The organism is Paracoccus methylovorus (genome assembly GCF_016919705.1).
Taxonomy (GTDB): Bacteria; Pseudomonadota; Alphaproteobacteria; order Rhodobacterales; family Rhodobacteraceae; genus Paracoccus; species Paracoccus methylovorus.
Genome location: NZ_CP070368.1, coordinates 57672 through 113627 on the forward strand (window position 1 = coordinate 57672; position 55956 = coordinate 113627).

General features: G+C 63.9%; 54 protein-coding genes (2 of these 54 running past the window's edge). 22 read left to right on the forward strand and 32 right to left on the reverse strand.

All coding sequences use genetic code 11. From position 1 onward, the window contains the following. The 10 genes from JWJ88_RS00295 to efp all read right to left on the reverse strand — a co-directional run. Window positions 1-982: the 5' portion of an aldose epimerase family protein gene (locus tag JWJ88_RS00295; protein ID WP_205294132.1), read on the reverse strand. The gene continues 20 nt to the left of window position 1, outside the view; 982 of the gene's 1002 nt are visible here — the first part of the coding sequence; its start codon is at window positions 980-982; the stop codon falls past the left edge of the window. Beyond that, window positions 982-1824 carry an SMP-30/gluconolactonase/LRE family protein gene (locus JWJ88_RS00300; protein ID WP_205294133.1) on the reverse strand — a complete coding sequence of 281 codons (843 nt, stop codon included), beginning with the start codon at window positions 1822-1824 and terminating at the stop codon, window positions 982-984. Before JWJ88_RS00300 ends, JWJ88_RS00295 begins: the two co-directional genes overlap by 1 nt. Continuing rightward, a complete protein-coding gene (locus tag JWJ88_RS00305) occupies window positions 1821-2423 on the reverse strand; it encodes a 2-dehydro-3-deoxy-6-phosphogalactonate aldolase (protein WP_205294134.1) in 603 nt (200 codons plus the stop codon). Before JWJ88_RS00305 ends, JWJ88_RS00300 begins: the two co-directional genes overlap by 4 nt. Beyond that, entirely contained in the window at window positions 2420-3322 is a 903-nt protein-coding gene (locus JWJ88_RS00310; protein ID WP_205294135.1) for a 2-dehydro-3-deoxygalactonokinase, read from the reverse strand. Before JWJ88_RS00310 ends, JWJ88_RS00305 begins: the two co-directional genes overlap by 4 nt. Continuing rightward, window positions 3319-4503 carry a multiple monosaccharide ABC transporter permease gene (mmsB, locus tag JWJ88_RS00315; protein WP_205294136.1) on the reverse strand — a complete coding sequence of 395 codons (1185 nt, stop codon included), beginning with the start codon at window positions 4501-4503 and terminating at the stop codon, window positions 3319-3321. Before mmsB ends, JWJ88_RS00310 begins: the two co-directional genes overlap by 4 nt. After that, entirely contained in the window at window positions 4496-6070 is a 1575-nt protein-coding gene (gene mmsA / locus JWJ88_RS00320) for a multiple monosaccharide ABC transporter ATP-binding protein (RefSeq protein WP_205294137.1), read from the reverse strand. Before mmsA ends, mmsB begins: the two co-directional genes overlap by 8 nt. Window positions 6071-6132: 62 nt before the next feature. Next, entirely contained in the window at window positions 6133-7197 is a 1065-nt protein-coding gene (chvE, locus tag JWJ88_RS00325; protein ID WP_205294138.1) for a multiple monosaccharide ABC transporter substrate-binding protein, read from the reverse strand. Between the two features lie 273 nt (window positions 7198-7470). Next, window positions 7471-7776: a GNAT family N-acetyltransferase gene (locus JWJ88_RS00330; protein ID WP_205294139.1), complete on the reverse strand. Its 306-nt coding sequence runs from the start codon at window positions 7774-7776 to the stop codon at window positions 7471-7473. 93 nt (window positions 7777-7869) lie between these two features. Beyond that, window positions 7870-8508 (reverse strand): hypothetical protein, encoded by a 639-nt coding sequence (locus tag JWJ88_RS00335; protein ID WP_205294140.1) that lies wholly within the window; start codon window positions 8506-8508, stop codon window positions 7870-7872. Between the two features lie 213 nt (window positions 8509-8721). Further along, window positions 8722-9285 (reverse strand): elongation factor P, encoded by a 564-nt coding sequence (efp, locus tag JWJ88_RS00340; protein WP_205294141.1) that lies wholly within the window; start codon window positions 9283-9285, stop codon window positions 8722-8724. Window positions 9286-9632: 347 nt separating this feature from the next. Between efp and JWJ88_RS00345 the strand changes: the two genes are divergently transcribed. Then, the gene (locus JWJ88_RS00345) at window positions 9633-9953 is read left to right on the forward strand and encodes a DUF6280 family protein (protein WP_020951971.1); all 321 of its coding nucleotides are present in this window, start codon (window positions 9633-9635) and stop codon (window positions 9951-9953) included. A gap of 48 nt (window positions 9954-10001) precedes the next feature. On the opposite strand, the gene JWJ88_RS00350 is transcribed toward JWJ88_RS00345, so the two are convergent. Beyond that, window positions 10002-10718 carry an LrgB family protein gene (locus tag JWJ88_RS00350; RefSeq protein WP_205294142.1) on the reverse strand — a complete coding sequence of 239 codons (717 nt, stop codon included), beginning with the start codon at window positions 10716-10718 and terminating at the stop codon, window positions 10002-10004. Then, window positions 10715-11194: a CidA/LrgA family protein gene (locus JWJ88_RS00355; protein ID WP_407673863.1), complete on the reverse strand. Its 480-nt coding sequence runs from the start codon at window positions 11192-11194 to the stop codon at window positions 10715-10717. The genes JWJ88_RS00350 and JWJ88_RS00355 overlap by 4 nt, the downstream gene beginning before the upstream one ends. 25 nt (window positions 11195-11219) lie before the next feature. On the opposite strand from JWJ88_RS00355, the gene JWJ88_RS00360 reads away from it, so the two are divergent. The 5 genes from JWJ88_RS00360 to JWJ88_RS00380 are packed head-to-tail and all read left to right on the forward strand — an operon-like array spanning window position 11220 to window position 17529. Continuing rightward, window positions 11220-14663 carry a chromosome segregation SMC family protein gene (locus JWJ88_RS00360; protein ID WP_205294143.1) on the forward strand — a complete coding sequence of 1148 codons (3444 nt, stop codon included), beginning with the start codon at window positions 11220-11222 and terminating at the stop codon, window positions 14661-14663. 45 nt (window positions 14664-14708) lie between these two features. Beyond that, window positions 14709-15161 carry a YbjN domain-containing protein gene (locus JWJ88_RS00365; protein ID WP_205294144.1) on the forward strand — a complete coding sequence of 151 codons (453 nt, stop codon included), beginning with the start codon at window positions 14709-14711 and terminating at the stop codon, window positions 15159-15161. A gap of 9 nt (window positions 15162-15170) precedes the next feature. Continuing rightward, entirely contained in the window at window positions 15171-15611 is a 441-nt protein-coding gene (locus JWJ88_RS00370; RefSeq protein WP_205294145.1) for a RidA family protein, read from the forward strand. Further along, the gene (locus tag JWJ88_RS00375) at window positions 15611-16366 is read left to right on the forward strand and encodes a glycerophosphodiester phosphodiesterase family protein (RefSeq protein ID WP_205294146.1); all 756 of its coding nucleotides are present in this window, start codon (window positions 15611-15613) and stop codon (window positions 16364-16366) included. Before JWJ88_RS00370 ends, JWJ88_RS00375 begins: the two co-directional genes overlap by 1 nt. 32 nt (window positions 16367-16398) lie before the next feature. Beyond that, window positions 16399-17529: a GNAT family N-acetyltransferase gene (locus JWJ88_RS00380; RefSeq protein WP_240200165.1), complete on the forward strand. Its 1131-nt coding sequence runs from the start codon at window positions 16399-16401 to the stop codon at window positions 17527-17529. Here the strand turns inward: JWJ88_RS00380 and JWJ88_RS00385 are convergent. After that, on the reverse strand, window positions 17526-18317 hold the full coding sequence (locus JWJ88_RS00385) for a TIGR02186 family protein (protein ID WP_205294148.1): 792 nt from the start codon (window positions 18315-18317) through the stop codon (window positions 17526-17528). The two genes, JWJ88_RS00380 and JWJ88_RS00385, sit on opposite strands and share 4 nt — an antisense overlap. Then, window positions 18314-19237, reverse strand: a complete 924-nt coding sequence (locus tag JWJ88_RS00390; RefSeq protein WP_205294149.1) for a sulfite exporter TauE/SafE family protein — start codon at window positions 19235-19237, stop codon at window positions 18314-18316. Before JWJ88_RS00390 ends, JWJ88_RS00385 begins: the two co-directional genes overlap by 4 nt. 191 nt (window positions 19238-19428) lie before the next feature. On the opposite strand from JWJ88_RS00390, the gene surE reads away from it, so the two are divergent. From surE to JWJ88_RS00405, 3 genes are read left to right on the forward strand one after another with little or no spacing between them, the layout of a single operon-like run. After that, entirely contained in the window at window positions 19429-20223 is a 795-nt protein-coding gene (gene surE / locus JWJ88_RS00395) for a 5'/3'-nucleotidase SurE (protein ID WP_205294150.1), read from the forward strand. A 6-nt stretch (window positions 20224-20229) separates the two neighbouring features. Next, window positions 20230-20880 carry a protein-L-isoaspartate(D-aspartate) O-methyltransferase gene (locus JWJ88_RS00400; RefSeq protein WP_205294151.1) on the forward strand — a complete coding sequence of 217 codons (651 nt, stop codon included), beginning with the start codon at window positions 20230-20232 and terminating at the stop codon, window positions 20878-20880. Window positions 20881-20911: 31 nt separating this feature from the next. Next, window positions 20912-22081: a M23 family metallopeptidase gene (locus JWJ88_RS00405; RefSeq protein WP_205294152.1), complete on the forward strand. Its 1170-nt coding sequence runs from the start codon at window positions 20912-20914 to the stop codon at window positions 22079-22081. A gap of 63 nt (window positions 22082-22144) precedes the next feature. Here the strand turns inward: JWJ88_RS00405 and JWJ88_RS00410 are convergent, their stop codons facing one another. The 3 genes from JWJ88_RS00410 to JWJ88_RS00420 all read right to left on the reverse strand — a co-directional run bounded on the left by JWJ88_RS00410 (window position 22145) and on the right by JWJ88_RS00420 (window position 25019). Then, window positions 22145-22513, reverse strand: a complete 369-nt coding sequence (locus JWJ88_RS00410; RefSeq protein WP_205294153.1) for a hypothetical protein — start codon at window positions 22511-22513, stop codon at window positions 22145-22147. A gap of 434 nt (window positions 22514-22947) precedes the next feature. Next, window positions 22948-24342, reverse strand: coding sequence for a TolC family outer membrane protein (locus JWJ88_RS00415; RefSeq protein WP_205294154.1), 1395 nt, complete (start codon window positions 24340-24342; stop codon window positions 22948-22950). A 23-nt stretch (window positions 24343-24365) separates the two neighbouring features. Further along, complete coding sequence (locus JWJ88_RS00420; protein ID WP_205294155.1) at window positions 24366-25019, reverse strand: protein-L-isoaspartate O-methyltransferase family protein; 654 nt, start codon at window positions 25017-25019, stop codon at window positions 24366-24368. Window positions 25020-25132: 113 nt separating this feature from the next. On the opposite strand from JWJ88_RS00420, the gene JWJ88_RS00425 reads away from it, so the two are divergent. Further along, the gene (locus JWJ88_RS00425; RefSeq protein ID WP_205294156.1) at window positions 25133-25828 is read left to right on the forward strand and encodes a fumarylacetoacetate hydrolase family protein; all 696 of its coding nucleotides are present in this window, start codon (window positions 25133-25135) and stop codon (window positions 25826-25828) included. Window position 25829: 1 nt separating this feature from the next. Here JWJ88_RS00425 and JWJ88_RS00430 read toward each other — a convergent pair whose 3' ends face one another. The 6 genes from JWJ88_RS00430 to JWJ88_RS00455 all read right to left on the reverse strand — a co-directional run bounded on the left by JWJ88_RS00430 (window position 25830) and on the right by JWJ88_RS00455 (window position 32423). Next, window positions 25830-26249, reverse strand: a complete 420-nt coding sequence (locus tag JWJ88_RS00430; RefSeq protein WP_205294157.1) for a PaaI family thioesterase — start codon at window positions 26247-26249, stop codon at window positions 25830-25832. A gap of 64 nt (window positions 26250-26313) precedes the next feature. Continuing rightward, entirely contained in the window at window positions 26314-26673 is a 360-nt protein-coding gene (locus JWJ88_RS00435) for a hypothetical protein (protein ID WP_205294158.1), read from the reverse strand. Window positions 26674-26765: 92 nt separating this feature from the next. Next, on the reverse strand, window positions 26766-27809 hold the full coding sequence (gene selD / locus JWJ88_RS00440) for a selenide, water dikinase SelD (RefSeq protein ID WP_205294159.1): 1044 nt from the start codon (window positions 27807-27809) through the stop codon (window positions 26766-26768). Next, window positions 27788-30907, reverse strand: a complete 3120-nt coding sequence (locus JWJ88_RS00445; RefSeq protein WP_205294160.1) for an efflux RND transporter permease subunit — start codon at window positions 30905-30907, stop codon at window positions 27788-27790. The genes selD and JWJ88_RS00445 overlap by 22 nt, the downstream gene beginning before the upstream one ends. Before the next feature lie 3 nt (window positions 30908-30910). After that, the gene (locus JWJ88_RS00450; protein ID WP_205294161.1) at window positions 30911-32080 is read right to left on the reverse strand and encodes an efflux RND transporter periplasmic adaptor subunit; all 1170 of its coding nucleotides are present in this window, start codon (window positions 32078-32080) and stop codon (window positions 30911-30913) included. A 169-nt stretch (window positions 32081-32249) separates the two neighbouring features. Beyond that, window positions 32250-32423: a DUF1674 domain-containing protein gene (locus JWJ88_RS00455; RefSeq protein ID WP_205294162.1), complete on the reverse strand. Its 174-nt coding sequence runs from the start codon at window positions 32421-32423 to the stop codon at window positions 32250-32252. Between the two features lie 132 nt (window positions 32424-32555). Here JWJ88_RS00455 and JWJ88_RS00460 point away from each other — a divergent pair, with 132 nt between their 5' ends. From JWJ88_RS00460 to JWJ88_RS00500, 9 genes are all read left to right on the forward strand, one after another. After that, on the forward strand, window positions 32556-33740 hold the full coding sequence (locus JWJ88_RS00460; protein ID WP_240200229.1) for an RsmB/NOP family class I SAM-dependent RNA methyltransferase: 1185 nt from the start codon (window positions 32556-32558) through the stop codon (window positions 33738-33740). A gap of 39 nt (window positions 33741-33779) precedes the next feature. Next, on the forward strand, window positions 33780-35429 hold the full coding sequence (locus JWJ88_RS00465; RefSeq protein ID WP_205294164.1) for a heparinase II/III family protein: 1650 nt from the start codon (window positions 33780-33782) through the stop codon (window positions 35427-35429). 39 nt (window positions 35430-35468) lie between these two features. Next, complete coding sequence (gene purH, locus JWJ88_RS00470) at window positions 35469-37058, forward strand: bifunctional phosphoribosylaminoimidazolecarboxamide formyltransferase/IMP cyclohydrolase (protein ID WP_205294165.1); 1590 nt, start codon at window positions 35469-35471, stop codon at window positions 37056-37058. A 101-nt stretch (window positions 37059-37159) separates the two neighbouring features. After that, window positions 37160-37744, forward strand: a complete 585-nt coding sequence (gene lspA / locus JWJ88_RS00475) for a signal peptidase II (RefSeq protein ID WP_407673864.1) — start codon at window positions 37160-37162, stop codon at window positions 37742-37744. A 31-nt stretch (window positions 37745-37775) separates the two neighbouring features. Continuing rightward, a complete protein-coding gene (locus JWJ88_RS00480; RefSeq protein ID WP_205294167.1) occupies window positions 37776-38348 on the forward strand; it encodes a DUF3035 domain-containing protein in 573 nt (190 codons plus the stop codon). Window positions 38349-38452: 104 nt separating this feature from the next. Further along, complete coding sequence (locus JWJ88_RS00485; protein ID WP_205294168.1) at window positions 38453-39847, forward strand: M16 family metallopeptidase; 1395 nt, start codon at window positions 38453-38455, stop codon at window positions 39845-39847. Then, the gene (locus JWJ88_RS00490) at window positions 39844-41157 is read left to right on the forward strand and encodes a M16 family metallopeptidase (RefSeq protein WP_205294169.1); all 1314 of its coding nucleotides are present in this window, start codon (window positions 39844-39846) and stop codon (window positions 41155-41157) included. Before JWJ88_RS00485 ends, JWJ88_RS00490 begins: the two co-directional genes overlap by 4 nt. Before the next feature lie 43 nt (window positions 41158-41200). Continuing rightward, on the forward strand, window positions 41201-43006 hold the full coding sequence (gene mutL, locus JWJ88_RS00495) for a DNA mismatch repair endonuclease MutL (protein ID WP_205294170.1): 1806 nt from the start codon (window positions 41201-41203) through the stop codon (window positions 43004-43006). Window positions 43007-43171: 165 nt separating this feature from the next. After that, complete coding sequence (locus JWJ88_RS00500) at window positions 43172-43543, forward strand: DUF3775 domain-containing protein (RefSeq protein WP_205294171.1); 372 nt, start codon at window positions 43172-43174, stop codon at window positions 43541-43543. Here the strand turns inward: JWJ88_RS00500 and JWJ88_RS00505 are convergent. The 4 genes from JWJ88_RS00505 to JWJ88_RS00520 form a co-directional block, all read right to left on the reverse strand. Next, window positions 43540-44736 (reverse strand): PQQ-dependent sugar dehydrogenase, encoded by a 1197-nt coding sequence (locus tag JWJ88_RS00505; RefSeq protein WP_205294172.1) that lies wholly within the window; start codon window positions 44734-44736, stop codon window positions 43540-43542. The two genes, JWJ88_RS00500 and JWJ88_RS00505, sit on opposite strands and share 4 nt — an antisense overlap. A 200-nt stretch (window positions 44737-44936) precedes the next feature. After that, entirely contained in the window at window positions 44937-45791 is an 855-nt protein-coding gene (locus JWJ88_RS00510) for a C40 family peptidase (RefSeq protein WP_205294173.1), read from the reverse strand. Further along, window positions 45788-47191: a leucyl aminopeptidase family protein gene (locus tag JWJ88_RS00515; RefSeq protein ID WP_205295082.1), complete on the reverse strand. Its 1404-nt coding sequence runs from the start codon at window positions 47189-47191 to the stop codon at window positions 45788-45790. Before JWJ88_RS00515 ends, JWJ88_RS00510 begins: the two co-directional genes overlap by 4 nt. 71 nt (window positions 47192-47262) lie before the next feature. Continuing rightward, window positions 47263-47640, reverse strand: coding sequence for a hypothetical protein (locus JWJ88_RS00520; RefSeq protein WP_205294174.1), 378 nt, complete (start codon window positions 47638-47640; stop codon window positions 47263-47265). Window positions 47641-47783: 143 nt separating this feature from the next. Between JWJ88_RS00520 and JWJ88_RS00525 the strand changes: the two genes are divergently transcribed. Next, window positions 47784-48434: a carbonic anhydrase gene (locus JWJ88_RS00525; RefSeq protein ID WP_205294175.1), complete on the forward strand. Its 651-nt coding sequence runs from the start codon at window positions 47784-47786 to the stop codon at window positions 48432-48434. A gap of 110 nt (window positions 48435-48544) precedes the next feature. Here the strand turns inward: JWJ88_RS00525 and JWJ88_RS00530 are convergent, their stop codons facing one another. The 5 genes from JWJ88_RS00530 to JWJ88_RS00550 all read right to left on the reverse strand — a co-directional run bounded on the left by JWJ88_RS00530 (window position 48545) and on the right by JWJ88_RS00550 (window position 54395). Then, on the reverse strand, window positions 48545-49645 hold the full coding sequence (locus JWJ88_RS00530) for a flagellar basal body P-ring protein FlgI (protein WP_205294176.1): 1101 nt from the start codon (window positions 49643-49645) through the stop codon (window positions 48545-48547). After that, window positions 49642-50661 carry a flagellin gene (locus JWJ88_RS00535; RefSeq protein ID WP_205294177.1) on the reverse strand — a complete coding sequence of 340 codons (1020 nt, stop codon included), beginning with the start codon at window positions 50659-50661 and terminating at the stop codon, window positions 49642-49644. Before JWJ88_RS00535 ends, JWJ88_RS00530 begins: the two co-directional genes overlap by 4 nt. After that, window positions 50658-52115 (reverse strand): flagellar hook-associated protein FlgK, encoded by a 1458-nt coding sequence (gene flgK / locus JWJ88_RS00540; protein ID WP_205294178.1) that lies wholly within the window; start codon window positions 52113-52115, stop codon window positions 50658-50660. The genes JWJ88_RS00535 and flgK overlap by 4 nt, the downstream gene beginning before the upstream one ends. Before the next feature lie 53 nt (window positions 52116-52168). Further along, the gene (locus JWJ88_RS00545) at window positions 52169-53509 is read right to left on the reverse strand and encodes a flagellar hook protein FlgE (protein WP_205294179.1); all 1341 of its coding nucleotides are present in this window, start codon (window positions 53507-53509) and stop codon (window positions 52169-52171) included. An 85-nt stretch (window positions 53510-53594) separates the two neighbouring features. Continuing rightward, window positions 53595-54395, reverse strand: coding sequence for a flagellar motor protein MotB (locus JWJ88_RS00550; RefSeq protein WP_205294180.1), 801 nt, complete (start codon window positions 54393-54395; stop codon window positions 53595-53597). 262 nt (window positions 54396-54657) lie between these two features. Here JWJ88_RS00550 and JWJ88_RS00555 point away from each other — a divergent pair, with 262 nt between their 5' ends. Next, window positions 54658-55338 carry a paraquat-inducible protein A gene (locus JWJ88_RS00555; RefSeq protein ID WP_205294181.1) on the forward strand — a complete coding sequence of 227 codons (681 nt, stop codon included), beginning with the start codon at window positions 54658-54660 and terminating at the stop codon, window positions 55336-55338. Next, window positions 55335-55956, forward strand: the 5' portion of a protein-coding gene (locus tag JWJ88_RS00560; protein WP_205294182.1) for a paraquat-inducible protein A. The gene runs 38 nt beyond the window's last position; the window shows 622 of its 660 coding nt (coding positions 1-622); its start codon is at window positions 55335-55337; its stop codon lies beyond the right edge, outside the window. The genes JWJ88_RS00555 and JWJ88_RS00560 overlap by 4 nt, the downstream gene beginning before the upstream one ends.

Below are 55956 nucleotides of genomic sequence, written 5' to 3' on the forward strand. Positions count from 1 at the left end.
TCATCACCGTGGTCTGGCGGTAAAGCTGGCCGGGTTCCAGAATCGTCGTGGGGTAGGCTGGATGGTTCGGCGCGTCGGGCCAAAGCTGCGATTCCAGCGCGATGCCGGCGTGGCGGCCATAGGGCCGGCCGTCCACTCCGGCCGCGCCGGGCGTCAGGTGCTGGCCGGCATAGACCTGAAGGCCGGGTTCGGTTGAGCGCAGGCTCATCATCAGCCCACCTGCCTGAAGCACGGCAACCTTGCGCGGTGTGGTCCGGCGTTGCGTCGAGATGCAGAGGTTATGGTCGATCCTCGGCCCGCCAAGTCGCCCGCCCAGCGTGACAGGGCTGCGGAAATCCAGATGCGTCCCTTGAACCGGGGCGGGCGCCCCAAGCGGGATCATATCGGCATCCACCGGCAGGTAGTTTTCGGCCGGGACGGTCAGCCTGTGATCCGCCACGGTTTCCGCGCCGTCGAGATTGAAATAGCTGTGCTGGGCGAAATTGCACAGGGTGGTGTCCTCGGACGTGGCAAGTATCGTCAGCATCAGGATAGGGCCGGGAAGGATGGAATAGGTCGCCCGGATCAGCATCGCGCCGGGAAAGCCCATATGTCCCGAAGGCAGATAATCGGCCAGCGCCACCGAGCTTTTGTCCCAATCGGCCAGCATCCAGTTGCGGGTGCCGCAGCCGTCGCTGCCGCCGTGCAACAGGTGGCGTCCGTCCTGGTTACGGTCGAGCTGCCATTCATGTCCGTCAATCATGGCACGGCCTTGGGCAATGCGATTGGCATAGCGTCCGATCACCGCACCGAAATAGCGGCCTTCGTCCAGATAAGGGTCCAGTTCGGGAAAACCCAACACCAGAGAATGACCCACTCCGGTCAGCCGCAGATCCTGAAGCGAGGCGCCCAGCGTGATGAAAGAGGCCGTCAGCCCGTGACCCGAGATCGTTGCCCGCATCACCGGCCTGCCATCCGCAAGCGTGCCGAATTTTTCCGGCATCAGACTTTGACCGGTGGTTCGGGCCGGCCTTGCGTGCCGGGGTCCAGCAACCATGTCCGGCCATCCTGCGGGCCGTGCACGCCCTCGGCTGCGCTGGTGACGATCAGTTGCGAAAGATCAGGCCCGCCAAAGGCCGGGCAGCTTGGTTGGCTGGCTGGCAGGGTCAGGCGGTGCAACAGGCGGCCGTCGGGGGCATGGCAGGCGACCGAGCCGCTGCCCCAGCGGGCGTTCCAGAACCGGCCCTGCCGGTCGGTGACGGCGCCATCGGGAAACTGGTCGGTGCCTGTCAGGTCCAGAAACACCTGCGCCTCGGCAGAGGGCCAGCCGTCTTCGTCCAGATCTTGCGACCAGACGGTTTGTGCGGCGGTGTCGGCGAAATAGGCCAGACGCCCGTCAGGAGAAAAGCAGATAGCATTCGGGATGGACATATTTCCCCGCAACAGGCGCAGTTCGCCGCCAAAATACCGATAGATCGCGCCTTTTCCAGCCCCGGCATCATGCGCCATGGTTCCGATCCAGAATCCCCCCAAGGGATCGGCCCGCCCGTCGTTCGAGCGGTTGTGGGGCCGGTCTGCCTCTAGCGCGACCAGCCGTTCCCGGTGGCCGTCACGCAGGCCAAAGCGGATGAGCTCGGTTTCGCTGGCGATCAGCAGGTGGTCGCGGTCGATCCAGCCCGCAGCCGAGACCATTTCTTCGAACTGCCATTCCAGCTCGGTCCCGTCCTGACGCGACATGAGCTTGCGGCCAAGGATGTCGAACCAGAAGGGCTGGGCGCGTTCGGGGTGCCAGAATGCGCCTTCGCCCAAGGTGCAGATGCGCGGGTCGAAGACCTGCGCGCTCATGCCAGTGCCTGCAACGCCGCCATGATCGCGCGTGCGCGGGCGGTGACCGTCTGGGCGCTGTCGCCGGGGCGATAAAGGGCACTGCCGATGCCAAAGCCCTGCGCCCCGGCCTGCCACCATTCGGCAAAGTTTTCGGGGCCCGCGCCCCCAACGGCATAAACCGGGATGTCCTGCGGCAGCACTGCGCGCAGCGCCCTGAGCGTGCCGGTGCCGGCCTGATCGGCTGGAAACAGCTTCAGCCCCGTCGCGCCCGCGGCGATGGCGGCAAAGCATTCGGTGGCGGTAAAGACGCCGGGCCAGGATTGCAGACCCCGCGCCCGGGTCGCGCGGATCACCGCCGGATCGGTGTTGGGCGAGACGATCATCCGCCCTCCGGCATCGGCCACGCGCGCGACCTGATCCACCGTCAGCACCGTGCCCGCGCCGATGGTCGCTTGCCCGGACAGCGCGGTCGCCATCAGGCGAATGCTGTCCAGCGGATCGGGCGAGTTCAGCGGCACCTCGATCCGGTCGATTCCGGCCTCAAGCAGGGCATGGGCGATGGGCAGGGCCTCGGGCGGGGTCAGCCCGCGCAGGATGGCGATGATGGGTTGGGTCATGTTTCCCCCTGCAAGTGAAGGCCGGCAGCGGTGAGCCCGGCCAGAGCCAAGGCTGCCCCATCCTTTTGACATGCCTGCGCGCCCGCTGCCAGCAGCAGGGTTTGGTAAAGCCGCGTCAGGTCGGGTGCGCCTATGATCACGCTGGGCCCGGCCCGCCAGAAGTCCTGCGCCGCCGCAAGCTCGGCCCCGATCAGCAACCCCGAAAGCCGACCCGCTGCCTTTTCCGGGGACAGCCCGTGCAACAGTGCATCGGCGCGCAGGGCAAACAGCCCTGATTGCGCGGCGTGGAGGTCGGTCAGTGCCGATGCCCCTGCCTCGGCAAAGGCGGCCGGGTCGGGCTTGGCCGTGTCGATGGTCAGCCGCAGCACAGATTGCCGGGCGAGCAGCGAAAACAACTCTCCGGTCATGAAACTGCGGAAGCGTTCGACCCTGCCCTGCGACAGGCGGACCCATTTGCTGTGCGTGCCGGGCAGGCAGAGCGCGCCGTCGAAACCGGGGTTCTGGGCCAGAAAGCCGGCGATCTGGGTTTCCTCTCCGCGCATCACATCCGGTGGGGCGGCCTGCGACAGGCCGGGCAGGATACGAATGTCCAGCCGGGGGTCGCGGGCGGGGGCGTTGACCGCCTGCCGTGGGTCGATGGGCGGGCAGGGGACGGCGCGATACTGTGCCTCGACCCAGCCGCCACGGGCCCCGACCATGCCGCAGGCGATGATGCGCATCCGGCCCTGTTCGGGCAGCCAGTCGGCGATCAGGTCAAGCAGCGCCTGTTCGAACGCTGCCGGGGCAAGGCTGCCCATGCCGCGATCCGAGGCGCGAGAGGTAAGCACCTGCGCACCTTGCATCGCCCAGGCGCGCAGCCGCGTGGTTCCCCAATCAAGGGCGATCCAGTCGGGCGTCACGACTTGCTCTTGTTCGAGACGTCGAAGATCACAGCGGCCATCAGCACCAGCCCCTTGATGACTTGCTGATAGTCGATGCCGATGCCAAGGATCGACATGCCGTTGTTCATGACGCCCATGATGAAGGCGCCGACGACAGCGCCGATTACCGTGCCGACGCCGCCCGCCATCGAGGCGCCGCCGATAAAGACTGCCGCGATCACGTCAAGCTCGAACCCGACGCCGGCCTTGGGCGTGGCCGAGTTCAGCCGGGCTGCGACCACGATCCCCGCCAGCGCCGCTAGCATCCCCATGTTCACGAAGGTCATGAAGACCACGCGTTCCGAGTTGATGCCCGACAGTTTGGCGGCCTTGGAATTGCCGCCGATGGCATAGATGCGCCGGCCGATGGTCGTGCGCTCCGAGATAAAGGCGTAAAGCGCCACCAGAACCGCCATGACGATGAACACGTTGGGCAGGCCACGGAAATTCGCCAGCACCCAGGTCATCCAGATCAGCGCCAGAAAGATCAGCGCGTTCTTGACGGCGAAAAAGGCAAAAGGCTCGTCCACGATGCCCACGGCCTCTTCGCGCCGGCGACCACGGATTTGCAGCCACAGGATCGTCAGCGCCGCGCCCCAGCCCAGGACCAGAGACAGCGTGTTGGGCTTGTCGGGACCAAAGACGTCGGGAATGAAGCCCGAGGCGATCATCTGGAACTCGCGCGGGAAGGGGCCGATCGACTGGCCTTGCAGGGTCCACATTGTCAGGCCGCGAAACACCAGCATCCCGGCCAGCGTGACGATAAAACTGGGAATTTTCCAATAGGCGATCCAATAGCCCTGAATGCCGCCGATCACCGCGCCCGCGGCAAGGCTTAGAACCACGACGAGAGGGATCGGCAATCCCATCCTGACCACCATCAGCGCCGCCAGCGCGCCGACGAATGCCGCGACCGAGCCGACCGACAGGTCGATATGACCGGCGACGATGACCAGAAGCATTCCGACCGCCATGATGACGATATGGCTGTTTTGCAGGAACAGGTTGGTCAGGTTTACCGGCCGGAACAGGATACCGCCGGTCACGACCTGAAAGAAGGCCATGATGACGATCAGCGCGAAAAGGATGCCATATTCGCGGATGTTGCGGCGGATGAAGCCGAAAGTATCGCCGCGGCGTTCGGTGGTCGTGTCAGACATGGGCGGCCTCTGCCTCGATTTCCTCGGGGGTGACGGTTTCGTCGGTCAGGTCGTTGCCCGATTGGATGATGACTTGCATGATGCGCTCCTGCGTCGCCTCGGACGTGGGCATTTCGCTGACCAGCCGCCCTTCGTTCATGACCAGAATGCGGTCGGTGATGCCCAACAGCTCTGGCATTTCCGACGATATCACGATGATCGATTTGCCGGCGGCGGCAAGGTCGCGGACAATGGTATAGATTTCATATTTCGCGCCCACGTCGATGCCGCGCGTCGGCTCGTCCAGGATCAGGATCTCGGGTTGGGCGAACAGCCATTTCGCCAGAACCACCTTCTGCTGGTTGCCGCCCGACAGGTTCACTGTCCTTTGCTCGACCGAGGGCGAGCGGATGTTGATGCGGTTTCGATAATCACGCGCCACCGCCCCCTCGCGCTGGCGGTCCACCACGCCGCGGTTCGAGACCCCGGCAAGATTGGCCAGCGGGATGTTGCGGCGGATCGTGTCATCAAGGATCAGGCCCAGCGACTTGCGGTCCTCGGTCACATAGGCCAGCCCGGCCTTGATGGCGCGCGGCACGGTGGACAGGTCGGCCGGCTTTCCGTGAACCGTGACCCGGCCAGATTTCCATTCGCCCATCGAGCGGCCGAACAGGCTCATGGCCAGTTCGGTGCGGCCTGCGCCCATCAGCCCGGCGATGCCCAGCACCTCTCCGCGCCGCAGGCTGAAACTGGCGCCCTTGACCAGTGGGCGGCCGTCGCGGGCCGGGTCGGCCACGGTCCAGCCTTCGACCTGCATCACCACCTCGCCGATAGTGGGCTCGCGCGGCGGATAGCGGTCGTGCATCGAGCGGCCGACCATGTCGCGGATGATCAGCGATTCACCGACCATCCCGTCGTGATGTGCCACCGTCGCGCCATCGCGCAGCACGGTGATACTGTCGCAGACCTGACTGATCTCGTTAAGCTTGTGCGAGATCAGAATGGCGGTCATGCCTTGATCGCGAAAGCTGGCCAACAGGCGCAAAAGCGCGTCGCTGTCATGTTCGTTCAGCGACGATGTCGGCTCGTCCAGGATCAGCAGATCGACCTTTTTCGACAGCGCCTTGGCGATCTCGATCAACTGCTGCTTGCCCATGCCCAGACCGCCGACCTTGGTTTCCGGGCTTTCGCGCAGGCCGACCTGCGCCAACAGCTCGGCGGTGCGGCGGTTGGTCTCGCGTCGGTCGATGATGCCATGCGCGGCGATCTCGTTGCCCAGAAAGATGTTCTCGGCAATCGACATCTGCGGCACCAGTGCCAGTTCCTGATGGATGATGACGATGCCCAGTTCTTCGCTGTCCTTGATCGAGCGATTGGCGACGGGCGCGCCATTATAAAGGATATCGCCCTGATAGCTGCCATGCGGATAGACGCCCGACAGCACCTTCATCAGCGTGGATTTCCCGGCGCCGTTCTCGCCGACCAGGGCGCGGATCTCGCCGCGCCGCACGGTCATGTTGACATTGTCCAGGGCTTTGACGCCGGGGAACTCTTTGGAAATCCCCCGCATTTCCAAAATCGCATCCATGGCCACCCCTTGCGATCATGCGGATGACGCTGCCGCAAGTTTTTGCGGCAGCGCGTGGGAAGTCACTTCAACTGGTCTTCGGTGTAATAGCCCGAGCCGATCAGCACATCGGTCAGGTTCTTTTCGGTCACGGCCACCGGCTCCAGCAGGTACGAAGGAACGGTCTTGACGCCGTTGTCGTAGGTTTCGGTGTCGTTCACCTGCGGTTCCTCGCCCTTCATCATGGCATCCACCATGCCGACGGTGACTTTGGCCAGTTCGCGGGTGTCCTTGAAGATGGTGGAATACTGCTCGCCCGATTTGATCGACTTGACCGACTGGATCTCGGCGTCCTGACCGGAGACGATGGGCATGGCCATGTCGCCTGAACCGTAGCCCACCCCCTTCAGCGAGCTGAGAATGCCGATGGACAGCCCGTCATAGGGCGAAAGCACACCGTGCAACTGCTTGTCGGTGAAGTTCGCCGACAGGATATTGTCCATGCGCGACTGCGCCGTGGCCGGGTCCCAGCGCAGCGTGCCGACCTTGTCCATGCCCATCTGCCCCGAGGGGATCACGACAGAGCCGTCGTCGATCAGCGGTTGCAGCACCGACATTGCGCCATCATAAAAGAAATAGGCGTTGTTGTCGTCGGGGCTGCCGCCGAACAGTTCCACATTCCATGGCTTTACGTCGGGAAAGCGTTCCTTCAGCCCGTCGACCAGCGTGGTGGCCTGCTCGACGCCGACCTTGAAGTTGTCGAAGGTGGCGTAATAGTCGATGTCGGGTGTGTCGCGGATCAGCCGGTCATAGGCGATGACCTTGATGTCGGCCGCCTTGGCATTGGCCAGCGCGTTCGACAGCGTGGTGCCGTCGATGGCCGCGATCACCAGCACGTTCACGCCCTTGGTGATCATGTTTTCGATCTGCGCCAACTGGTTCGGGATGTCGTCGTCGGCATATTGCAGGTCGGTCTGGTAGCCAGCGTCCTGGAACTGCTTGACCATGTTGTTGCCGTCGTCGATCCAGCGCGCCGAAGTCTTGGTCGGCATCGAGATCCCGACCATGCCTTCGGCCACGGCGATGCCGGGCAGCGAAAGCGCCGCCGCCGAGGCAAGCGCCAGGGCGTATTTCCTGAGGTTCAGCATGAGTCCTCCCTGTCGATATTGCCCGGATGGTGGCCGCCTCCACGACCTTGGTCCAGCCGGTGCTTCCCCCTTTATGCGCGGGACGCGGAACACGAGGGGTTTCTGCGTCGATTCCGCGCCGCGGCGGCGGTCATGGACCACCAGCACGAACGCGAGGCTATTCCGGGGCGATATGTCCGTCAATCATGCAGAACGGCGGTTTGCATATCGAAAAAGATATGACGCTGGCGAAGATAGCCGGAAACAGGCGGGAACGCGTCAGCCTGATGCATCCTAGGTGTCGGCGCGCAGGTCGGACCAATCGGGATGGCGCTGGAATTGGGCGCGGACATAGCTGCATGCCGGCACGATCAACACACCCCGTGACCGCGCATCCGCCACCAGCCGCTGCACCATCGCCGCAGCCGCCCCCGAGCCGCGCATGGCATCGGGTGCGTAGGTATGGTCGGCAACGATGATCCCCGGCCCGCCGGAATGCCATGTCAGTTCGGCCTCGCCTTCGACGCCGGGCAGGGTGACGACATAGCGGCCGGAACTGCCGTAATCCTCATGCGCAATCTGGATGGTCGGTTGTACCATGGGTTCCTCCGTCACTTCTTGCTGCCATAACGCTGAACGGGCGGGTTTCGGTCCCTTCCCTTGTCGCGACGCTGCGGAAGGGTGGCCGTAAAGTCATAGCGGCTGAAGGTGCTGCGGCCGATGCTGACTCCGGAGCGGTCGGGAATCCAGCGTCAAGGCCCGGCGCAATTCGGACGAGAGCGGGCCGGCAAGCCGTTCAAGCCTGGCGATATCGACCTCGATGCCGCCCATGCCGTCCTTGATGGCGCGCAGCCCGGTCGGGTGCCAGTTCCCACCCAGCCGCCGCTGAATCTCCAATGAGTTCGAACTGTTGTCGAGCGGCAGGCGCAGATGCTGATCGAGGTGCACATAAATCGGAGCGGGAGGCTGGGCCGAGCCGCTGGCCAGATCGCCAACCAACCGCAGCCCGCGGTTGAACTGTGGTTGCGTGTGCAGCGGCGCCTCACCCAGGCCGACAGCCAGTTCAAGCAACCGGCGGCGGGAAATATAGCCCAGTGTCGGCTGGGGTGAAGGATGGGCAGCGGTCTCTCCCGCGGGCGGCGATCCGGTGTCTTTGGCCGAACAGGCCAGTACCGCGGCAAGGGCAGCCAAGGCGCGCGCCTCGGCATTCCCATCAGGCGGATTTTGGGAGATCGGCATCGGGGCACAGTTTTCGGATGGCGGCAGGGCGGTCTGGATCATCTCGCACATGATATCTTCCAACCGGTCCAGCCGTTCCATCGCCTCGCGCATGGCAACGCGAATCCTGTCCAGGTTGTCGGCGCTCGTGCGATCGCTGCGCAGCCGGGAGACTCCGCCCTTTTGGTCAGATTTTCCCGGGTTTCCTGCCGTTTTCGCCATCCTGCCTTATTGCCAGCCCGACTGAGTTACTGGCGATTCTATGGCCGTAAATGGCGGATGACCATATGCGCCATGTCGGGTTGCAAGAACCCGCCGATGCCCGGATCAGGCGCGCTCGGAATACTCGAAAAGCTCGGTGTTCACCACGATATCCTCATCCGTGCCGACGAAAGGCGGGATCATGACGCGCAGGCCGTTGTCGAGGATCGCCGGTTTGAAGCTTTTCGCGGCGGTCTGGCCGTTCAGCACCGGTTCGGTCTCGACCACACGGCAGATCACTTTCTGGGGAATGCGAACCGACAACGCTTCGTCCCCGTAATATTCGACCGCGGCAACCATGCCGTCTTGCAGGAAGGGCCGCCGTTCACCCAGCAGATCCGCGTCGATTTCGGTCTGCTCAAAGGTTTCGCTGTCCATGAAAACCAGCTTGCCGTCGGTTTCATACAGGAATTGCTGGTCCTTGGTTTCCAACTGGACCTGCTCGACCCGGTCTTCCGAGCGGAAGCGTTCATTCAGTTTGCGGCCGTCGCGCAGGTTCTTGAGTTCGACCTGCGCAAATGCCCCGCCCTTGCCGGGTTTCACGTGATTCACCTTGACCGCCGCCCAAAGTCCGCCGTCATGGTCCAGCACGGCACCGGGCTTGATTTCATTGCCATTAATTTTGGCCATTCAGGATCACCTTGAAAGTATTGGGGGATTTCCGGCTGCTCGCGCCTTGAACCGGGGTCGTGCGCACCTATATCCATTGCCGGGCCTCAGGGCAACCAAAAGGCGTTTCGCACGTTGTCAAGGGTGCCTGCGAATTTCTGCATATCGCAAGATTGTTGCTTTTGGCTGCTATTTTGCGTATCTGCTGGGGTTTGCGCCCCATGCATGGCGGTCATGCGTCAGGAGGCATACCGAATCACGGCATGGATCGGCTAAGCCGGCTAATGCCGCCTATGAGGCAAGATAAAGCAGCAGCCTTGGTATTGGTCAAGGTGCGGGGGCACCGCAAGAACAACAGGATAATGATGATGCGCGATTTCGTGGATGGCTCGGCTTTTAATTTTGAACAGGGGCAGAGGGCCCGCAAGCTTTTTGCTGCTGTCGTATTGGCCGCGCTGGATGATGCGATCGCCGATGACAAAAAATACGGCAATGGGCCTGATCAGATTGCACGTTGGGCACGCTCGCGCGATGGGCGCGAGGTTTTGTCCTGCGCCGGTATCGACCCGAACGAACGTGTCGTGAAGGGCCTGATGGAATTCGTGGCCAAGGGCGTGCGGACCTCGGTCGCGCTGTCGCGCGAGGAAAGCGAACGCCGCCACGCCGCTGAAGAGGCAGAGGCCGCATAAGCCTGTCCGCCGCGCATGCATGGCCGTCCTGCGGGGCGGCCTTTTTCTTTATCGGAAAAGACTTAGCGCCAAGGGCGCGATGATCGCGGTTAGCACCGCGTTCAGTCCCATGCCGATACCGGCAAAGGCGCCGGCGGTCTCATTGACCTGAAATGCGCGCGCTGTGCCGATGCCATGCGCCGCGACGCCCAGCGAAAAGCCTCGGGCCCGCCAGTCGCGAATCTTCAGCAGATTCAGCAGCGGCGTGGCGATGATCGCGCCAAAAACGCCGGTCAGCAGCACCAGAACCGCGGTGATCGTGGGTTCTCCGCCCAGCCCTTCGGCGATGCCGATGGCGACGGGGGCAGTGGTGGATTTCGGTGCCAGGCTTGCCAGCATGACATTCGACAGCCCGAAAGCCTTGCCGATGGCCAGCGCCGTGACAACCGCCGTGAAAGAGCCGGCCAGCAGCGCCGCCGCCAATGGCACCACGGCCCTTCTGACGCGGCGCAGGTTGTCGTAAAGCGGCATTCCCAGCGCGACAGTGGCCGGGCCCAGCATGAAATGCACGAATTGCGCGCCCTCGAAATAGGTCTGATAGCTGGTTTCGGTGACCCACAGCACGCCTGCCAGCAGGATGACCGCGCAAAGCACCGGATTGGCCCAGCTTTGCCGGCCCATGGCGCGAAAGAAGGTATCGCCCAGCCAATAGGCGATCAGCGTTGCCGTCAGCCACAGCAGGGGGCCTTGGGTCAGATAGCTCCAGATTAGCGCCGCGTCAGTCATTCCTCGGGCCCGCCCATCCATTTGACCGCGGCGCAGAACACCAGTGCCCCGGCCGCGATGGCCAGCGCCGTCGACACCGTCAGCGCGAGCACGACCGCCAGCCCGTCGCTGCGAAATTGGTTCAGGTGCGCCACGACGCCGACGCCAGCCGGCACGAAGAACAGCGACAGATGGCCAAGAAGGCCGGCGACGACGGGGCGCAGCATCTCGGCCAGCCTGGGGCGCAGGCTGCATGACAGCACCAGAAGCAGCAGGCCCAACACCGGGCCGGGCAGCATCAGGCCCAGGCCGCGCGCGGCGACCTCTCCGATAAGCTGAAAGACCAGAATGATGGCAAGCGCGGGAATCATACCGGCCAGACTAGCATCGGATTTGTAGTGGTGAACCCTTAAATCTTGTGGATAACCGCCCAGCCCCTGCCATATCTGGGGGTTTGTGTTGACTTGAGGCGGTGGATGGCCAAGAATCCAAGGCATCTTAACGATCCTGTGGACACTCATATTGCGTTTTGACCGCCTGCGCCTGAACGGTTTCAAGAGCTTCGTGGACCCGACCGATCTGGTCATCCACGAGGGTCTGACCGGCGTGGTTGGTCCCAACGGCTGCGGCAAGTCGAACCTGCTGGAGGCGCTGCGCTGGGTCATGGGCGAAAACCGTCCCACCGCCATGCGCGGCGAGGGGATGGAGGACGTGATCTTTGCCGGCACCGCCCGCCGCTCTGCCCGCGCCCATGCCGAGGTCACGCTGACCATCGACAACAAAGAGCGCCTTGCCCCGGCCGGGATGAACGACAGCGATGCGCTGGACATCACCCGTCGGATCACCCGCGACGCCGGTTCCGCCTATCGCATCAACGGCAAAGAGGTGCGGGCGCGCGATGTGCAGATGCTGTTCGCGGACGCCTCGACCGGGGCGCATTCGCCGGCGCTGGTGCGGCAGGGGCAGATCTCGGAACTTATCAACGCCAAGCCCAAGGCGCGGCGGCGGGTGCTGGAAGAGGCGGCGGGGATCTCGGGCCTTTATCAGCGCCGGCACGAGGCCGAACTGAAGCTGAACGGGGCCGAGGCGAACCTGACGCGGGTCGACGATACGCTGGATCAACTTTCCACGCAGGCGGCCAGCCTTGCGCGGCAAGCCCGCGCCGCAGCACGCTATCGCGAAATCGGCGGTGCGCTTCGCCGTGCCGAGGGCGTGTTGCTTTACCGCCGCTGGGCCGAAGCCGATCAAGCCAAGGCAGCGACGGCCGAGGCGCTGCGCGAGGCGATCCGCGCCGCTGCCGAGGCCGAGGCACATGCGCGCCGCGCCATTGCTGCCCGTGAAGAGGCCGAGGAAAAGCTGCCGCCCCTGCGCGAAGAGGAACAGGTCGCCGCCGCGATCCTGTCCCGCGCCACCGTTGAACGCGAGGCGCTGGATGAGGCCGAGGCTCGTGCCGCGCAAGCGATACAGGTGCTGCTGGCACGGATTGCCCAGCTTGACCGCGACATCGAACGGGAATCGGCGCTGAACCGCGATGCCGGCGAGGTGGTCGAGCGGCTGGAATGGGAAAAGCGCGAGTTGGACAAGGCCGGGCATGGGCATGAGGGACGGCTGGAAACCGCCGGCGCCGCCGCTGACGAAGCCGCCGATGCCCTGCGCGAGGTCGAGGCCAAGCTGGCCGAATTGACCGATGAATCGGCCCGCCTTGCCGCTCGTCACCAATCCGCCGAGCGGCTGGCCCATGATCTGCGCCAGATGCAGGAACGGGCCACCCGTGCGAGCGTCGAGGCCGAGGCGGCCGCAGCCCGCGCCCTGGATACCGGTGCCGAGGCCCAGGCGGCGCGTGAAACGGCCGAAGAGGCGCAGGAGATCGCCCGCGAACGCGTCGAGGCCGCCGAAGAGGCGCTGGCTACCGCCGAGGAAACCCGCACTGCGCTGGAGGCCGAGGAATCCACCGCCCGTGCCATCCGGGCCGAGGCCGAGGGCGAGCTGTCGGCGCTGAATGCCGAGATGGCGGCGGTGAAACGGCTGGTCGAGCGTGGCCAGACCGGCGGCTCGATCCTTGATCTGGTCCGCGTGGCGCGTGGCTATGAGACCGCTTTTGGCGCCGCGCTGGGCGACGATCTTGGGGCGGGTTTGGCCGGTGACGGTTCAGGCTGGCACTTGCTGCCCGGTTACGATGCGCCGCAACCTTTGCCTGCCGGTGCCGATCCGCTGGCGCCCCATGTCAAAGGACCCGAGGCGCTGGCCCGCCGCCTGTCTCAGGTCGGGCTGGTCGCGGATGCGGCCACGGGTGCTGCGATGCAGACGGCCCTTGCCCCCGGCCAGCGTCTGGTCACGCGCGAAGGCGATCTGTTCCGCTGGGACGGGATGCGGGTGATGGCGGGCGAGGCGGCGTCCTCGGCCGCGCTGCATCTGCAAAAGGTGAACCAGCTTGCCGAACTGACCGAGCAGGCCGGGGCGGCGCAGGCCCGCGCCGATGCGGCGCAAGACGCGCATCAGGCGCTGCGCGACCGTCATCTGGCCGCGACCGAGGCCGAGAAACGTGCCCGTGATGCCCGGCGCGAGGCCGAGCGCGGGCTGTCCGATGCCGTGCGCGCCGTGACGCGTGCTGAATCCGAACTGTCCATGGCGCAAAGCCGTGCGGAATCCGCCCGCGCCGAACTGGCCCGGCACCGCGAAGATGCGCTGGATGCCCGCGCCCGTCTGGCCGAGGCCGAGCGGGCCTTGGCCGAACTGCCCGACCGCGGCGCGGCTGCCGCGGCGCTGGAATACGCCCGCACCGGGGTCGAGGCGGCGCGCATCGCCACCCTGACCCGCCGCAGCGGGCTGGATGAGTTGCGGCGCGAGGCCAATGCGCGCACCAAGCGCCTGCAAGAGATCGCCAAAGAGGAATCCGGCTGGCGGCTGCGGCTGGATCAGGCCGGCACGCGCGCCGCCGAGCTTGCCGCCCGCCGCGAACAGGCTGCCGACGAACTGGAAGAGGCCGAGGCCCAGCCCGAAATTCTGGCCGAGCGTCGCGGCGCGCTGACCGAGGCCGAGGCGCAGGTCGCTGCCCGGCTTGCCCGTGCCCGCGCCGCGCTTTCGGCAGCCGATCAGGCGTTGCGTTTTGCCGCCGAGACCGAACGCGAGGCCGAGCGTGCCGCCTCGGACGCCCGCGAAACCCGCGCTGCCCGCGAGGCCCGTGCCGAAGCCGCCATCGAGGCCGAAGCCGCCGCCCGCCTGCGCATCCATGAAGAGGTCGAGGCCACGCCAGAATCGCTGCGCGAGTTGCTGGGCGAGGTCGAGGAGATCGCCCCGGACGCGCTGGAGGATCAGATCGCCCGCCTGCGTCAGAGCCGCGACGCCTTGGGCGCAGTGAACCTGCGCGCCGACGAGGACAAACGCGAACTGGAAACCGAACGCGACCGGCTGAGCGGAGAAAAAGACGACCTGACCGAAGCGATCCGCAAGCTGCGTCAGGGAATCGGCAGCCTGAACCGCGAAGGGCGCGAGCGTCTGCTTGCCGCCTTCGACACGGTGAACCGGAACTTTACCACGCTTTTCACGCATCTGTTCGGCGGTGGCGAGGCGCGCTTGGTGCTGGTCGAATCCGACGACCCGCTGGAGGCTGGGCTGGAGATCATGTGCCAGCCTCCGGGCAAGAAGCTTTCGACGCTCAGCCTGCTGTCGGGTGGTGAGCAGACCCTGACCGCTCTGGCGCTGATCTTTGCGGTCTTTCTGGCCAATCCCGCACCGATCTGCGTGCTGGACGAGGTGGACGCACCGCTGGACGACGCCAACGTCACCCGCTTTTGCGACCTGATGGACGAAATGACGCGGCGGACCGAGACGCGCTTTCTTGTGATCACGCACCACGCCGTCACCATGTCGCGCATGGACCGGCTGTTCGGCGTGACCATGGTGGAACAGGGCGTCAGCCAGTTGGTCAGCGTCGATCTGAAACGTGCGGAAGCTCTGGTGGCCTGACGCGCAAACCGCTAATGAGCGCGCGATTTCGCGACGGAGAAGATGATGCGAACCTTGGCTCCCCTCGTGCTGGCGGTATTGTTGCAAGCGCCCGCCGCACAGGCGCAGGTCCTGGGCGATCCCGAGGTGATCCGCCTGATGATGATGGATTTCGGCGTGCCAGCCAAGCTGAGCACCGACGGCGCCGACGATCCCATGATCGAAAGCCGCATCGATGGCACGAGTTTTCAGGTCTATTTCTATAACTGTGAAAAGGCCTGCGGCGCGATCCAGTTTTCGGCCGGTTTCGATCTGCACGACGGAATGACCGAAACCATGGCCAATCGCTGGAACCGCGAAAATCGTTTCGGCAAGGTCTGGCTGGATGAAACCAGCGATCCCTTCATCGAAATGGATATCGGGGTTGCGGGCGACGGCATTGGGCGCAAGAATTTCGACGATGCGCTGGACACCTGGCGCATCGTGCTGAGCGATTTTCGCCAATACATCGACTGGTAGGAGAAGAGCATGTCCATCGAGACGAAACTGGCCGAACTGGGCATCACCCTGCCTGACGCGCCCGCACCGGCTGCGAATTACGTCCCCTATGTGATCACGGGCAGCCTGTTGTTCGTTTCGGGCCAGATCAGCCAGACCAAGGGTCGTCTGGGTGACGATCTGGCTGTCGAAGAGGGCGCCGAGGCCGCGCGCGGCTGCGGTCTGGCGCTGCTGGCGCAGGCACAGGCGGCGCTGGGGTCGCTGGACCGGGTGGCTCGGGTGGTCAAGCTGACCGGCTTTGTCAACTCCACGCCCGAATTCACCGACCAGCCCGAGGTGATCAACGGCTGTTCGAACCTGATGGTCGAGGTTTTCGGCGACAAGGGCCGCCACGCCCGCGCCGCCGTTTCGGCTCCCGCCCTGCCGCGCGGCGTCGCGGTCGAGGTCGAGGCGATATTCGAGTTCGCCTGATGGACCTTCACCCGGATTTCCTGCGTCTTCCCCTTGCCCATCGCGGGCTGCATGGGCCGGGCGTGCCGGAAAACAGCATGGCGGCCTTTCGTGCCGCCATCGCCGCCGGCTATGGCATAGAATGCGACATCCAGCGCGCTGCGGACGGCACGGCGCTGGTATTTCACGACGACGACCTGCCGCGCCTGACCGGGGTCGAGGGGCTGGTCAGCGCCATGGGGATCGACGCCCTGTCCACCCTGCGCATCATGGGAACCGCCGAGCCCATTCCGACCCTGCGCGAGCTTCTGGACGAAATCGCGGGGCAGGTGCCGCTGCTCATCGAGATCAAGGATCAGAGCCTGCGGTCCTCGGCCGAGGTGGGAGATTTGCAAGAGCAGGTGGCGCGGCTTCTGGCGGGCTATCCGGGCCCGGTGGCGGTCATGTCCTTCAACCCTCATGCGGTCGCCGCTTTTCACGCCGCCGCGCCGCAGGTGACGGTTGGGCTGACGACCTGCGGATACGAGGCCGGGGATTGGCCGACGCTGGATGCAGAGACCCGGAGCCATTTGGCGGCCATTGCCGATTTCGACCGGGTCGGGGCCAGCTTCATTTCGCATGATCGCAATGATCTGGACAATCCGGCAGTGACGGCGCTGAAGGCGTGCGATGTACCGGTGCTGTGCTGGACCGTGTGTTCGCCTGCGCAAGAGGCAACTGCCCGCCGTGTCGCCGACAATATCACATTCGAGAACTATCTGCCCGCCAAGCCCTGACAATCGCCCCGCCCGCGCCTATGTTTTCCGCCATGAGCGAGCTTGCCGTTTCCGTCCTGCCTGAAATTTCCGGGATCGACGCCGCCGATTGGGACGGTTGCGGGGCAGGCGCCAACCCCTTTACCACACATCGCTTCCTGTCGGCGCTGGAGCGGTCCGGCTCGGTCGGCGAGGCAACCGGTTGGCATCCCAGCCATCTGATCGCGCGGCTGGACGGCCGGGTCGCAGGCGTTGCGCCCTGCTACATCAAGACCAACAGTCAGGGCGAATACATCTTTGACCACGGTTGGGCGCAGGCTTACGAACGCGCGGGCGGGCGCTATTACCCCAAGCTGCAATGTGCCGTGCCCTTTACCCCGGTCACTGGCCCGCGGCTGATCGCGGACAGCCCGGCGGTTCAGCAGGCGTTGCTGGCGGCCATGGCGCAATTCGCGCAGCAATCGGGGCTTTCGGGCGCGCATGTCACCTTTTGCACCGAGGCTGAGGCGCAGTTGGGCGAGGCGGCGGGATTTCTGCCGCGCGCCAGCGAACAGTTCCACTGGCTGAATCAGGGCTATGAGACCTTCGACGATTTCCTCGCCCAGCTATCCTCGCGCAAGCGCAAGGCCATCCGCAAGGAACGCGAGCGGGCGCAAGCTTTCGGCGGCACCATTCGCAGCCTGACGGGGGACCGGATCCAGCCCGCGCATTGGGATGCATTCTGGGCTTTCTATCAGGACACGGGCGGGCGCAAATGGGGCCGGCCCTATCTGACACGGGCCTTTTTCGACATCCTGCACCAGACCATGCGCGACGACTGCCTGCTGGTTCTGGCCGAGCGCGACGGCCGCCCCATTGCCGGCGCGCTGAACCTGATCGGGCCGGACGGGCTTTACGGCCGTTATTGGGGCTGCACCGAGGATCACCCGTTCCTGCATTTCGAACTTTGCTATCATCAGGCCATCGACTGGGCCATTACCCATCGCCTGCCGCGGGTCGAGGCCGGGGCGCAGGGCGAACACAAGCTGGCGCGGGGCTATATGCCCACCCAGACCCATTCGCTGCATTGGGTCGCCGACCGCGGCTTTCACAAGGCCATTGCCGCCTATCTGCAACATGAACGCGAGGCGGTCGGGGAAGAGATGGAGATCCTGTCCGAGTTGGGCCCGTTTCGTCGCGGCTAGGCGCGCTTGACCAACCGGAACGCGGCCGATGCGCCCCAGCCTGCCGCCACTGCGATCGCCAGCGACATGATGCCATAGATGAACGGTTTTTCCAGCGCGAGACGATAAAGCCAGCGTTCCAGCCCGACCTTGCGCACCTCGATCGGGGCGCGGAAGGTGTCCATGACCATGCCGTCGCGCAACAGGAAGATGCGGGTGCTGTATATGCCCTCGACCAGATTGGCGGGCAGCCGGACATCGGCGCGGAACAGGGTCTGCTCGGCCAGATGCACGGCGCCGTCGTCCAGCCGGTAAACATCGGCTGCGTGGCGCAGGCGGATCAACGCCTCGGTATAGGGCACGGCGTCCTCGACCTCCATCGGGCCGGAAAAGGCGCGCATCGCCAGCGGGATCGAGATCCGGTGACGCTGATCCTCGGCCGGGGGAAGGATCTGGTGCAGGGGCCGCGTCGTCGTCACCACGTAAAAGCTGGGCGCCGCACCGATGCTGACCCGTCCGGTATTGACCCACACGCCAAGCCGGCGTTCCTTGTGGCGCACGGTCAGTGCCTGAACCGGGCCTTCCAGCGTGACGATCACCTCCAGCGGCTTGCCCGACGGGATCGGGGTTTCGCGCTTGATGGCGCCATAGATGATGATCTCGGACCCGTCGAAACTGGTGGTGATATCCACATCGTCGCGCGACAGCCCGGCGACGATCTGTTCGGCCGCGGGGGCAGGTGCCTGCGCCTTCAGCGGCAGGGCCAGCAGGATCAGCGCGAAAAGGGGGGAAAGCACGCGGCGGATCATCGCAATATCCCCACCGTGACCGAATAAAGCTCGTCCGGGGGCAGGAACAGATCCAGTGCCAGCTTGCCGCAAACGGCCAGCACCAGCAGCGCCAGCAGGATGCGCAATTGCTCGGCCCTCAGCCGCGCGCCCAGATGCGTGCCGATCTGCGCGCCCGTGACGCCGCCGACGATCAAAAGCACCGCCAGCATCACATCCACCGTGTTCGAGGAGACGGCATGCATCAGCGTGGTATAGGCCGACAGGAAAGTGATCTGAAACAGCGAGGTGCCGATGACCACCTTGGTCGGCATCCCCAGCAGATAGATCATCGCCGGCACCATGATGAAGCCGCCGCCGACGCCCATGATCGCGGCCAGCACACCCACGGCGGCCCCGACCATCAGCACCGGGATCGAGCTGATATAAAGCCCCGAGGCGCGGAACTTCATCTTCATCGGCCATTTATGCACCCAGCCGTGCTGGTGGCGGCGCATCGGCTTGATCGGCCCGCTGCGGCGCGAGCGGTGCAGCGCGCGCAGGCTTTCCTGCAACATCATCGCGCCGATCAGTCCCAGAAAGATGACATAGCAAAGCTGCACCACCAGATCGACCTGGCCCAGCCGCGACAGCATGTTGAACAGCAAAACCCCGGCCGAAGACCCGACCAGACCGCCGGCCAACAGCACCCAGCCCATGCGGAAATCCACGGTCTTGCGCTTTACATGCGCCAACACCCCGGAAAAGGACGAGGCCACGACCTGATTGGCGCCGGTTGCCACTGCGATGGCGGGCGGAATGCCGATAAAGAACAGCAGCGGCGTGATCAGGAAGCCGCCGCCGACGCCGAACAGGCCCGACATCAGTCCGACGATACCGCCAAGACCGATCAGCGTCAGTGCATTGACCGCCACCTCGGCGATGGGAAGATAGATTTGCATGTCCTGCCCGGCTTATTGCCTTATCCGGATGCTGCCCCGGCCACAGCCCTGCGTCAAACGCTTCCATGGCCGTTCCCGCGGGTTGTCGCAAGCCTGTGGCGCGGATAAAGCAGATGTGAAGGGCAGATATCGGCAAAGTCGCGGGCGACACGGGATAATGGCCCATCGCAACGGGCCGGACAGGGAAGATCATGCGCATTCTGATTACCAATGACGACGGCATCAACGCACCGGGGCTTGAGACGCTGGAGGCCATCGCAACCGAGGTGGCGGGGCCGGACGGCGAGGTCTGGATCGTCGCCCCGGCCTTCGAGCAATCCGGGGTCGCGCATTGCATAAGCTATGTCCACCCGACGCTGATCGCCGAGTTGGGACCGCGCCGGTTTGCCGCCGAAGGGACGCCCGCCGATTGCGTGCTGGCCGCCATCGCCGACGTGATGCGCGACAACCCGCCCGATCTGGTGCTGTCCGGCGTCAACCGCGGCAACAACTCGGGCGAGAACGTGATGTATTCCGGCACCGTGGGCGGCGCGATGGAGGCCGCGCTGCAGGGTCTGCCCGCCGTTGCCCTGTCGCAATACATGGGCCAACGCACCGCTGCGCTTGACGATCCGTTCGAGGCGGCGCGGGTGCATGGTCCGCGGCTGATCCGGCAGTTGCTGGATTATGGTGACTGGACCTCGGACCAGGATTTCCGGTTGTTCTACAATATCAACTTCCCGCCCTGCGATGCGGCCGGGGTGAAGGGGACGCGGGTCGCGCCCCAAGGGCGCCGGCAGGGCGTCCGTTTCGAGGTTGAGCCCTATCACGCGCCCAATGGGCGACGGTTCCTGTGGGTTTTGGGCGGTTCGCAGACCGCATCGGCCACACCAGAGAGTGACGTGGACGCAAACATGCGCGACTATATCTCGTTGACGCCGATGCGGCCGGACCTGACCTGTCACAAGACCCTGGCCGAATTGCGCGGCGTTCTCGAAGAGGGCTGAGCGAAAATGAGCGATGATCCCGAGACTGCCGAACGCAAGATGCGCTTCCTGTTCGCATTGCGGCAGCGCGGGGTCACCGATCCTCGGGTGCTGGAGGCCATGGAGCGTATCGACCGCGGCGAATTCGTCCGCGGTCATTTCGAGGATCGCGCCTATGACGACACGCCCCTGCCCATTCCTTGCGGCCAGACCATCAGCCAGCCCTCGGTCGTGGGGCTGATGACGCAGGCGCTGGAGGTCGGGCCGCGCGACAAGGTGCTGGAGATCGGCACCGGCTCGGGTTACCAGGCGGCGGTTCTGTCGCTGTTGTGCCGCCGGGTCTATACCATCGACCGCCATCGCCGGCTGGTGGCCGAGGGCGAGGCGCTGTTTCGCCATCTGGGACTGCCCAACATCACCGCCTTGGTTGCAGACGGCTCGCGCGGGTTGCCCGAGCAGGCGCCGTTTGATCGCATTATGGTGACGGCGGCCGCAGAGGATCCGCCCGGCCCGCTCTTGGCGCAGTTGAAGATCGGCGGTATCATGGTGGTGCCGGTCGGACAGTCGGATGCTGTCCAGACGCTGATCCGCGTGCGTCGCGGTGAAGACGGCTTTGATTATGACGAATTGCGGCAGGTGCGTTTTGTGCCGCTGGTCGAGGGGTTGGGACAAACATGACCCCCGGCCGTCCAGAGTGAGGAACGGGCAGATGATCAAGATCAGGCAGTTGGCGTTGGCCGCCGGCGCTGCGGCGATTCTGGTATCCTGTGGGCCGCAGGGCGGCCTGGATTTCAGCAACTTCGATCCCGACCTGCGTCGCTGGGGCGGAACCGGGCTGGACACGGCCGAGGCCGCTGCGCGGGCCCAGCCGCGACCGGCGCCGGACCAGCGCGGTGTGATCTCTTATCCCGGCTATCAAGTCGCCATTGCCCGCCAGGGCGATACGGCCGCGACCATTGCTGCCCGGCTGGGGCTGAATGCCGCCGAATTGGCCAGATACAATGCCATCGAGGCCAATACTGTCCTGAACGCGGGGGCAGTTGTCGCCCTGCCACGTCGCGTCGCGGCCGGGACTTCGACGGCGGCGCCGGTTTTGTCGTCCACCGGCCAGGTCAGTGATCCTTTTGCCGGTCAGGGTATGAAGCAACCCGACGTGCCTGCGGTTGCGGGCGCGGGAACCGTGACTTCGCAGACCCTGCCCGCCTCCAGCCAACCCAAGCAGCATGTCGTCGCATCCGGTGAAACCGCTTGGTCCATCGCTCGCAAATATAACGTCTCGGCCAATGATCTGGCGCAATGGAACGGGCTGACGCAGGATATGACCCTGCGCGTTGGCCAGCGCCTGTTGATCCCCGTGGCTGGGCAAAGCCGGCCGGCCACGGCGGTCGTGACCGCACCGGGAACCGGAAGCCCGACCCCGAGCCCCCCTTCTGCTGCCGCGCCCTTGCCAAACGAGCAGACAGCGCCTGCCGCCAGCGCGGTTAACAAGCCTTCCAGCCCCGATCTGGGCAAGACCCGGACCGCAGCTTCGGGCAACGGCAAGTTCCGTATGCCTGCCAATGGTGCGATCATCCGCACCTATCAGAAGGGCAAGAACGACGGCATCGATATTTCTGCTGCGCCAGGCAGCACGGTTTCAGCCGCCGGCAGTGGAACGGTTGCTGCGATCACCCGCGACACCGACCAAGTGCCGATCGTCGTTGTCCGGCACGATGGCAATCTGATGACCGTCTATGCCGGTCTTGAGGATGTCACCGTGACCAAGGGGCAGTCGGTCAGCGCCGGAACCGCGCTGGGCAAGACCCGCAGCCAGGGCGTAGTGCACTTCGAGGTGCGCAACGGGTTCGATAGCGTCGATCCCGAGAAATATTTGAATTAGGCACCCTTGCGCTGCCAAGCATGACTGGCAAGCCTGTGCGGCTTGCCCAGCGGGGTGGCAGGTTCAGTCCTGTTCGCACATCTGACGCAGGGTCAGTTCGATCTCGTGACGGATCATCTGCTGCAAGTTGCTGTTGAGGCGATTGCCGATCTCGCCTTGAATCTCTTGCCGGATGGCCTCGCGAATCATGCCTCGTAGGTGGCCGCCTCTTTGCATATCCATGTCCTGCGATGCGAAAATATGCGGCACGCCGGTCTCGCAAACCGAGGACTCGGCGGCAGGGTTGATCGGTGTGACGGAAGCATTCGCGTGCAGCATGGTTTCCTCCATTTGCAGGTTGGTGGTGTTGGGTCCTTCCAGCGAAGCGCCAGAATGTTTGATCGCGGCAGGCGCGAAGTCGGCGAAAAGCGATGGTTCGGGGGAACCTGCCACGAGCCCTTCCGTATCGGGCAGATCAGCCGTCCCGGTCGCAGCCGTTTCCGCTGCCGGCTTTGGCGGCCAGCTGCAGAACTGCCGGGTATCTGGCGTAACCGCGACGGTTTCTGGTTCGGGTGGGGTTTGGGTACTTGCCCCCGAGTTAGTCCCATCCGCGCTCTTGGGCGTGACCAGAGTGCTGCTGTCCAGAACCAACGGGGTGATTTGCGCCGAAAATACGGATCGGTGCGATGATGCAGGCCGGATCGGAGGGCAAGAGGCGCTGTCTTGCGCAGGCAGCGCGTTCAGCGTTTGATTTGGGATGCCATCCTGAGAAATAAGTCGGCGGATCGAGGCCAGCACATCGCCGACGTTATCCGAGCCGGGATTCGGGGCCGGGTGGCGCATCATCTCATGCTGCATGATGCGTCACCGGATCAGGTAGAGCGGCGTCAGTCCTTTCCGATCGCACGCAAAACGCGATCAAGGCTTTTGCCCTGTCTGCTGGTATAGGGTGCGTCCTGCACCGCATTGTAATAGGCCGATGGGTCATAGGTCGGTATCCCAAGTTTCAGGTTTTCTACCGTCAACAGACCCATAGCGGATAGAAGTTGATAATGTGCTAATTGCAGATTGGCTTCTGCCGAGATTTTGTCGGCCCTTGCCTCAAGCAGCAATTGTTCGGCATCCAGGACATCCAGAGTGGTACGCGCGCCCAACGTCGCCTCTTCGCGCACGCCTTCGTAGGCCTGCTGTGCGGCGACGATCTGCTCATCAATGGCGCGAATCTGCGCCCGCGCCACCTCGATCCCCGCCCAGGCGCGGCCAACCGCCTCGTCGACCTGGCGCGAAACCTGCAGCAGCGCGGCTCGGGCTTGGTCCCGTTGCGCCATGGCCCTGCGATGAGCCGAGGGCAGGCGCCCGCCGGAATAGATCGTCTGCGACATGCTGAGCGAGGCGCCAAGATTGTTGCGCGTCGTCTCGGTTCCCTGAATCGACAGATCGTTGGAGCGGCTGATGCTGGCCTGCCCGGTCAGCGTCGGATTGCGCTCTGCGGCAGCTGCGGCCACGCCCAACTCTGCGGCAGCCGCCAGACGTTGGGACTGAAGGATTGCGGGATGGCTGCGCTGGCCGATCTGCCGCGCAGTCTCTAACGCGGCCGGCAGCGCTGGCGTGGGAGGCGGGGGGGCAAGCTGCCCCGGCGCCCGGCCGGTCGCGCCGCGATAGATTTCGCGCGCGATTTCCAGATTGCCGGTCGCCGTTGCCAGGCTGGCACGTGCAGCGGCCAAGGCGGCATCGGCCTGCGACACATCGGTCTGGGTGATTTCACCCACCTCGAAACGGTCCGAGGCCGCTTGCTGTTCCTGCCCGATCACTCGCACGGAATTTTCTTGCAGATCAACTTGTTCGGCGGCGCTGCGCACATCAAGATAGGCCTGAACCGCACCCAGCAACACGTCTTGCTCGACGCCCACCAGCGCGGCACGGGTGGCCAGCACGGTTTCTTTTGCCGCGTCTATGGCAATGGCGTTACGGCCCCAGTCGTAAAGCGTGATCTGGGCCTGCAGCCCGATCCCGGTCGAGCGGCTGTTGGCCAAGCCGTTGATCTTTTGGAAACTATGTTCGGCGATCCACTGCACCACCGGACGCAATTGGGCAAGGGCCGTAGCTGCGTCTTCGTCTGCGGCGCGCAACACGGCCCGGTTCTGCTCCAGAAGCGCCGAGTGCCGATAAGCCGCGACCATGGCATCGGCCAGTGATTCGGCCTGGGCAGGAACGGCAGCCGCCCCGGCAAACAATGCCGCGATCAGTGGGCGCTGCAGAGCCTTGAGCGTTTTGCGAAACATGCCATGACCTTTCCTGTCGGCATTCACAAGACAAAGCCCCGCGGACGCGCAAAGCCCGGAAGAAGCGGGGCAGCAGCATTAAAGGCAAAGCGCCAGTTCACGCGCCCGTCCAGTTTGTGGCCGATGCGGACGATACCTAAATTATCTTCGCGGAACAGGGCGACGATGCGGCCGCCCTCGCGCAGCTGGTCGGCCAGCGCGTTGGGCACCTGTTCGACCGCACCCTCGATCAGGATCGCATCATAAGGGGCCTGACCGGCGCAGCCTTCGTCCAGCGCGCCTTGGACAACGGCGACGTTGAACACATCCTGCGCGGCAAGCCGGCTTTCCGCCTCGGCCGCCAATTCGGCGTTTTCCTCGACGGCGACCACGGCTTCGGCGATATGGGCCATGACGGCGGCGGAATAGCCGTAGCCGCAGCCGATATCCAGCACCAGATCGTGGTTTTGCAGGTTCAGCGCATCTATCATCTTGCCCAGTGTGCGCGGCTCAAGAAGTACGCGGCCGGGAACAAGATCGATATTTTCGCCGACGTAAGCGACGTCCCGGCGCGAATCGGGGACGAACTGCTCACGTGGGACGCTCAGCATCGCGTCGATCACGGGATAACTGGTCACTTCGTTTGGACGAACCTGGGTGTCGACCATCATGGTGCGGCGCTGCGCGAAATCGGTCATCTATGCGAACCCTGCTCTCGGTTGGCTTTCTGCTCTATTGCCACGAAAATGCGGGGCGGGCAACGGCGCCGGATATTCTTGTCGCGATGGTGTTGCCGTGGCAGGCTTGCGGCATGAGCGAATATGTTTTTTCTCCGCCTCCGCCCGCCGTCCTGCCCGTTTCGGGGCAAAACGCGCGATTTCCGGTGAACCGCATCTTTTGCGTCGGGCGAAATTACGCCGCCCATGCCGCCGAGATGGGTGCAGAGGTGGATCGCGAGGCGCCATTCTATTTTCTGAAATCTGCGCATGCGGTGCGGCAAAGTGGCGCGATCCTGCCCTATCCGCCCGGAACGCGAGACCTGCATCACGAAATCGAGCTGGTCGTGGCCATCGCTGCCCCGACGTTCCGCATCAAGCCGGCAGAGGCGATGGCGGCGGTCTGGGGCTATGGCTCTGGTCTGGATATGACGCGGCGGGATTTGCAGGCCCGCGCCAAGGAAAAGCGGCACCCCTGGGATCTGGGTAAGAATTTCGAAGGCGCGGCGGTGATCTCGGCCCTGACTCCGGCGCGGAACTTTACCCCGGCAGACCAGCCCATCCGGCTGCAGGTGAACGGCGGCCTGCGGCAGGACGCGCGGATCTGCGACATGGTCTGGTCCATTCCAGAACTGATCGCCGATCTGTCGCAATATTATCACCTTGCGGCGGGGGATTTGATCATGACCGGCACCCCCGCTGGCGTGGGCGCCGTGGCTGCGGGTGACCAGCTTGCGGGCGGGGTCGAGGGGCTGGCGGCGGTCGAACTGACCATAGGTCCCGCGGAATAGATCAGGCCGGCTCTTTCCATTCCAGCACCAGTTGCGTCTGGATCACCACGGCGGCCAGCTTGCCATCGCCGCGATAGATGTCGGTTTGCCAGATCATCGTGGTCCTGCCCAGATGCAGCGGTTTGGGCCGCGCCTCGGCGATATCGCCCAGCCGGATCGGTCGCAGGAAATTCGTCTTGCTTTCCAGCGTGGTCGTTGCCGCGCCTTCCGGCAGGCGTAGATGCGTGGCCGTGCCCGCGGCATGATCGGCCAGGCTCATGATCGCGCCGCCATGCAGGACGCCATTGCGGTTGGTCAGCACCCGGGTGACCGGCACGCGCAGGATGACCTCGTCCAGGGTCGCGGCGACAATCTCCATCCCCAGCGATTCGGAATAGGGCGAATGCACCTCGATGGCGGCTGCGGTGTGGCTGTCGTTCATCACGCTCCCCTTTTTGCCCGCATCTTCTGCGGCAGAGAACACGACGTCAATTGCCGCGACGATTTCAGCAGGCCGGGACAGGCTCGGGACGTCCCGCCAGATCAAGGCCGCGTGCAGTAGGCGGATGCCAGGTTCTGGTGGCGTGATGCGCGCCCGAGGGGTTGGTGCCGATCTGCGATCCACCGGTGCCGCCGGTCCAGCCGGTCGAGCCGGAATTGTCCGGTGCGGTGCCATCAGCCGAGGCGGTCTCGGGCGTGGCAGGCTCGGCCATGGCGGCGGCCGCGGGGCATTCGCCTGCGCCTTGAACGGTTTCGACCACGGGCGTTTCCACGCTGCCGGGGGCGGTTTGGGCCGAAAGCGGTGCGGCCAGACAGGCCATCGCAAAGCTCAGGGCGATGGGGCGAAACAGGGAAATCTCAGGCATGGGCTGCATCCTCCTGCGCTCCAAACGCCAGCCGCCCCGCCAAGTTCCTCGCAATCCCGGCTTCTTCGTTGCCCAAATACCCAAAAACGGCGCTATTCGACCAAGATCCCGGCGCGCCCTTCCTCGGCATGGCCGACGATGGCGGCCAGCGGAAAACCCGCGCTGCGGATAATATCCAGCACCTCGTCGGCGGCTTCGGGGGCGCAGGCGACCAACAGCCCGCCCGAAGTCTGCGGATCGGTCAGCAGCGCCTGTTGCCACGGGGGCAGGCCTTCGGGCAGTTCGACCTCGGCACCATAGGCGGCCCAGTTCCGGGTCGAGGCCCCGGTGGCGAATCCCGCTTGGGCCAACTCGGCTGCGTGCGACAAAAGCGGCAGATCCGCCAGCCGCAGCCGCAGCCGCAAACCGGCGCCGCGCGCGATTTCCAGCCCGTGGCCCAGAATGCCAAAGCCGGTCACGTCCGTGATCGCATGCACATCGGCGCGTTTCGCCAGATCGACGCCGATCCGGTTCAGCGTCGTGGTCGAGGCGATCATTTCGGCAATGCCCGCATCGTCCAATGCGCCTTTCTTGATTGCGGCGGAATAGATGCCGACGCCAAGACCCTTGGTCAGGATCAGCGTGTCGCCAACCCGCGCATCGGCATTGCGCCGCAGTTCCGAAGGATGGCAAAGCCCGATCACGGCAAGACCATAGATCGGTTCGGGCGCGTCGATGGAATGGCCTCCGGCGACGGGGATGCCTGCCTCGTGGCAGATATCGCGGCCGCCCTCCAGGATCTCGCGGATCTGTTCGGGGGCAAGCTTGTCGATGGGCATGCCCAGGATCGCCAGCGCCATGATCGGCCGGCCCCCCATGGCATAGATGTCGGAAATCGCATTGGTTGCGGCAATCCGGCCAAAGGCGCGCGGATCGTCCACCATCGGCATGAAGAAATCCGTGGTCGCGATCACGCAGGTATTGTCATCGACCTGCCAGACCGCCGCGTCGTCCGAGGTTTCGGTCCCCACCAGCAGTTGTGGAAAGGCCTGCGCCATGGGCTGATCGGCCAGCAATTCGCGCAGCACCGAGGGCGCGAGCTTGCAGCCGCAGCCGCCACCATGCGCCAGCGAGGTCAGTCTGGGGTGGTCGTCCATGTCGGTCTCCGTCGCCATTGCGTCAGCCAGCGCACCGTAACGTAGAATGCCGGGACCATGAAGATGCCAAGGAAGGTCGCGGCGATCATGCCGCCCATCACCCCGATGCCGATCGAATTCTGCGCGGCCGCGCCCGCCCCGGTGGCGATGGCCAGCGGCAGAACGCCCAGGATAAAGGCCAGCGAGGTCATCAGGATCGGCCGCAGCCTCAGCCGCGCGGCCTCGACCGCTGCATCAACGGTGGCGCGGCCGGATTGTTCAAGCTCGCGGGCGAATTCAACGATCAGGATGGCGTTCTTGGCGGCAAGGCCGATGGTGGTCAGGATACCCACCTTGAAATAGACGTCATTGGCCTGGCCAAAGGTCAGCGCCGCCACGACCGCGCCCAATACCCCCACCGGTACCGCCAGCATAACTGAAAACGGGATCGACCAGCTTTCATAAAGCGCTGCCAGCGACAGGAACACCACCAGCGCCGAAAGCGCGAAAAGATAAGGCGCCTGGTTGCCCGATTGCCGCTCTTGAAAGGAAAGCCCGGTCCAGGCGGTGCCATAGCCGCCCGGAAGCTGCGCCACCAGTTCCTCCATGGCGGTCATCGCCTCGCCCGAACTGGTGCTGTCGCTTTGTTGGCCGGTGATCTCGATGGCGTCGATGCCGTCCATGCGCGACAGGCTCGGCTCGACCGGTTCCCAGCGGGTGGTCATGAAGGCGGTAAAGGGCACCATCTCGCCCGAGGCATTGCGGGCATACCAGCTGTCCACGTCTTCGGGCTGCATGCGGTTTGCCGCCGTGGCCTGCACGATCACCGGCCGCAGTTGTGCGCCAAGCGCGAAATCGTTCACCTCGGTCCCGGCAAAGATCGTCGAAAGCATGGCGTTCACACCCGACAGGCTGACACCCAGACTTTCGGCCTTTTGCTGGTCGATATCGATCTTCAGCGCCGCCTCGGTTTCGGTGCCGCTGCTTTCGACGCTTTGCAGGCGCGAGTCTTCCGCCGTGACCTGCTCCAGCGTCTTGGCGGCCTGAGTCAGTGCCTCGGCCCCGCCGCCGGACTGATCCATCAGATACATGCTGAAGCCCGCCGCATTGCCCAGCCGCGGGATCGCCGGCGGTTGCAGAAAGGTGATGCGCCCCGCCCGATGGTTCTCGAACCGGTCATTGGCGCGCGAGGCGACGGCGCTTGCCGCAAGAGAGGGGTCCTGGCGCTGATCGAAATCGCGCAGTTTGACAAAGACCATGGCCCGGCTTTGCGAGGTGCCGGAGAAACCGTAGCCCATGGCGACAAAGACCGATTCGACCGCGTCTTTCTCTTCGGTCAGCATGTAATCTTCGATCTCCTTCACCACGGCGGCGGTCTGCTGCGCGGTCGAGCCTTCGGTCAGGGTAATGCGCGATTGCAGCACCCCCTGATCTTCGCCGGGGATGAAGGTGGTGTGCATGCGGCCAAAAAGATCGATGGCGCCATAGCTGATTGCGGCCAGAACCAGCATGACCAGCAGCGGCCGGCGCAGGGTGCGCCGCACGGTGGCGGAATAGCCGCGCGTCACCCGGTCGAACCCGGCATTGAACCAGCGAGCCGGCGCGAAGCGGGCCGGGCCATGATGCTGGCGCAAAAGGCTTGCGCACATAGCGGGTGTCAGGATCAGCGCCACCAAAAGCGACAGCACCATGGCCGTGATGATGGTGACCGAGAATTGCCGGTAGATCACCCCGGTCGAGCCGGGCATGAAGCCCATGGGCAGGAACACCGCCGACAGGACCAGCGCGATGCCGATCAGCGCGCCGCTGATTTGGCCCATGCTTTTTTCCGTGGCCTCGACGGGACCAAGCCCGTCCTCTTTCATCACCCGCTCGACGTTCTCGACCACGACGATGGCGTCATCGACCAAAAGCCCGATGGCCAGCACCATGGCGAACATGGTCAGCGTGTTCACCGAGTATCCCAGCGCCGCGAGCATGCCAAAAGTGCCCAGCAGCACGACCGGAATGGCGATGATCGGGATCAGCGTCGCACGCCAGTTCTGCAGAAAGATCAGGATGACCAGAAAGACCAGGACGATGGCTTCGATCAGGGTGTGATAGACCTTCTCGATCGACAGTTCGACAAAAGGCGCGGTGTCATAGGCGATGCGGACCTCGACCCCCTCGGGCAGTGCGTTGCGTAGCCCATCCATCGTGGCGGTCACGGCATTCGCGGTCTCGACCGCATTCGCGCCAGTGGCCAGGTTCACCGCAAACCCCGAGGCGTTCATGCCGTTGAAGCGTGAATCGCGACCGTATCGCGTCTGGCCGATCTCGACCTCGGCCACGTCGCCCAGACGCACGGCGGCGCCGTCCTCGCCGGTCCTCAGCAGGATATTGCGGAAGTCCTCGACCGAGGTAAGCTGGCTTTGCGCGGTGATATTGGCGGTGAACTGCTGGCCCAGCACCACCGGCTGATCGCCCAGACTGCCGACCGAAACCGTGCTGTTTTGCTGTGCCACAGCGGTGGTGATGTCTGTGGGGGTCAACTGGAACTGCGCCAACTGCAGCGGGTCCATCCAGATCCGCATCGCATAGCCCGAACCAAAGATGTCCACGCCGCCAACGCCCTCGGTCCGCTTGACAGGGCCTTCGACCACCTGCTCCAGCAGGTTGCCCAATTCGATGGTGGAATGCTGCCCGGTGGTTGAAACCAGCGCCCCCACCATCAGGATCGACGAGGACGAGCGCGTCACCGAGACGCCGTCGTTCTGCACGGGCGTCGGCAGCCGGCTTTCGACCGAACGGACCTTGGACTGCACCTCGTTCAGCGCATCCACGGGGTCCACGCTGTCGTCGAAGGTCAGCGTGATGGTGCTGCGTCCGGTCGAGGCTGACGAGACCGTGTAAAGCAGCCCATCCAGCCCGGTCAGCACGTCCTCGATGGGCGTTGTGACCGAGTTTTGCACCGCTCGCGCAGTTGCGCCCGAATAGTTGGCGGTGATGCGGATCGTGGTCGGCGCGATATCGGGATATTGCGAAACCGGCAGGCTGATCAGCGACCAGGTGCCGATCAGCATGGTCACGATGGCCAGCACCCAGGCGAATACCGGGCGATGAATGAAAAACTGCGCCATGCTTCAGCCTTCCCCGCGTTCGTCGGCCTCGCGCACGACGCCTTGGGCGTCGATGATGACGGGGATGGTGGTGATCTCGGCCCCCGCACGCAGGTTGTCCAGCCCGTCAACGATCAACTGTTCGCCCGGGCTGATGCCCTGGGTCACGATCCAGCTGTTGCGATAGCTGCCCTGCTCGCTCAGCGTGACCTGCTGGGCCTTGCCTTCGCGGGCGACAAAGGCGGTCAGCGTGCCGTCCGAGGCGCGGCTGGTCGCGCGTTGCGGCACCAGCACGGCGCGGGTGGTGCCCAAGGTCAGTTTGACGCGCAGGAACTGGCCGGGCAGGATCATCTGGTCGGGATTGTCGAATTGCAACCGGATCGGCACCGTGCCGGTAGTGGGCGAAACCGCGATGCCGGGGCTGACGATCCGGCCCTCGCCCTGATATTCCTCGCCGGTTTCCAGGATCAACTGGGTCTTTACCCCACCGTTGACCACCAACTGCCCGGCGCTGATGCGCGCGCGGGTGCGCAGCATCCGGGCGCTGGATTCCGAAACATCGACATAGATCGGATCAAGCTGGGTGATGGTGGTCAGAGTTTCGGACTGGTTCGCCGTCACCAGATCCCCCACCGAAACGGCCGCGACATCCGCCACACCGTCCAGCGGGCTTTGGATCTCGGTGCGCTGCAAGGCCAGCAGCGCCCCATCCCGGGCCGCCTCGGCAGCTTTCAGGTTCGCCTCGGCCTGCTTCAGCGCCACTTCGGCATTGGCGCGCTCCACGGCCGAGACCCCGGACCCCTCCAGTCGCCGATAGCGGGTGACGGTGTTTTCCGCCTGTGTCAGGCTGGCTTCTGCCCCGGCCACAGCCGCCTCGGCCGCGGCAAGCGCGGCTGCCAGGGTTTCGGGATCCAGCCGGAACAACACGTCTCCGGCCTTGACGGGCCTGCCGGAATCATAGGAGATTTCAAGAACCTCTCCGCCAACCTGCGGCCGGATGCTGGTTTGCTGATAGGCAATCGCACGACCCGGCAAGGTGACGGTATAGGGCACATCCTCTTCGGCGGTGGCTACGACGCCAACTTCGGTGGGTCCTTGTGGCTTGCGTCCGTCCGGCCCCTGCTGCGCGAAAGCCTGGCTCGCCAGCAGGATCGCCAGCGTCGCCCATCTTGTGATCCCCTGCCCAGAGGCCATCTGCCGTTCCTTGCGGTTTGGTGGTTGGCGCATTGTCTAGACGGCGAACCCCAATGGCAAGTAAACGGCAGGCTCATCAGCGATCACGGATTCGCCAGCACGGCATTTGCGGCTTCTTCGTTGTCCAAATACCCATGCGACCGGGCAACGCTGCGCATCCCGATCCGTCTTAGAAATCGACGCAGATGCCCTTCTTTTCGTAATCGCCATAGCGCACCGGCTCGGGCCCGTCCCGGCCGCCCAACTCGACCGGCAGGTTCAGGGGTTTCGCATTGCGGCGGCGCTCTTCGGCTTCGGCAAGCGCGCGCTGTGCTTCGGGCGGCAGATCCTTGCGGTCGGTCATGGCGATTTCCCCTGCTTCACGCTAGACCGGACCAATCTAGACAAGAGGCAGGCTTTGAACAAGACACGCGCGCAAGGACAGGCAGGGGATGGGGCAAGATCGGGCGCGCTGCGTCTGCTTGCCGCGGTGGACATGGGCGCGACGCTGGACGAGGCGGCCGCATTGGTCGATCGCCTTGCCCCCTCTGAACGCGCCCGCGCCCGACGCCTCGCGCTCGAGGTATTGCGGCGCGAGGAACGTGCCGACCGGCTGCTGGCACCGATGCTTGCCCGTCGCCCCCGGCCAGAAATCATGCGCATTCTGCGTCTCGCCACCGTCGAGATGCTGGCCTTGGGCGAGGCGCCGCATGGCGTGGTGAACTCGGCCGTGGCGCTGGCAAGGGCATCGGGGCGCAAGGGACAGGCCGCCTCCGGCATGGTGAATGCGGTGCTGCGCAAGGTCTCGGGCGCAGGCGAGACCTGGGCCGCGCTTCAGCCACAAAAGATGCCGGCCTGGTTGCGCGTCCCGGTCGTGGACGCATGGGGCGAAGATGTTGCCCGTGCCATCGAGGGGGCGCATGAGGCCGGCGCGCCCCTGGACCTGACCCCAAAGGGCGAGACCCCTGGCGAGGTGCTGCCGACCGGCTCGCACCGTCTGCCTGCCGGCGCTCAGGTTTCGGCGCTGCCCGGCTATGACAAGGGCGACTGGTGGGTGCAGGATGCTGCCGCCGCGCTGGCGGTGTGGGTGCTTGAGCCCCAACCCGGCGAAGTGATCGCCGATCTTTGCGCCGCGCCGGGCGGCAAGACCCTGCAACTCGCAGCAGCCGGGGCCGAGGTCACCGCGATTGATATATCCGAGCCGCGCCTTGCGCGCGTGGCCGACAACCTTGCGCGTTGCGGGCTGTCAGCGGGGCTGGTCGCGGCGGATGCGCTGGCATGGCGGCCGGATCAGCCGCTGGATGCGGTGCTGCTGGATGCGCCCTGTTCCGCGACCGGCACCATTCGCCGACACCCGGAACTGCCGCGCATCCGCGACGGGGCCGGGCTGGCGGATCTGACCGCGCTTCAGGCGCAACTGATCGACCATGCGCTGGGGCTGCTCAAACCCGGCGGGCGGCTGGTTTATGCCACATGCTCGCTTTTGCCCGCCGAGGGCGAAGAGCAACTGTCGGCCGCGCTTGCCCGCCACCCCGGCCTGATGGTCGAACCTCCTCGTGCCCCCGGAATCGATCCCGGCTGGATCACTGCGCAAGGCGCGCTGCGGCTGCGCCCCGACCTGTGGCCGGAACGCGGCGGCATGGACGGGTTCTTCATCGCGCGCTTGCGGAAATCCGCCTAGCGGACCTAAGGTTGCGTCATACTAGCGAATGCGTTGCCCATGACCGAAAGCTCTGTCGCACCAAGGGGATTTCTACGCCGCCCCGAACCCAAGGCCATCGGCCATTCCGGTCGCGGCGAGCAGATCGTCGGCGGCACCCTGCATCTGGGCGGCATCACCCTGACCGGCGATTTCTTCGCCGCCGACCTGCCGGCCAGCGTCGCGGCGGACCTGAACGGTTTTGGTTGGCTTGACGACCTTGCGGCCGTGGGCACCCCGCGCGCTCGCGCCATCGCGCAGGATCATGTGCTGCGCTGGCTGCGCCGGCATCGCCAGACCCTGCCCGAGGCGCCGGAATGGGCGCCCCAGGTGGCCGGCCGGCGGTTGCTGCGCTGGATCTTTCACGCCGGGATGATCCTGCCGGGTCTGGATCGCGATGGGGCCGGACCCTATTTTCGCGCGCTCGACCAGCATCTGAACCATCTGCGCGACAGTTGGTATGACAGCGACGACGGGCTGTGCCGGCTTGAGGCGCTGGCAGGGTTGGCCATCGGCGCCATGTCCCTGCGCGACCGTCAGTCCATGGCGCAGCCGGCGCTGATCGCGCTGGCCGAAGAGGCAGATGCCATGGGCGTCGCCACCTTGTCCGAATCGCGTGCGCCCGAATCGCTGCTGGAAGCCATGGCGCTGCTGGTCTGGGCACAGGAGGTCGCCGAAGAGGCGGGGCTGGAATGCCCGCCCGAATTGCACGCCATCATCGCCGAGATCGCGCCCATCCTGCGCGCATTGCGCCATGCCGACGGGGCGCTGCCCCGTTTCCACGGCGGCGGACGCGGCGCGGCCGGACGTCTCGACCGCTGCCTGCGCATGGCGCAGGGTCCGGCTTTGCCCGTCAGCGGGCTGGCCATGGGCTTTGCCCGCATGGCGCGGGCGCGCACCACGCTGATCCTTGATGCGGCCCCCCCACCGGGTGGTCCGGCTGCGATCCGCGCCCATGCCTCGACCCTGGCTTTCGAACTGACGGTGGCGCGCCAGCCCTTGATCGTGAACTGCGGTCCCGGCGACGGTTTCGGCCCGCTTTGGGCCCGGGCCAGCCGCGCCACCCCCTGCCACTCGGCGCTGTGTCTTGCGGGGCTGTCCTCGTCGCGGCTGAACCCGAACCGGCAAGAGGGCGAGCCCGATATCCTGACCGAACGTCCCGCTTTGGTCTGGGCCGGTGATTGCGACGCCTTGGGCAACCTTACCCCGCCCGATTGCGGTCCGACCCACTCGCCCGAGCCGGCGCATCTTCTGGCCGGCCACGACGGCTGGCTGGCCAGCCATGGCCTGACGCATCTGCGCGAGCTTTGGCTTGATCCCGACGGCATGGCGTTGAGGGGCGAGGATTCGCTGGCGGCGCTGGATGCCAGCGCCCAGACCCGGCTGGAGCAGGTCCGCCCCGACGAGGGGCTGGCCTTCGACATCCGCTTTCATCTGCACCCCGACGTGCAGGCCAGCCAGCAGGGCAACGAAATCCGCCTGACCCTGCCCAATGGCGAGGAATGGCTGTTCACCCATGACGGGGTAGGAGAGCTGCGGCTTGAGGCATCCTGCCTGCTGGATCGTGCCATGGCCGAGCCGCGCCCCTCGCGCCAAATGGCGATTTCCGCCCATCTGCAGGGGCGTGCGATCCAGATCGGCTGGACCTTGGCGCGTTCCGGGGGTAGGTGACGGGCCAAATCCGCCATCCATCTCACGGGACACCGACCGATGACCGACCGCATTCCGCTGAAGCGCGCGCTGATTTCCGTTTCCGACAAGACCGGGCTGATCGACTTTGCGCGGGCGCTTTCGGCGCGGGGCGTCGAGATACTGTCCACCGGCGGCACTGCCAAGACGCTGCGCGAGGCGGGGCTTAGCGTGGTGGACGTGGCCGACGTGACGGGTTTCCCCGAGATGATGGACGGCCGCGTCAAGACGCTGCACCCGGTCGTTCACGGCGGCCTGTTGGCGTTGCGCGACAACGAAGAGCATATGGCTGCCGCGGAATCGCACAAGATCGGGATGATCGACCTGCTGGTCGTGAACCTGTACCCGTTCGAGGCCACCGTGGCCAAAGGTGCGGGCTACGACGACTGCATCGAGAATATCGACATCGGCGGCCCGGCGATGATCCGCGCTGCCGCCAAGAACCATGCCTTCGTCACGGTCGTGGTGGATGTCGAGGATTACGCCGCCGTCCTGACCGAGCTTGACGCCAATGACGATCGCACCACCCATGCCTTCCGCCAACGGCAGGCCCAGATCGCCTATGCGCGGACGGCGGCCTATGATGCGGCTGTTTCGACCTGGATGGCGCAGGCCATTGGCGAACAGACCCCACGCCGCCGCAGCTTTTCGGGACAGTTGGCGCAGACCCTGCGCTATGGCGAAAACCCGCATCAGTCCGCCGCCTTCTACAAGGACGGATCGGATCGCCCGGGCGTCGCCACCGCCCGTCAATGGCAGGGCAAGGAGCTGTCCTACAACAACATCAACGACACCGATGCCGCCTTTGAACTGGTGGCCGAATTCGACCCGGCGCAGGGTCCGGCTGTGGCGATCATCAAGCACGCCAACCCCTGCGGCGTGTCGCGGGGCGACAGCGCGGTCGATGCCTATCGGCGCGCCTTTGACTGCGACCGCACCTCGGCCTTTGGCGGCATCATCGCGCTGAACACCACGCTTGACGGAGAGACGGCAAAGGCGATCACCGAGATCTTCACCGAGGTCGTCATCGCGCCCGAGGCCACCGACGAAGCGAAAGAGATCTTTGCCGCCAAGAAGAACCTGCGGCTTTTGACCACGGGCGGGCTGCCCGATCCTTCGGCCCCCGGGCTTGCCTTCCGTCAGGTGGCGGGCGGGTTTCTGGTGCAGGGCCGCGACAATGGCCGCATCCTGCCTGCGGACCTGAAGGTGGTGACCAAGCGCCAGCCTACGGATCAGGAACTGGACGACCTGCTTTTCGCCTGGACCGTGGCCAAGCATGTGAAATCGAACGCCATCGTCTATGCCCGCGACCTGGCCACCGTCGGTATCGGTGCCGGTCAGATGAGCCGCGTCGATTCGACCCGTATCGGCAAGCGCAAATCCGAAGACATGGCCGAGGCGCTGGGTCTGGCGCAGGCGCTGACCATCGGTTCCTCGGTCGCCTCGGACGCCTTCTTCCCGTTTGCCGACGGGGTTGAGGCGCTGGCGGCGGCGGGTGCGCGGGCGGTGATCCAGCCCGGCGGCTCGATGCGTGACGCCGAGGTGATCGAGGCCGCCGACCGGCTGGGTCTGGCCATGGTGTTCACCGGCCAACGGCATTTCCGTCACTGATGGCAGAGACCGCGTCCCCCAAGCCGCGGAAAAGCCCGGCGCCCCGAAAGCGGCGTTCGAGAAAGCCGCCACAACCCCCAGTCTGGCGTAACGTCCTGCTGGTGGCAGGGCTGGTTTTTCTGCTGGATCAGGTGCTGAAGTATCTGGTCGTGCATGTGCTGCGGCTGGATCAGTTGCGCGAGATCGACGTATTCGACCCGTGGCTGAACCTGCGCATGGCCTGGAATCAGGGCATGAACTTCGGCCTTTTCGCCAGCGACGTCGAGGTGATGCGCTGGGTGCTGATCGTCATCGCCCTTGCCGTTTGCCTTTGGGTCGGGATCTGGGTTGGACGCGCCAAGCCCTCGCGCTTTGCGCAGATTTCGGCCGGGCTGCTGATCGGCGGGGCTTTGGGCAATGTCGTGGACCGGCTGACCTATGGTGCGGTCGCGGATTTCCTGAACATGTCGCTGCCGGGCTGGCGCAACCCCTATAGCTTCAATGTGGCCGATATCGCGATTTTCGCAGGTGCGATGGGGCTGGTCCTGCTGCCGCCCGACAAGAAGCCGGGGACGAAAAAACGCAAGACCCCTGCCAAGCCTCGCACGGCGAAACCGCGCCCGCCTGATCCGCAGCCGCAGACCGAGGCGCAAGGCGAACTGGTGCTGGATGACAAGACCCGTGACGAGCCGGGGAATACGCGCTAATAACGGGCCGGAAGAACAAGAGGGACGGAAGATGCGGGCGATCGCGCTGACCATGACCATGCTGCTGCTGGCCGCCTGCAGCAGTGATCCGCATCTGATGAACACCAATTCCGGCAGTTCCAGTCCAGATGAATTCTCGATCCTGCCCACCAAGCCCTTGCAGATGCCGGCCGATCTGAACGTGCTGCCCCCGCCGACGCCGGGTGGCGCGAACATCACCGATCCGACGCCGCAGGCCGATGCGGTGGTGGCATTGGGCGGCAATCCCGGGCAGCTTTCCGCGCAGGGTATCGGGGCGGCGGACGGCGCGCTGATCGCCTATGCCTCGCGTCTTGGCCGCGACCCGGGGATCCGCCAGACCACCGCGCAAGAGGACCTGAAATGGCGCAGCCGCCATTCCCGCCGCGCGCTTGAGGTCCTGGCGCGGACCAATGTCTATTACCGCGCCTATGATCCGATGACGCTGGATAGCTGGTCCGAACTGGAACGCTGGCGCCCGACGGGCGTGCAATTGCCTGCGGCGCCGCCGCGCGGCATGGGCGGCAACGGCAAGGTGCAGGCCCCCCGCGTAGTGGATCGGGTGCCGATCCTGAGCGAGGACTGATCCCGCCGCTCGCGCTTTGATCACGCCGAGATGACAGGCGGCAGGCTTGCGCGTGACCGCGCGCAAGGGCAGGTTCAGGGCGCGACCCGGAACCGGAGCCTGTCATGATCATTCTGACCCGTCTTGCCCCCTTTGCGCTGGTGCTGGCGGCGACACCCGCGCTGGCCGAAATGCCCAGCGGGATCAGCCATTTTACGCTGCCCAACGGCCTTGAGACCGTGGTGATCGAGGATCACCGCGCCCCGGTCGTGGTGCAGATGCTGTGGTACAAGATCGGTTCGGCCGACGAACAGCCGGGCAAGTCCGGCATCGCGCATTACCTGGAACACCTGATGTTCAAGGGCACCGACAAGCTGGGACCCGGTGAGCTGTCCAAGACCGTGACCGCCAATGGCGGCATGGACAACGCCTTTACCAGCTATGACTTCACCACCTATTTCCAGCGTATCGCCAGCGACCGGCTGCCGCTGATCATGGAGATGGAGGCCGATCGCATGGCCAATCTGAAGATCGGCGAGGACGACTGGCAGGCCGAACGGCAGGTCGTGCTGGAGGAGCGCTCGCAACGCACCGACAGCGACCCCGGCGCGCAATTCGGCGAGGAACGCAGCGCCGTGCAGTTCTATAACCACCCCTACGGCCGCCCGGTCATCGGCTGGCGGCAAGAGATGGAGGGGCTGACGCGCGACGATGCCATTGCCTGGTATGACGCGCATTATGCCCCCAATGCCGCAGTGCTGGTGATCGCCGGCGACGTGACGCCCGAACAGGTCAGGGAACTGGCCGAAACCCATTACGGCCCCGTCCAGCCCAAGGCCGACGCGCCCCGCAATCCACGCCCGCAAGAGCCGATCCAGCGTTCGCCCCGGCGAATTGAACGGGTGGATGCCCGCGTCGCCCAGCCTGTGATGATCCGCACCGTGATCGCGCCCGAACGCAACAGCGGCGATCAGCAGACTGCCGCCGCGCTGACCGTATTGGCCGATCTGCTGGCAGGCTCCAGCCAGACCTCGATGCTGGCGCGGGAACTGATGCTGACGGGCAAGGCGCTTTACGTCAACGCCTTCTACGACGGGTTCTCGGTCGATCCGACGACCTTCGGTATCTCGATGGTGCCGGCCCCGGGCGTCGAGAATGCCGAGGCCGAGGCGGCGCTGGACGCAGCATTGGCGAAATTCCTGGATGAGGGGCCTGATCCCGCGCAATTGGAGCGGGTCAAGACCCGGATTCGTGCCGCGCGTATCTATTCCCAGGATTCGGCGCATGGCCGGGCCTATGACTATGGACAGGGCCTAGCCACCGGCCTGACGGTCGAAGACGTGAACGATTGGCCCGAGATTCTGGCCGCCGTTACGCCTGAGGACGTTCGCGCCGCCGCGAAACTGGTGCTGGACAACCGCGCCACCGTTACCGGCTGGCTGCTGCCGGCGCCGGATGCGCCTGCCGACGCGCTGCAACCCGTCTCTGCCGAAGCTGCCAATCCGGGGGAAGTCGAATGATCCGCGCTTTTGCCACGCTTGTTTTTGTCGCACTGGCCAGCCTGCCTGCCCGCGCCATCGAAATTCAGGAAATCACCTCGCCCGGTGGCATCAGGGCCTGGCTGGTCGAGGATCATTCGATTCCCTTCACCGCCCTGTCCCTGATGTTCAGGGGCGGTGCCAGCCTTGATGCGCCGGACAAGCGCGGCCAGATGAGCCTGATGACCTCGTTGCTGGAGGAAGGCTCGGGGCAGATGGATTCGGTGCAATATGCCGAGGCGGTCGAGGGGCTTGGGGCGCAGAACCGTTTTGACGTGGGTGACGATGCGCTTAGCGTCAGTGCGCGGATGCTGACGGAAAACCGCGATCAGGCTGCCGAATTGCTGCGTCAGGCACTGACCGAGCCGCGCTTTGACCCCGATGCGGTCGAACGGGTGCGGGCGCAGTTGCAAGCCGCGATCCGGTCCGAGGCGACCGATCCGAACTCCATCGCCAGCAAAGAACTGGCCCGGCAGGCATGGGGCGATCACCCCTCCGCCACCTCGATCAACGGCACGCTTGAATCCGTCGCCGCGTTGACGCGCGACGATCTGATCGACGCCACGAACCGCATCCTTGCCCGCGACCGCGTAGTGGTGGCGGCGGCAGGCGATATCAGCGCCGAGGATCTGGGCAAGCTGATCGACACTGTCCTTGGCAGGCTGCCCGAAAAAGGCTCGGTGCCGCTGCCGGACAGGGCCGAATTGCAGCTGACCGGCGGGGTGACGGTGATCGACTGGGACAGCCCGCAAACGGTGGTCAGTTTCGCCCAACCCGGCCTGCCGATGTCCGATCCCGACTATTTCGCCGCATTCGTCGCAGATCATATCCTGGGCGGCGGCGGCTTTTCATCGCGGTTGATGGATCAGATCCGCGAGAAGCGTGGGCTGACCTATGGCGTGCGCACCGGTCTTTCGAATGGCGTCTATGGCGAAACCTGGCAGGGCGGCATGGCCAGCGCCAATGACAAGGTGGCCGAGGCCGTCGGGCTGATTCGCCAAGAGTGGGACCGGTTTGTCGAGGGTGGCGTGACGGATAAGGAATTGACCGACGCCAAGACCTATCTGACCGGCGAATATGCCCTGCGCTTCGACGGCAACGGCAAGATTGCCAGTATTCTGAGCGGAATGCAGTTGATCGGCCTGCCCGCGGATTACGTCAACACCCGCAACAGCAAGATCGAGGCCGTCACCGCCGAGGATGTGCAGCGTGTCGCTACGCGCGTGCTGCATTCCGACCAGATCCGCTTTGTGCTGGTCGGCCGGCCGGAAGGCATTGACGCCACGAACTGACGAATCCTTTTATGACGGGGCGGGAAATGCTAGATCTGGGGTTATGAACACTCATGCCCCCAAGATGCGTCCCGTTATCCGGCAGTTAGACGAAACTGCCGCCAACCGCATCGCTGCTGGCGAGGTGGTCGAACGGCCGGCCTCGGCGGTCAAGGAATTGGTCGAGAACGCGCTGGATGCCGGTGCCGCGCGCATCGAGGTCGCGATTGCCAAGGGCGGCAAGGGGCTGATCCGCGTCACCGACGATGGCTGCGGCATGACCGCCGGCGATCTGCCGCTGGCGCTGGCCCGCCATGCCACCAGCAAGATCGACGGCAGCGACCTTCTGGACATCCGCAGCTTCGGCTTTCGCGGCGAGGCGCTGCCCAGCCTGGGGGCTGTCGGGCGTCTTGCGATCACAAGCCGGACGCCTGATGACGACGGGGCACAGATCAGCGTCGCAGGTGGGCGCATCGGCCCGGTCAAGCCGGCGGCGGGCAATCGTGGTACGGTGGTCGAGTTGCGCGACCTGTTCTTTGCCACGCCGGCGCGGCTGAAATTCCTGCGCACCGACCGGGCCGAGACACAGGCCGTGGTCGAGGTGATCCGCCGCCTTGCCATGGCCGAACCCTATGTCGGCTTCACCCTGATCGACGAGGACGAGGGGCGGGTGCTGTTTCGTGCCGATGCCGAACAGGGCGAGCTCTTCGACGCGCTTCAGACCCGGTTGGCCCGCGTCATGGGACGTGACTTCATCGATAATGCCCTGCCCATAGACGCCACGCGCGACGATATCACGCTGACCGGCTTTGCCGCCTTGCCGACCTATTCGCGCGGCGCAGCGGTGGCGCAGCACCTTTACGTCAACGGCCGCCCCGTCCGGGACAAGATGCTGACGGGCGCGCTGCGGGCGGGTTATATGGATGTGCTTCCCTCGGGGCGGCATCCGGCGGCGGTGTTGTTTCTGACCTGCGACCCGCATCAGGTCGACGTGAACGTGCATCCGGCAAAGGCCGAGGTCCGGTTCCGCGAACCCGCCATTGCGCGCGGGCTGGTGGTTTCTGCTCTGCGCCATGCGCTGGCGGGGGCGGGGCATCGCACCTCGTCCACGGTGGCGACGGCGGCGCTGGGGGTGGCGCGGCCTGAACCCGAGGCTCCGCGCCGCTATCAGGCCAGCTATGCGCCCGCCCACCCCTCGGCCCCGGCCATTGCCGCCAGCTTTGCCTTTCAGGCGCCCGGTTTCGCCGAGGCGCCGACCGCAAGGGTCGAGCCCGAGCCCGAGACCCCGGCCGGGGCACCCTTGGGTGCCGCAAGGGCGCAACTGCATGAGAACTGGATCATTGCCCAGACCGCCGATGGCATCGTTATCGTCGATCAGCATGCCGCGCATGAACGGCTGGTCTATGAGCGGCTGAAGGCGCAGGCCGAGGCGAATGGCATCGCCGGTCAGGCTCTGCTGATCCCCGAGATCGTCGAACTGTCCGAAGCCGAGGCCCAACGCATCCTGTCCATAGCCGGCGAATTGGCCACGCTGGGGCTGGTGATCGAGCCCTTTGGCGGCGGTGCGGTGGCGGTACGAGAGGTTCCGGCGCTGATCCAGCGGTTGAATGCCCAGCGGCTGATCCGCGACATTCTGGATGATCTGGCCGATCAGGGTACATCCGAGCGGCTGCGGGCGCGGGTCGATGCGGTGCTGTCCTCGATGGCCTGCCACGGCTCGGTGCGTTCGGGCCGGCGCATGAGTGCGGACGAGATGAACGCACTTTTGCGCGAAATGGAGCGGACACCGAAATCCGGCCAGTGCAACCATGGCCGACCCACTTGGGTCGAACTGAAGCTTTCGGATATCGAGCGGCTGTTCGGGCGATGATTCGCCCCCACTACGCGACCCGATGACGCAGGCGGATCTGGCTGCCCCCTGCCATGCGTGGGCCTTGCCGTCGTTCACCCGGCCAACCTGCATGGTGTCGAGTCGATGATGATTGACCCCGGCGCCGGTCGGGGCGACAACAGGAAAGACGCCGGAGGTGCCGCTATGTTGGAAATCAGTCCTGAAAAGATCGCCCATGTCATTATCCGCGCCCGCGAATACGACAGCGGCGTGAATGCTTGGGCGCACAGCGGGCACCGCACCGGCCACGGGACCCAGACCGAACTGGCCGAATTCATCGCCGGCCTGAACGACGACGAACAGGCCAGCCTTGTCGCGGTAATGTGGATCGGCCGCGACACTTTCGGACCTGAGGATCTGGACGAGGCTATCGAGACCGCCAAGGCCGAACGCAGCGCCCCCACCCAGGACTACCTGATGGGAGAGCCGCAACTGGCCGATTATCTGGAGGCCGGGATGGAGGCCCTTGGCCTGTCACCCGAAGAGGTCGAGGACGATCTGCACCGCCCTGTCTAGCCGCGTGCCAGCCGGATCAACTCGCCCCCATCGGTCAGGATCAGCAGCGCGCCATCGGGGGTAATTTCGATGTCGCGCACCCGGCCGATACCTTCGACCAGACGCTGCTCTCCGGTCACGCGGTCGCCGTCGATTTTCAGCCGCACCACCGCCCCGGCCTGCAAGCCGCCGATCAGCGCATCTCCTTCAAGCTCAGGAAACATCCCGCCGCGATAAAATACCATGCCGCTGGGTGCGATCACCGGGTCCCAATAATAAACCGGCTGCTCCATCCCTTCGCGCTGGGTGATGCCTTGGCCGATGGGTGCGCCGCTGTAGTCCTGACCATAGGTGATGATCGGCCAGCCGTAGTTGCGCCCTGCCTGCGGAAGATTGAGTTCATCCCCTCCTTGGGGCCCGTGTTCCACCGTCCATAGCCGGCCCTGCGAATCCAGCGCCGCCGCCTGGATGTTGCGATGGCCCCAAGACCAGATCTCGGGCCGCGCCCGCCCGTCGGTGAAAGGGTTTTCGGAGGCCGGCCCGCCGGTCGCGGGGTCTATGCGTAGCACCTTTCCCAGATGGGTGCTTACGTCTTGCGCCAGTTGTCGCGGTTCCGGCCGCGAGCGTTCCCCGGTCGTGACGAAAAGCCTGCCCTGACGGTCGAAGACCAGACGCGAACCGAAATGCAGGGTCGAGGCCCAAGCCGGCTCTTGCCGAAAGATTACCCGCATATCTTCCAGCGTTGCGCCGTCCTCGGACAGCCGCCCGGTTCCGACCGAGGTCGCATTGCGCCCATTGCCGCGCGGTTCGGAAAAGCTGAACCAGATCTGCCGGGTGCCGGCGAAATCCGGGGCCACCGCCACGTCCAGCAGCCCGCCCTGTCCGCGGGCATCGACATCTGGCAGGCCGGAGATCGGCTGCGACAATTGCCCATTGCGATAAAGCCGCAGCCGGCCTGGGCGTTCCGTGATCAGCAAACCGCCGTCGGGCAGAAGCGCCATCCCCCACGGATTGCCAAGCCCCCGGATCAGCGGGGTCTGGCTGATCGGGATCTGCTGCCGGATCTGGGGCGCGCGGGTCTGGTCGGGAAAGGCCGGTGTCTGGTCCTGGGCATTTGGCGGCTGGTCGTTCAGTTCGGCCAGCGCCGGCGTCATCGCAAGGCATAGGGCAATTGCTGCGGCGATTGTTGCAGCGGGGGCATGTCGTTGCATCATGATCGCATCCATCTGGCTGGGTTCGCATCCCAACGCCCAGCCGGCCCTTGTGTTCCCGGTCGGGTCAATGCGCGGTCCATATGGTCGCGGAAGATCGCCGGCCCTATGCTTGGTGGTCTTGGGGTTGGGTCCTTTCGTGCGGCACCGGGGTGCGAATGGATACAGCGATGTTCGTTCAGGCGCAGCTTTGCGGCCACCCTTCAGGGGAATTGTCCTTGACCGGTAAGTGGAGGGCGCCTTGCGCCCAGAAACGGGCCCTGTCCGGCGCCGTCGATGCGCGCGATTGCTGCCGAGATCGGCTCGATGATCACCGCCATGGCAAAGGCGGTGGCGTGGATCATATGTTCGCTGTCCAGCGCCATCGCGACATGCCCCGGCCAGAAAAGCAGGTCGTTACGGCGGATCGTGTCCTCAACCTTGGGAAATGCGGCCTCCTGCATGTCGCTGTCTCCGGGGCAGGGCACGGCGCAGGCAGTCAACGCCGCCTGCGCAAGGCCCGAGCAGTCTATACCGCAGCGGCTGTTGCCACCCCACAGATAGGGCGTTCCCAGCAGTTGCTGTGCAACCGCAGCGGGGTCGTCCCCGGGGTGGTCCGAGATATGCTGTTCGGGTACCCAACCGCCCTGCGCCAGCCGGGCGAAACCTCCCTGTCGGGCCGTGATAGACAGCCGCGATCCCAGTGATAGCAGCATTGCTTCGGGGGTTTTCATGTCCGGCTGGGTATAGATATGGGTTGCCGGTGCGCTGACTCGATGAGTGATTTCCGGCACCTGTCGGATTAGCCCCTCGGCCCGAACCCAGCCGCAATAACCATCCGCCACCGCTTGCACAAAGGCCCATCCCCCCACTTGCTCCACCAACAAAAGGTCGGCGCCGAAATTGAGTTGGCGATCACGCGCACCTTCGGGTGCGCGGCACAGGTCGGCAAGCGGCACCGCAAGCCGCACGGGACGACCGGGTGTATAGGCCGGGCGCTGCACGACGCCGCGCAAAGTCTCCAACGCCACGCGCTCGGTGGCGGGGGTCAGCCGACGGTCGGTGGGCGGCGCCGTCATGGTAGAATCTCTGGCAGGGCGTGCAGGATGGCCCGCATGCCTTGGCCGGTGCCTCCCTTTGGCCGTCCGGGCGCGGCATTGGGCTGCCAACCGTAAATGTCGAAATGCGCATAGGCCCGGGCCTTGCTGGTAAAGCGGCGCAGAAACAGTGCTGCCGTGATCGCACCGGCAAATCCGCCTGAGGGCGCATTGTCCAGATCGGCGATGGCGGGCTCGATCATCGTTTCATACGGCTCCCAAAATGGCATGCGCCAAACCGGGTCGGAACAAGCCTGCCCTGCGGCTTGGATCGCAGTTGCCAGCGTGTCGTTGTCGCAGAAAAGCGGTGGCAGGTCAGGGCCAAGCGCCACGCGGGCCGCGCCGGTCAGCGTTGCCATCGAAATCAGCAGATCCGGCGCGTCCTCATCCGCCAGCGCCAGCGCATCTGCCAGCACCAGACGCCCCTCGGCGTCGGTGTTGTTCACCTCGACCGTCAGGCCCTTGCGGCTGGTCAGAATATCGCCGGGGCGGAAAGAATTGGCGGAAATCGCATTTTCGACGGCGGGAATCAGAATCCGCAGCCGGATGCCCTCGGTCAACCGCAGGCGGGCCAGGGTTTCGGCCAGACCCAGCACATTGGCCGCACCGCCCATATCCTTTTTCATCAGGGCCATAGAAGAAGGTGGCTTGATATCCAACCCGCCCGTGTCAAAGCAGACGCCTTTGCCGACCAGCGTCAACTGCGGTCCCTGACCGGGAAAGCGGATATCGATCAGTCGGGGGGCTTGTGCGCCGGCCCGGCCGACGGCGTGGATCATGGGAAAATTGCGGATGAGCAGATCGTCGCCGCGAATCACCTCTATCTCAGCACCATGCCGATGGGCCAGATCGCGCGCGACCTGCTCCAGTTCCTGGGGTCCCATATCCGAAGCGGGGGTGTTGATCAGGTCGCGCGCCATGTATTCGCCGGCGGCCATGGCGATCAGCCGTTCACGGTCCACGTCGGGGGGGCAAACGAGGCGGGCGCCCGATGCCTCGATCTGTTTGTAGCGGGTGAAGCGGTATTGCGCAAAAAGCCAGCCCAAGGCACCCAGGGTCAGGTCGAACCCTTGCGGGCGATTTGCCAGATACCAATTGCCGGCGGGCAAGGCCTCCACCGCCCGCGCCAATACAAAACGCTCCCGTGATGGGCGTTCCGTGTCCTTCGGCTCGGCCCCGATACCGAACAATGCACCGCCGAGCTTTCCCCCAGTCGAGGGCAGCAGGCACCACTGCCCCAATTTGGCTGAAAAACCCTGTGCCCTGGCCCAATCCTTTGCCGGTTGATCGATTTCGGCAAGCAGTTCGGCCCCCGTGGCACCCGGGCGGATCAGCCAAAGAGGGAGCGAAGGGGCATGGGGATCGGCGAATTCGGGAATCATCGGCATGCTCGCAGTCTTGGTCCTTTGTGGCAACCTAGCGTCCGGGTCGGGGGCTGCAAAGCCGCGTTTCGTTAAGGGATTTCTGGTGGGTCCCACAACTCGGTCAGTGAGCGGTTGCCGATCCGCTCAAGTCGTTGGATCGTGGCCGCCAGAGCGGGCCGGTCCTGGCGCTCTGCACATGCGCCAACATCGACGGCAACGCCTGCAAGGGTGACCAGACCAACTTGCCAGGCCAATCGTGAAAGCTGGTCCGCTTCGGTGACTACGGCACAGGAATCACCCTGCTGCGAGGCTGTGACGGTTCGCCGCAGCGCCAGCGCAAGCTGTTCCAATGCTGCGCCGATGACCTGCGCGGCGGCTGGCTCGCCCAGTTCATGGACAATTTTCTCGAGCCTTTGCACGTCGATCCGGACGGTTTCATTCATGGCCAGAACTGTAATCTTGGTCATCCCTGCTCCCGTATCGGGCTCTGCCGCGCTGATGTGGAATCTGGCATCAATCAATCAAGAAAAGGTTATAGTGCTGGCGCTAAACCACTCGAACTTTATCGGTTCAGTCGTTATCACCCGTTCGAACGGTAGATGAGGAAGCAATGAGAGAAGCACGTCCACTGCCGCAGTATCTGGTTCAGCGCTATCATGGTTGGCGCGCCACGGCCTTTGTCGAAAATCGGGTTTGGTATCGTCGGCTGTCCGAGGACGGACAGCATCCTCGCGCGATGGTTATCGCGTGCTGTGATTCGCGCGTGCATGTGACCTCGATCTTTGGGGCGGATACAGGCGAATTTTTCATTCATCGCAATATTGCTAATCTGGTTCCGCCCTATGCGCCGGATGGTGAGCAGCACGGCACCTCGGCTGCGGTCGAATATGCCGTGTCCACGCTTAAGGTCGCCCATATCGTCGTCGTGGGGCATACGAACTGCGGCGGTGTACAGGGTTGCCATGCGATGTGTTCGGGACATGCACCCGAACTCGAGGATAAATCCAGCTTTGTCGGTCGCTGGATGGACATCCTGCGCAGGGGATATGATCGTGTAGCCTCGTTGCCGCCAGAGCAGCAGATCCACGGGCTTGAACGCCAGGCAGTTCTCGTTTCACTGGAGAATCTGATGACGTTTCCCTTTGTGAAGGCGGCAGTAGAGTCGGGAAATATTTCGTTGCACGGAGTTTTGCACGACATCGCCGAGGGAGCGCTTGAGCAATATGACCAGCAAGTTGAAGGTTTCGTTCCGATCATCTGAGCTGCTTTCTTAGCGATCTCAGCCGAAAGTCTTTGCCCGCGAGCGCTGGTGGATGAATGGGCTGCTGGCCTTCATGCGGACGGGATTGCCCGGAGGGCTCGGGCTTCCTGTCAGTTCACGATGAATTCGGCATGTAGTGCCCCCGCGGCATGTACGGCCTTCAGGATATCGATCATGTCCCGGGGTCTGATACCTAATGCATTGAGCCCCGCGACCACATCCGACAGAGATGATTCGCCAGAAACTTCGGCGAAACCAATCCCGGGCTCCTGCGTGATTTCTGCCTGCGTTCTAGGTACTATGACGGTGTCCCCGGGAGAGAACGGGTTTGGTTGTGATACGACGGGTGTTTCGCGGACCCTCAGGATCAGGTTGCCCTGCGACACCGCCACACGTGAGATACGCACGTCTTCGCCCATGACGATCGTACCGGATTTATGATCGATGACGACCCGTGCGGTGGTCTCGGGCTCGATGGTGATATTCTCGATCTGACCCATGAGTCGTGCCGGGTTGACCTGTCCCAACACGGTAGAATCTATCACGATGGTTCCCGAATCAACGAGCTCGGCCAATCCCCGACCTAATTTTTGGTTGATCGCCGCCTCGACACGCGCAGCAGTGGTAAAGTCGGGTGTTCGCAGCGCTAGGCGCAGGTTTGTCATCTGAGAGAAATCGAAGGCGACTTCTCTTTCTACCCGGGCGCCCGAGGGAATCGTACCTGTCGTAGGAACACCCTGCACGATCGAGGCGGCTGCGCCCGAAGCTTCTGCCCCACCTGCAAGGACGGAACCCTGTGCAACGGCATATATTTCTCCGTCTGCTGCGTTAAGCGGCGTCATGACCAGCGTGCCGCCCAGCAGACTTTTGGCGTCGCCTATCGCAGCTACGTTAACGCCTATCTGGGAGCCGGCTCGCGCAAATGGTGGCAGGGTTGCGGTAACGATCACAGCCGCAACGTTTTTGGGACGAAACGCTTCATCGGTCACATTCACGCCAAGTCGTTCAAGCAGACCTGCCATGATCTCTTCAGTAAAGGGTGAGTTTCGCAAGCTGTCGCCTGAACCGTTGAGTCCGACGACAAGACCATAGCCCACCAGATCGTTGCCCCGGACCCCGTCGATATTGGCTAAGTCCTTGATACGTACCGGTGCAGCAAGACCCGGACTGGCAAGGCCGAACAGGATCAGAAGAAGGCAGAGAAACCTCATGACAGATAATCCGTCAGGTTGAGCCGTGAAAGCCGTGCTGTAAGGGCGTAGAGGCTTTGGATTTTCGCTTCGGTTTCCTCCAGGGCGGTGACGGTCTCATAGGGATCGGCACCAATCATATTGGTGCGAGCAATTGAAAGCGTTGTTGCTTCCGCCAAGTTTCTAGCTAGGGCCTGAGTAGCGACCGCTTGCTGTTGTCCCAGATAGGCCCGGGCGCTGGTCAGTCCTACGGTTCCCTTGACCAAGCGCGCGCCGGCTTCGGAGAAAAGGTCTCGCAAGTTGGTATCATCTATTGCTCCGCCTGTCTGGGAAGCATAGGCGACGATAGCCATCCCTTTGAGCGTGTCGCGTAATTCTTCTGAGTTGGCAGTCATGTTGATGTCGATCCGGCGATCAGGTGAGATCGAAAACCGGGTGCTGCCGGTATCATCACCTTGATAGATCGTGTTGGCAAAGCCCCCGGTTCCGAGAGGCGCTTCAAACCATTCGTCAATACGATCTGCAATATCTGAAGCCGTGGTCGCTCCTGCAACCGCGGTTGTAAGTTCCGCGAGCATGCTATCGAACCCGCCAAGCGAGGCATTATCCGTTTTAGTGCCTGAAAAAAGATACTGCCCGGCGATGCTGGTATTCAAGGTATTAAACATCGACCGGAAATCCCGCATGATGCTGCCTGCGCTTTCTCTCAGGCCGTGTTCTTCCAAGATGTTGGGTTCTATTAACAACCTCGGACCTAGGTCATCAATGACGAGTTGGATATGTTCTAGCGCCGTTTGCATCCCTGATAGCCGATTCTGCGCTTCTGATGCGCTTTGCTGGTAAGTTGTCAGCAGCTTCAATCGAGATTCGATATGTGAGATTCCCGATAAGTTCCCCCCAAGAGCTTTGGGAATGTCCGATTTAATCCCGGTCATCAATTCATTAGTCAGGCGGTCCAGCTTGGTTTTCAAGCCGTGTTGGCCGAGTCTGAGTTGAAATGAGCGGGAAAGGTCGCCAAAGGAATGAAAGGAAGTCATGTCAACCTCAGTATAGCGTCGAGCATATCGTTTGCGGTCTGAAAAACCTTGGCATTCGCGGTATAGGCACGCTCAAGAGCAAGCAAATTTTCCATTTCTTTGTCGCTGTCGACCCCCTCTGCCAGAAGAGCAGAGTTGAGGCCGGCCTGACGAAAACTGCTTTGTAGGACGTTGGCCTCTGAGCCGATGCGATTCATGGCAGCAACAGAGCATAACTCTGCTGAAAGGGTCTGCAAGCTTCGTGCTGCATTGGAAAGGTTGGTTGAAGCCGGGGATCGCGAGGCCGAGATTGCCGAGCTCAGACGGTCAAGCAGCGCGCTTTCCCCCGAATTTCCCGGATCGAAAGCATTGATTCCGGCGCGAATACGCCATAATTGCCCACCTGCATCGGGGTTTATCAGGGACGTCACTGCGATACGGTTGGCGAACCCGGTTTCGTTAGCGGGATCAAAAGCGCCTTGGTTATCGGTGAATAACCCTGGGTTGCCGGAACTCAAGGTAGGATCGATCGTCGGATCGGATAACCGGTCATATAAATCTAAAGCAAAAGCATCGATCTGTTCCTGATATTCGGGAGCGATCTGGTCGCGAATGGCGAAATTCGCACCCAAGCTTCCACCACTTAGCATGGCCTGTTGCGTACCCGTAAGCGGTTTGCCATTGATGGTCAGTACGGAAAGTGCGCCGTTCGCGGTTGACATTCCCGCGGTGATGCTAGTTACCGCGCTGAACTCGATATTGGTTGGTTCAATACCGTCCAGCAGAATGGTCCCATCGGGTGTGAACAAGGCGACGCGGCCGTTTTCTCGCGGCACCTCCTTGACCGGCAGAATATCGGAGATGCTGTCTATTACTGCTTGGCGGGCATCAATCAGTGAGGAGGCGTCTTTGCCCTGTGCGGATGTGGTGACAATCTGGGTGTTCAGTTTCGCCACTTGATGCAATGCGGTGTTCAGTCGAGAAACGTCGTTTTTGATCGCTTGTTCGGCCTTGGTGCGTTCAGCCTGGACGGTGGCAGAGATCTCGTTGATCTTTTTTGCCAAGGCCGTTGCGGTGTCGAGAACGGCGGAAAGCCTTGGTTCGCTATCAGGTCGCGATGCGGCGCTTGCCAGCGCGGATTCGAAATCCGCCAAAATCTGCCCCAGAGAAGATGCCTCGGTTCCGGTACCGAAGGCTTTTTCCATGACGGTATGGAACGCTGCCGCGGTTCGGGACGAACCCAGATCTGCGATCGCCAGCCGATTGTCTGCAACCAACCCGGCGGTAAGCAACCGGCTGACACCATTGATGGTGACACCGCCGCCGCGCTCAAACAGGCGCGAGGACAGGTCGAGTTCCCGGCGCGCGTAGCCGGGCGTTAGCGCGTTCGCGATGTTGGAAGATACGATCTCGGTTCCCCGTGAGGCCGCAGTCAGGCCTGAAACGGCATTGGAGATGGCGGATGAAATGCTCATGGGCAGGCTCCGGATTTGGGATGCGAGGCGGCAGGGCGCCACCCCGCTAAATATCAGCGTTTGAGATTGGCCGTTTCTTGCAGCATCTCATCGACGGTTTGGATGACCTTGGCGTTCGAGGTATAAGCGCGTTGGGTTTGGATCAGGTCTGTCAATTCGGCGGCGACATCGGTCGTAGAGGCTTCGCGCGCATAGCCTACAACGGCACCGGTGGGTCCATCGCCGGCATCCCACAGGTAGAATGCACCGGATCCCGATGTGATCTTGTATGTCTGGTTGTCCATTGCCATCAGGCCATTCGGATTGGGGACGTCCACCAACGGCACCTGATACAATGTGCGCGCGAACCCGGTGTCATATGTGGCATTGAGATAGCCGTTCTCGTCGATTTCCAGTGCGGTCAGGTTGCCGACCGGCGAGCCGTTCTTGGTCACATTGGCTGGCGAGAAACTTGCACTGAGTTGGGTGATCCCCTGGCTATCGCCATAGCGACCGAGATTGACCGTCATTGGCCCGTTCGCGCCGGGAACGGTTAGAAGGCCTGTCGTGGGGTCATAAGCGCCGCCGGTAACTGTCGCGACATTGGCAAGGGTGCCGCCACCGATAGTGCTGTCATTGAATTCCAAGGTATAGGTGCCAATAAGCGATTCATCGCCCGGGGTGTCTGGGTCGTCGATAATGGCGGAGTCGCGGATTTCCATTGTCCAGCTATTCGATCGCGCCCCTGCCGCGCCCGTCACATCCGGGGTAAAGGTAATTGCCATCTTCTCGGCATTGCCGAGATTCCCGAAGTATTCGACCTCCAGTTCCCGGGCATCGCCTGTCGCACCTCCGACAGCGTCATTGGCCGGCAGGTTCATGCGCAGGTTGATCCGTGTCGTGGGATCAGCGGCTGTCTGGGTGGAGTTGATCAGGATGGGTTGCAGCCCTGCAGCGGAATCGCGGGGCTGGCTGGGGATCGTGCCGTCGTTGTTCGCTGGCCATCCCATCAGGACCAGTCCGGAATTGGTGCGAAGATAGCCCTGATCATCGACCCGGAATGATCCGGTGGTGGTCATGATCAACTCGCGTGACGTGGTCTGTCCTGATGACAGGGACGCGGATTTGATGACCGGAAGCATGCCCCGGCCTGAAATCGCAATATCCAGAGGGTGCGACGTTGGAATGAGATTGCCACGCTGATCAATCACCCGGCTGGTGGCGGCACGGACGCCGCCGGACGTGTAGACACCACCGCCCCGTCCCTGATTGATCACCATGCTTTCGAAGCTGGTATCCACCCTTTTGTAACCGTAGGTACCGGAGTTTGCGATATTGTCGGAGATATTAGCCAAGCGCGTGGAATTTGCGGCCAAACCGGAAACCCCGGTGTTCAGGGCAGATGAGATCGACATTCTATTGTCACCCTATGTGAGTCGTTCAGCGAGAAGTTTGCCGGCCCGGAGTTAATATGCGGCTAACGCGGCTCTTCTGGGCCGGTTATCTCAATAAAATCACTTCGATCCGGTTGTTGTTCGGGTCCATCGGGTTGGCTGACCGGTTCCGGCGGTCGGCAAATGCCGTCACGCGCTGGATGCGTGCGGTGTCAAAGCCCGAACCCTCCATCAGATTGCGCACGGCATGGGCGCGGGCGTTGGACAGTGCCCAGACAGGAGAGTGGATCAGCATTTCGGGATAGGCGCGAACGTGGCCGGTCAACGCCACCTCGTTTCTGGTGCGTCCCAATACGCCAGAGAGAATGCCGGCGAGTTCCTTCATGGCTGGGGTTGGCTGTGCACTGTCGCCGACGAAAAGCGGCTCCTCCATCAGGTCCGTCAATTCGATGACCAGACCTTCGTCCGTCATGCGCGTCACGACGTGGCGAAAAACATTGACCTTTTGCATGGATTCCGCGCCACTGCCCGTCAGTTGGTCCTGTATGTGGCGGGCCATATCCTCGAAACCGGATTTCTGACCTTCCCGCGCTTGGGGTGCGCGGGTATCGCGCGAGGCACCGGCGCCTTTTCCGGAATTGGTTTCGGCATTCTGCACGTTGCCGCCGAAGGGACCGTCACTGCCCCCGCGGTTCGAGTGGATCAATGTCGGATTGAAATATTCCGCCAGTCCCTGCCGCTGCTTTTCGGTAGTGGCGTTTACCAGCCACATGAGCAGGAAAAATGCCATCATCGCGGTTACGAAATCAGCATAGGCGACCTTCCAGGCACCTCCATGGTGAGGGGTTTCGTTCCCTTCCTGAACCCTTTTTATGATGATCGAGGCACCGCCCCCCTTTCCGGCCATAAGTCGTTCCTTTTCACTGCATGTCCGGAAGGTCTAATGGTGCGCCGTTGAAATTCCAGTTAACGGGTCAAATGCCGCCTATTTCCCAGAGGGCTGTTTGCCGGAAAATTTTTTATGATGTAAAATCAAATCCATCCAACGGCTAAATTATCTCGGCAGGCGGGACGGGTAATGGTTGGAACCATTTCTGATTGCAAAGGGCTGCCGAATCGTCCCTGTTCCGGCATCTTGCGCCGGCCCCGCGTCTCGATATGCTGCGCCGATGCAGATCGAAGGCGAATATGACCTCTCTACTGGCGCGGGGCTGATCGCCTGCCCGCGCTGCGACGCTTTGCATATCGAGCGCGAGCTTGAGCCGGGCGAGACCGCCCGTTGTGTTCGCTGCAACACCGTGCTGGCCAGCCCCCGTGCGGGCGCGTTCACCCGCATCATCGCATTGTCCTTTGCCTCGCTCGTGCTGATGGTGGGGGCGGTGTTCTTTCCGTTCCTTCAGATCTCGCGCATGGGATTCGGCAACGAGACCTCGCTTTTCGGTGTGGCGTTGGCTTTTTCGCATGGGGCGCTGATGCCGCTGACCGTGGCCGTTCTGGGCATGATCGTCGGTCTGCCGGTGCTACGCGCGCTGTTGCTGGTCTATACCCTTTTGCCCCTGTCGCGGAACCGCCGGCCCTTTGCCTATGCCGTGCAGGCCTTTCGCCTGTCCGAGGCACTGCGGCCCTGGTCGATGGCCGAGATTTTCGTCATCGGCACCGCCATCGCCTTGGTGAAGGTGGCGGGGCTTGCGAATATCAGCCTTGGCCCGGCCTTCTGGGCGTTTTGCGGGCTGATCGTGGTCAACGCCGCCAGCAACGCCTTTACCAGCGCCGCCACGATCTGGGATGCCATCGAGGATGCCGGCATGGCCACCGACGGGCGCGAGATCGTGCCGGAGACGCGCGCATGAGCGCGCCCTCGGTCGAGGCCCCGGTCATGACCGCGCACCGCGCCGGGCTGATCGGCTGTCGCGGCTGCGGCCGGGTCTGGCCGGAAGCCGAGAAGGTTTGCGGGCGTTGCGGCAGCGCGTTGGTGCCGCCGGATCGGCGCTGCCTGAACGCGGTCTGGGCGTGGCTTGCGGCCGGCTTCATCTTTTACATTCCCGCCAACCTGTTTCCGATGCTGAAGACCTCGACCTTCGGCGGGCTGCGCGGCAACAGCGAATCGACCATTCTGGGCGGTGTGGTCGAGCTGATGCACTATGGAAATTACGGCGTGGCTGCGATCGTGTTTCTTGCCTCGATCGTGGTGCCGGTCGCAAAGTTCATCGCGATCAGCTGGCTGGCGCTGGTCGCCGGTCGTCCGGCAACGGTGCGGGCAGCCCATAAACGGCTGCATCTTTACGAAGTGGTCGAGTTCATCGGCCGCTGGTCGATGATCGACGTGTTCATCGTGGCGATCCTGTCGGCGCTGGTGCAACTGGGCTTCGTCGCCTCGATCCACCCCGGGCCCGCCGCAGTGTCGTTTGCGGTGTCGGTTGCCTTTACCATGCTTTCTGCGCAAAGCTTTGACCCAAGATTGATCTGGC

Excerpts from the sequence above, each read along its gene's own strand:
- JWJ88_RS00300 (WP_205294133.1), bottom strand. The coding sequence starts at position 1,824 with ATGAGCGCGCAGGTCTTCGACCCGCGCATCTGCACCTTGGGCGAAGGC.
- JWJ88_RS00305 (WP_205294134.1), bottom strand. The coding sequence starts at position 2,423 with ATGACCCAACCCATCATCGCCATCCTGCGCGGGCTGACCCCGCCCGAG.
- mmsB (WP_205294136.1), bottom strand. The coding sequence starts at position 4,503 with ATGTCTGACACGACCACCGAACGCCGCGGCGATACTTTCGGCTTCATC.
- mmsA (WP_205294137.1), bottom strand. The coding sequence starts at position 6,070 with ATGGATGCGATTTTGGAAATGCGGGGGATTTCCAAAGAGTTCCCCGGC.
- chvE (WP_205294138.1), bottom strand. The coding sequence starts at position 7,197 with ATGCTGAACCTCAGGAAATACGCCCTGGCGCTTGCCTCGGCGGCGGCG.
- JWJ88_RS00330 (WP_205294139.1), bottom strand. The coding sequence starts at position 7,776 with ATGGTACAACCGACCATCCAGATTGCGCATGAGGATTACGGCAGTTCC.
- JWJ88_RS00335 (WP_205294140.1), bottom strand. The coding sequence starts at position 8,508 with ATGCGCGAGGCGATGGAACGGCTGGACCGGTTGGAAGATATCATGTGC.
- efp (WP_205294141.1), bottom strand. The coding sequence starts at position 9,285 with ATGGCCAAAATTAATGGCAATGAAATCAAGCCCGGTGCCGTGCTGGAC.
- JWJ88_RS00345 (WP_020951971.1), top strand. The coding sequence starts at position 9,633 with ATGCGCGATTTCGTGGATGGCTCGGCTTTTAATTTTGAACAGGGGCAG.
- JWJ88_RS00350 (WP_205294142.1), bottom strand. The coding sequence starts at position 10,718 with ATGACTGACGCGGCGCTAATCTGGAGCTATCTGACCCAAGGCCCCCTG.
- JWJ88_RS00355 (WP_407673863.1), bottom strand. The coding sequence starts at position 11,194 with ATGCCTTGGATTCTTGGCCATCCACCGCCTCAAGTCAACACAAACCCC.
- JWJ88_RS00365 (WP_205294144.1), top strand. The coding sequence starts at position 14,709 with ATGCGAACCTTGGCTCCCCTCGTGCTGGCGGTATTGTTGCAAGCGCCC.
- JWJ88_RS00370 (WP_205294145.1), top strand. The coding sequence starts at position 15,171 with ATGTCCATCGAGACGAAACTGGCCGAACTGGGCATCACCCTGCCTGAC.
- JWJ88_RS00375 (WP_205294146.1), top strand. The coding sequence starts at position 15,611 with ATGGACCTTCACCCGGATTTCCTGCGTCTTCCCCTTGCCCATCGCGGG.
- JWJ88_RS00380 (WP_240200165.1), top strand. The coding sequence starts at position 16,399 with ATGAGCGAGCTTGCCGTTTCCGTCCTGCCTGAAATTTCCGGGATCGAC.
- JWJ88_RS00385 (WP_205294148.1), bottom strand. The coding sequence starts at position 18,317 with ATGATCCGCCGCGTGCTTTCCCCCCTTTTCGCGCTGATCCTGCTGGCC.
- JWJ88_RS00390 (WP_205294149.1), bottom strand. The coding sequence starts at position 19,237 with ATGCAAATCTATCTTCCCATCGCCGAGGTGGCGGTCAATGCACTGACG.
- surE (WP_205294150.1), top strand. The coding sequence starts at position 19,429 with ATGCGCATTCTGATTACCAATGACGACGGCATCAACGCACCGGGGCTT.
- JWJ88_RS00400 (WP_205294151.1), top strand. The coding sequence starts at position 20,230 with ATGAGCGATGATCCCGAGACTGCCGAACGCAAGATGCGCTTCCTGTTC.
- JWJ88_RS00405 (WP_205294152.1), top strand. The coding sequence starts at position 20,912 with ATGATCAAGATCAGGCAGTTGGCGTTGGCCGCCGGCGCTGCGGCGATT.
- JWJ88_RS00415 (WP_205294154.1), bottom strand. The coding sequence starts at position 24,342 with ATGTTTCGCAAAACGCTCAAGGCTCTGCAGCGCCCACTGATCGCGGCA.
- JWJ88_RS00420 (WP_205294155.1), bottom strand. The coding sequence starts at position 25,019 with ATGACCGATTTCGCGCAGCGCCGCACCATGATGGTCGACACCCAGGTT.
- JWJ88_RS00425 (WP_205294156.1), top strand. The coding sequence starts at position 25,133 with ATGAGCGAATATGTTTTTTCTCCGCCTCCGCCCGCCGTCCTGCCCGTT.
- JWJ88_RS00430 (WP_205294157.1), bottom strand. The coding sequence starts at position 26,249 with ATGAACGACAGCCACACCGCAGCCGCCATCGAGGTGCATTCGCCCTAT.
- JWJ88_RS00435 (WP_205294158.1), bottom strand. The coding sequence starts at position 26,673 with ATGCCTGAGATTTCCCTGTTTCGCCCCATCGCCCTGAGCTTTGCGATG.
- selD (WP_205294159.1), bottom strand. The coding sequence starts at position 27,809 with ATGGACGACCACCCCAGACTGACCTCGCTGGCGCATGGTGGCGGCTGC.
- JWJ88_RS00445 (WP_205294160.1), bottom strand. The coding sequence starts at position 30,907 with ATGGCGCAGTTTTTCATTCATCGCCCGGTATTCGCCTGGGTGCTGGCC.
- JWJ88_RS00450 (WP_205294161.1), bottom strand. The coding sequence starts at position 32,080 with ATGGCCTCTGGGCAGGGGATCACAAGATGGGCGACGCTGGCGATCCTG.
- JWJ88_RS00455 (WP_205294162.1), bottom strand. The coding sequence starts at position 32,423 with ATGACCGACCGCAAGGATCTGCCGCCCGAAGCACAGCGCGCGCTTGCC.
- JWJ88_RS00460 (WP_240200229.1), top strand. The coding sequence starts at position 32,556 with ATGGGCGCGACGCTGGACGAGGCGGCCGCATTGGTCGATCGCCTTGCC.
- JWJ88_RS00465 (WP_205294164.1), top strand. The coding sequence starts at position 33,780 with ATGACCGAAAGCTCTGTCGCACCAAGGGGATTTCTACGCCGCCCCGAA.
- purH (WP_205294165.1), top strand. The coding sequence starts at position 35,469 with ATGACCGACCGCATTCCGCTGAAGCGCGCGCTGATTTCCGTTTCCGAC.
- JWJ88_RS00480 (WP_205294167.1), top strand. The coding sequence starts at position 37,776 with ATGCGGGCGATCGCGCTGACCATGACCATGCTGCTGCTGGCCGCCTGC.
- JWJ88_RS00485 (WP_205294168.1), top strand. The coding sequence starts at position 38,453 with ATGATCATTCTGACCCGTCTTGCCCCCTTTGCGCTGGTGCTGGCGGCG.
- JWJ88_RS00490 (WP_205294169.1), top strand. The coding sequence starts at position 39,844 with ATGATCCGCGCTTTTGCCACGCTTGTTTTTGTCGCACTGGCCAGCCTG.
- mutL (WP_205294170.1), top strand. The coding sequence starts at position 41,201 with ATGAACACTCATGCCCCCAAGATGCGTCCCGTTATCCGGCAGTTAGAC.
- JWJ88_RS00500 (WP_205294171.1), top strand. The coding sequence starts at position 43,172 with ATGTTGGAAATCAGTCCTGAAAAGATCGCCCATGTCATTATCCGCGCC.
- JWJ88_RS00505 (WP_205294172.1), bottom strand. The coding sequence starts at position 44,736 with ATGATGCAACGACATGCCCCCGCTGCAACAATCGCCGCAGCAATTGCC.
- JWJ88_RS00510 (WP_205294173.1), bottom strand. The coding sequence starts at position 45,791 with ATGACGGCGCCGCCCACCGACCGTCGGCTGACCCCCGCCACCGAGCGC.
- JWJ88_RS00515 (WP_205295082.1), bottom strand. The coding sequence starts at position 47,191 with ATGATTCCCGAATTCGCCGATCCCCATGCCCCTTCGCTCCCTCTTTGG.
- JWJ88_RS00520 (WP_205294174.1), bottom strand. The coding sequence starts at position 47,640 with ATGACCAAGATTACAGTTCTGGCCATGAATGAAACCGTCCGGATCGAC.
- JWJ88_RS00525 (WP_205294175.1), top strand. The coding sequence starts at position 47,784 with ATGAGAGAAGCACGTCCACTGCCGCAGTATCTGGTTCAGCGCTATCAT.
- JWJ88_RS00530 (WP_205294176.1), bottom strand. The coding sequence starts at position 49,645 with ATGAGGTTTCTCTGCCTTCTTCTGATCCTGTTCGGCCTTGCCAGTCCG.
- JWJ88_RS00535 (WP_205294177.1), bottom strand. The coding sequence starts at position 50,661 with ATGACTTCCTTTCATTCCTTTGGCGACCTTTCCCGCTCATTTCAACTC.
- flgK (WP_205294178.1), bottom strand. The coding sequence starts at position 52,115 with ATGAGCATTTCATCCGCCATCTCCAATGCCGTTTCAGGCCTGACTGCG.
- JWJ88_RS00545 (WP_205294179.1), bottom strand. The coding sequence starts at position 53,509 with ATGTCGATCTCATCTGCCCTGAACACCGGGGTTTCCGGTTTGGCCGCA.
- JWJ88_RS00550 (WP_205294180.1), bottom strand. The coding sequence starts at position 54,395 with ATGGCCGGAAAGGGGGGCGGTGCCTCGATCATCATAAAAAGGGTTCAG.
- JWJ88_RS00555 (WP_205294181.1), top strand. The coding sequence starts at position 54,658 with ATGCAGATCGAAGGCGAATATGACCTCTCTACTGGCGCGGGGCTGATC.